We start from the raw sequence: 57671 nt of genomic DNA on the forward strand, positions 1-57671 counted from the left end.
ACGATTCCGGAAGGTTTCGAGGTAAATAAGGCTGAAGTAGAAAAAAAAGGGCTTGTGTATTCTTCTGCTACACGTTCGTTGACAGGGACGGTTGAGATTATGTGTGGTAAGAAGAACTTGGGACTAGAATCTTGTAATGAATACAAAAATGAGGCGTTTTACGATTCGTTGACACTTGAGTTGACGGCTACGAAGCCAGGAACGTTTCAATTTACGAACGGTCGATTCTCTTATTCGTTAGAGGCAGATCACGCTGGGAACGGTAATGGTTCAGTAAAACATGATCGTTCAATTTCAGATCCGGGTAGCAAATTGCCTAGCTCAACTGTTACCGTTGAAGCATTGAATATCAAACTTCCATCAGAGTTGAATTTATATTTGAATGAAACTGGAAACGTGAATGCTGAGATATCGACAGTAAAAGCGAAAATGCCTTCCACTGTAACGCTTAAATGGAGCATTGTGAATCCTGAAGTCGTGAAACAGACAAATGCCGCTAAGCAAAGTTTATCAGTTGAGGCGTTAAAAGTCGGAACGACGACGATTCAAGCTGTTTATGTTCATAGCAACGGATATGAATCGAAATCCCAACCGGTGACGGTAAAAGTCAGATTACCTGATCTCGCAATTGACTCTACGGACAAAGTGTTATGGGTCTATCAAAATAAGAGTGGGAGCTTAGTGAAACAACAAGCAGTCTTGAACCTCACTCAATTAATTGGTGATAACCAAGTCGTCAACAATCCGTTCGATGCCACGTGGGCCGTGAACTCTACTGCACTCAGCATCGTATCGAGTCAAAGTTCGACGGCGACGGTCCAAGCCGAACACGGAAGTACCGGGAACGTATCGGTAATCGCGGCTTTGACGAAGTACCCAGGTCAAACAGAAACGTCTTTGATTGAAGTGAAAGAATACCCACAACGTGTCGCGACACCTAACGTTGTGTTATATATGTCGGACAGTCCTTACGAGTACCCTGTTAAGTTCTGGCCGGAGACGGCGAACGTGACGGGTTACGGACTCACAGTGTTAGAAGGTAAGGACGTGCTCAAAGCTGAAAATGGCGTATTGACACTCGTGAAGCCAGGAATCGCTAAGGTGGGGCTTGTAACGCAGGATGTGAGCGCCTCCTTTGAGGCGGGAGAAGGTCCTGAAGTCATCAGCCAGACGTTCTACGTTCAGGTCAAAGAAGGTGCCGATCCGAATCCAGGTACTGCTGAGCCATCAACTGATTTCTATTAATGACGCCACAGAAAAGAAGCTACTCACGCGAGTAGCTTCTTTATTATTGCTTCAGTTGTTGGCCGACAAACAGTTGCAACTGGTTCGTGACCGGTAGTGTAGTGATTTGTCGGAATACGCCTTCGTTGTATTCCATGACGAGACGAGATTTATCGACTTCAGCATAAGCGTCAACATTTCCCGGGGCGAAAGATGCTTGTTTATTTGCCTGTTCCGGCAACGATTTGAACGTGCCGCGGAACGTGTTCACTTCGAGTGGGCCTTTACTATATAGACCGCCTTTCATGTTGATGATTGAGCCGACCGCATAGAGACGAGTCGGTTCAGTCGAGGCGCTGTACATGAACGCTTGTAGCGTAGAAGACGTGTTCTGGAACTCATTGATTCGGTTTAACAAAATTTTCCCTTTGGAGAGGAGTACGAGTGAACTGTCATTGCCCCCCGCGGTCGCCGGCAACAAGTCAGCCCCATCGATATACGTATCACCGAGCGCATATACCGTTGTATTAAAAGCGACCTTTCCACGAATCGTTAAATCGCCGTTAATGATTAGGGGGCGACTGATTGTGATCTCATTCAATGAATCGATGGTTACGTCGCCATCTAATAGAAGCGGGGTTGTCTTGCTAGCGATTGATTTTGAAATGACAATCGAGATACCGTCCTTGCCCGTATAGTTAGCGATTGCCTCCGGGTGTAGCCTCACGATTTGCATGCCAGTGATGGCATCTAATTTACCTTGATCAATCAAATTAGTTTTCAGCAATTCTGGTTTGTTCGAGTTAACGGGGCGATAGATTTGTTCGATGAACGGCTCATTCGTTCGAGTGATATTCGATTTAGCAAAGATTTCATCGGCCGGATTGGAATTATACGGGATGTCCGCCAAAGAACCCATGAACCGATTCACGTATTGAACGACCGAGTAATCGTAATTGAAATTGGAGAAGCTGCTTTCGACTGGACCAATCTCAGGTTCATGGTTGACACCTGGCGTAGTCGAGTTCGTGAAATAGTTCGGCGTTTCACAGCCGTCGCACGTCGCCCCGTTTCCGAGGTCAATGCGGCCATCGAGATAAAACCGACTCGAGGCGCTATTGTTCAGCGTGTTGATTTGGTCTTTCAGTTGGTACTTCGCGTCGCGTTCGAGTGAGAGCCTTGTCCCCGCAAACAAGTTCCCTTCAATCTTCGGTGGACCGTTGACCGTCAACGTGTCGTCCGACCCGAGCACGTAATAGAGGAATGACGGCAGCGCCGTCACATACACTTCTTGGCTATACGAGCTTGTCTGCATCGGCTGTTCCGGTTTCGCTTTCGTCGTCCCGGTCGCCGTCAACGTGAGCACCGTCGTGAACGGGGCGTTCGCCTGGTCCGCTGTCGAGCGGGTAATTGAGTAGCGAATATCGTTATCGCCGGATTGGCGCGTCCCTGCATACAACGTATCTTGTTTGAGTACAGTCTCGACTTTTGACTGGAACAATTGCTCGTTCTCCATATATGGTTGGACGACATTCGCATCGTGGAGCGGGAACGTCGCTCGGAGATCGGCGACGAGCACATCGAGCACGCCTTTGACGTCGGTATCGAGCTGCGTCTCGTCGACACGGAGATTCGTCTGCTTGTTCGTGGCCAAGTTGACTTGAATCGCTGCGAGCGAGAGGACGGCGAGTGCCGCCATCGTCACGAGGACGAGGATGAGGACGTAGCCTCGTTCATCTTGTTTCATTTGACTCCCTCTTTTCATAACGGGATGGTGCTCGTGAACGTTTTGACGAGCGTCGTATCTTCACGAGAGGCGAGTGTCACTTGAATTTCAATCAATCCAGAAGTGATATATGCCTCACGTCCGCGCCTTGGATCGGTCACTTCGTCGCGGAGGTCGATGTCGACGGACTGAACGATGACGTCAGGATTGTTCGTCACAAAGCTCGACGGGGCGAGCTCGAGCACGGCGTCCTCCATATAATCGCCTTGACGATACAGGATCCCTTCCGTCGAGATGCGTGGGGTATGGAGACGGTGAAACGAATATGTATCCCCGTTGACGGTCAAGGCGTCGAACTCGGTCCGGTTGATGTCTTGGAGGACACTCGTGATCAAATAGTCGGCCTCGCTTCGAAGCGAGCTCGTATCGTTCGTCAGACGGAAACCGAGCGAGCCGGACAAGAAGACGGTGATCACGATGCCGGCGAAGATGGCAGAGATGACGAGTGCGAGCAACAACTCGACGAGCGTGACGCCGTCCTCACGGTCACGGAAGCTCTGGAACGTCCGTCTCAGGGAATTTATCTTGAAGCGTCGCATTCGTCACCACTCCTTTCAACGTGATGGGTTTGAGCAATGTCTCCGAGGCGACGGTAATCTCGACGTTGACGAGGTCAGCGGGCGGTTCGTTGCCGGGAGAGAGGATGGTCACATCGAAGGCGCGCCCGTTGATCGTGACGTCACATAAATCACAGACATTGGCCGGTGTTTGTTGGAGCGTCGCGATATCGATCGGGTCCCGGGTTTCGGCTGCGCGGCGCTTCAACGTGTTGAGCGTATTTTGGGCGACTTGGTTCGCTACGGTCCGGTCAAGATCCGAGGAGGTGATTCGCAAGCTTTGGGAGAAGATATTCATGAGCGATAATGCCAGGATCGAGACGACGACGATCGAGACGAGAACTTCGACGAGCGTGAAACCTTGTTCGGAACGGTCCAACGCATTGACCTCCTTTTCAATATTCATTTAAAGACAGGAAAAAAGAGACTTTTCACCTGAAATAATTGTTATTTTCTGTACAATGCATATTATACTAAAGTTACAGTGGGAACGGATAGTAATTCAAAAGTCTCATTTGACTTGAAATAGAGGGGGAAATGGAATGAAGCGATATGGGATGCATCTGTTCATCCTGGCGGGACTTGTCCTGCTCGTGTCATTGCCGACGATCGGGCTCGTGAACTATCTCGACGCCTCGGCGAAGACAAGTGCTACATATAAAGAGACGACCGTGGCCGGCATCGATGTATCGGGGATGACGAAGGAAGAGGCGGTCGTCCGGCTCGATAACGCCATCAAAGACTTCAATAACACACCGTTCACGGTGACACTCGTCGACGGGACGGCCCTCGAGGTCGGCAAAGACGTCGTCTCATTCAACGTCGATGCGACGCTGAAGACGGCTTCTGAACCGGGTACATATCCGCTCGTCACGACGGTCGACGAAGAGCGGTTGACGCCTTACTTAGAGAATCAACCGGTGACGCTCTCGATGGTGACACCACCGCTCGTCGAAGCGGCATCGAACTTGAACTCGGACGTCGTCCTCGAGATGACGGCGACGGAGAGCGAAGTCGTCGCCTCAATCACCGTCAGTCCGACACCAGCGATGCGCTCGGCACTCGAACGGATGAACGGCTTCGAGATGGAAGCCGGGGACATCTTCAGCTTGAAAGCGTTCGGGGAAGATTTTGACGCGCTCAGCACGCTCGGGTCATCGATGTATCAGTTGTTTGCGGCGACACCGTTCCAAATCCTTGAACGGGTGCAGCATGAGACGCTCCCGTCCGGCATCGAGCTTGGCTACGACGTCAAAGTCGATGAACGCTCGAACTTCGCCGTCCAGAATACGGAACAGACGCCTTACGCGCTCATCGTGTTAGAAGAAGGGAACGCGATGACAGTCCAATTGCTCGGCAAGGCGTTCGTCGGTGCTTACGAATCGCGCGTCGAAGACGTGACGAGCGTCCCGTACCAAAACATCGTCCGCTTCTCGCCATCGCTTACAGCTGGTAGTTCGTCTGTGACCCAGTCCGGACAGACCGGTGAGTCAGGCAAGCTATACCGTGTCCGCATCACGGATACGGGCGAGTCGCTTGAACTGCTCGGATTCGATTTTTACGAGCCGATTCCGGAGATTGTGACGAAAAGTTCCGTCCCGCTCCCACCTCCAGAGCCTGTCGAACCGGTCATCCCAACTTTCCCAGATGAAACACTGGAAGATGACCCGTTCGATGACGATGTAGAAGATGACGGATTGAATCAGTTTGAAGAACAGCCACCGGTTCATGACACAGATCCGGTACCAAGTGAGGGGGCAGTCGGATGATCGGATATTTAATTTTGATCGCCTTTTGGGTACTCGCCACATTGACCGTGTTCGCCTTGTCGATTCCGTACATTCGGAAACGCGAGACGAAAGGGGTCATCGTATTGCTCGTCGCCGTGCTATCGCTCGGCGTCTATAGCCTGTACGTCGAAGGGCTCGAGCGGACGTGGTGGGCGTGGGTCCTCCTCGCCCTCGGTTTGGCCGGCGGTGCGGCACTCAGTGCGTTCATCGAACAGCGAGACGTCGCACAGGAGGTACCACAGAGGATGGTGAAGTAAGTTGAGAAGAATGAAAAAACGGCTCGGCGAGATGCTCGTCGAGGCGGGAATCATCACGCAAGGCCAGCTCGACGAAGCGCTCGCACAAAAGCGGACCGGGGAAAAGCTCGGGGACGCGCTCATGCGATTGAATTATTTGACCGAGACACAACTGATTCAAGTGCTTCACGAACAGTTGAACGTGCCGGTCATTTCATTATATTCAGAAGACATCAACGTGACCGTGACGAAACTCGTCCCGAAAGTCATCGCCCAAAAACATGACATCATGCCGATTTCGTTACAAGGGAACACCCTGTTCATCGCGACGGCGGACCCGCTTGACTTGATTGCCATCGATGACGTCCGGCTTCAGACCGGGATGAACATCGAGGTCGGGATCGCCACACGCGAACAGATTCGCAAAACGATTGGCCGCTATTACGAGATGGACGCGTCACTCATCGAGATTTTAAAAGAAGAAGCGCCGGAACTCGAACGCGAGGAGACGGCGTCACGAGATGACGCACCAGTCATCCGTCTCGTCAATCAGCTCTTCTTGAGCGCCATCGACCAACGAGCCTCAGATATCCACTTCGACCCGCACGAGAAGCAGTTGCACGTGCGCCTTCGGGTCGACGGTGATTTACGAACCGAAGCGACTTATCCGAAGAAGATTCAAAGTGTCATGCTGACACGGCTCAAGGTCATGAGTAACCTAGACATCACCGAGAGCCGCTTGCCACAGGATGGGCGCATTAAATATACGCTTCGGGGCCGCCCGTACGACTTCCGCGTCTCGACGCTCCCGACGATGTATGGCGAGAAAATCGTCATCCGGGTGCTCGATTCCTCGGAAGGGTTGACCGATTTGACGAAACTCGACTTCGGCGACGAGAACGAGGCGGTGTACCGCGACATGTTGAAACGGCCGAACGGGATTATCCTCATCACCGGGCCGACCGGATCAGGGAAATCGTCGACGCTCTATGCGTCGCTGCGCGAACTGAACGATGAATCGAAGAACATCATCACGGTCGAGGACCCGGTCGAGTATCAGCTCGACGGCATCAACCAAGTCCAAGTCAACGCCAAGGTCGGCTTGACGTTCGCGTCGGGTCTGCGCTCGATTTTGCGACAAGATCCGAACATCGTCATGGTCGGGGAAATCCGGGACACCGAGACGGCCGAGATTGCCATCCGGGCATCATTGACCGGTCACTTGGTGTTATCGACACTACATACGAACTCGGCCATCAGCTCGATCACTCGCTTGATTGACATGGGGGTCGAACCGTTCCTTGTCGCCGCCTCGACATCAGGACTGGTCGCCCAGCGGCTCGTCCGTCGCGTCTGTCGGGACTGCGGGCACGAACAGCCGGTGTCGAAACGGGAACAGGAACTGTTTGCCGCTGAAGGTGTCCCGGTCGACCGAATCATGCGCGGCAACGGCTGTGCCTCGTGTAATTTCACGGGATACCGTGGACGGCTCGCCATCCATGAGGTTGTGCCGATTGATGAGGGATTGCGCCGGTTGATTATGAACCAAGCGACGGAGGCCGAGATGGTCGCCTATGCGAAAGCACAAGGCGTCCGCTTCCTCCTCGCCGATGGACTTGAGAAAGTCGCACTCGGACTGACGAACACCGAAGAGATATTGAGAACAGTGATAACGGAGTGAGCCTATGATCCATCAGTCGATTGAAGTGATTTTAACGAAAGCGGTCGAACAACGCGCCTCGGACATCCATTTGACCGCCGGCTCGCCGCCGATCATCCGGGTCGACGGCAGCCTCATCACGATGGGTGACGAGAAAGTGTTGCCGCTCCATATCGAGAGCTATTTGAAAGAGATTATGACCGAAGAGATGCGGGGCCGTCTCGAGATGCAGCGCGACCTCGACTTCTCGTTCGGGGTTCCGCGCGTATCGCGGTTCCGCGTCAACGCCTATTATCAACGGGGCACGGTCGCCATCGCGTTCCGGTCCATTTCCGGGGAAATCCCGACGATGAACGAGCTCGATTTGCCGCAAGTGTTAAAACGGTTGATTGAGAAACCATACGGGCTCATCCTTGTCACGGGTCCGACCGGGTCAGGGAAGTCGACGACACTCGCCGCGATGATTCATGAGATTAACCGCACGCAGCGCAAGCGCATCATCACGCTCGAAGATCCGATTGAGTATTTGCACTCGCACGACCAGAGCATCGTCGACCAGCGTGAGATTGGCTCCGACGTCATGAAGTTCGTCGACGGTCTCCGGGCCGCGCTCCGTCAAGACCCGGACGTCATCTTGCTCGGTGAGATGCGTGACCTCGAAACGATATCGACGGCGATGACGGCTGCCGAGACGGGGCACCTCGTCATGGCGACGCTCCACACGTCGAGCGCGATGTCGACTGTCAGCCGTGTCATCGACGCGTTCCCGGCCGAGCAACAGGACCAGATTCGGACCCAGCTCGCCAACGTCCTGCTCGGTGTCGTCAGTCAGCGCTTGTTCCCGCGCGTCGACGTGCCGAAAGGTCGTGTCGCCGCGATGGAGATTATGATTGGCAATCCGGCCGTCGCCAACTTGATTCGGAACGAGAAGGAGTTCCAACTCCCGACCGTCATCCAGACGAACCGGCAGAACGGGATGCAGACGATGGACATGGCGATCGAACAGCTCGTCCGTCAAGGCGTCATCAACCCGAACGCCGTACCAAATGAAGAGAGGTGACTGAATGGCCATCTTCCAATACGAAGGTAAACTGCTGAACGGGAAGCGTAAGAAAGGGCGGGTCACCGCCGTCTCGCTCCGGGAGGCGAAAGAAAAGCTGCGCCAAGAATCGATTCTCGTCACCGAGCTCGCTGAACTCGAGTCGACCGGACTGAATAAAGAAGTGAACTTGCTCCCCGAGCGAGTCAAGATTGAACATTTGATTATGTACGTGCGCCAGTTCGCGACGCTCATCCGGGCCGGCGTGCCAATTGTTCGGGCGACGTCCATCTTGCGCGTCCAGACCGAGTCGAAAGTGTTGAAGAAGACGCTCAGCCAAGTCGAGGACGATTTGCGCGAAGGGATCGCTTTCTCGGAGGCGATCAAGAAGCATCCGCGCGTGTTCTCGAACTTCTTCAGCTCGATGGCACTTGCGGGTGAGGCGAGCGGGAACTTGGAGGAGGCGCTCGACCAAATCGGGCTCCAGCTCCAAAAACAATATGACGTCAAACGGAAAGTCATCTCAGCGTTGACGTATCCGCTTGTCGTCTCAATTGTCGCCATCGGCGTTGTCGCCTTCCTCATGGTGAACGTCGTCCCGACGTTCGCGAGCATCTTCGGACAGCTCGGTGGGGAACTGCCGCTCATCACGCGTATCGTCGTCGCCGTATCCGATTTCGTCGCCTCCTATTGGTGGCTCATCTTCGGTGGTGCCCTCATCGCCTTGCTTATCTTCACTTGGATGTTGAAGCGTGATAAGGAGCGATACGTCATTGATGGACTGCTGTTGAAGATGCCGATTTTTGGGCCTATCGTCCTAAAGTCTCAAATCGCGTTACTGACGAGAAGTTTGGCCGTCTTGCTTCAAGCGGCGGTCCCGATTTTATCGGCGATTGAGATCACCGAGAAGATCGTCTCGAACCGTGTCATCCGTAAAGGTCTTGCTCAAGCACGCAAGATGATGGCACAAGGAATTCCACTCCATGAACCGCTCGAACGGAACGATAGCTTTCCACCGCTCATGACGCAAATGATTGCGGTCGGCGAGGAGAGCGGGGATTTGGACTCGATGTTGAACGAGGTCGCGGAGTTTTATGAGACCGAGGTCGAGACGACGACAGACCGCCTGAAATCAATCATCGAGCCGCTGTTGATCGTCGTCTTGGCGAGCATCGTCGGGGTCATCGTTATCGCGATTGTCGTCCCGATGTTCCAAATTTATGGCGATATCCAAAATCAGTAGAAACTTTTTATTTATTTGCAGATTTGTATCTTTTCAATCCTATTTTTTGAATGTATAGTAAAATTGTTCTACTTATTATTAGGTCAAAGGTAATGCATGCAGCACACAACACAGCAAAACACACAAAAGGGGAGAATGAATCATGTTAGAGAAAATGAAAATGATTTGGCAAGATGCCAAACAATTGAAAGATGAGCGCGGACTCACACTCGTCGAGTTGCTCGTCGTCGTCGTTATCTTGGGGATTATCGCAGCAATCGCCGTTGTCGCAATCGGTGGAATTATCGAGAACTCGAAGAAGGATGCGATGGTTGCCGATGCGAAGCAGATGGTGAGTGCGGCGAAACTATATACTGCGTCAAATCCGGTTTCTGCTGAAACTACTATGAAATTTGCAGGCAGTACAGGAACGGTTGATGGTACTCAATATGTTGACAATTTAAAAGATCCATTTACTGATAACTCTACTTATACAACTGCTTATGTAACAATTAAACCAGCAACAAGTGGTAAATATACTTATGCTGTAAATGTTGTAGGAAGTAAATTTACTTTAGCAGCAGATAATGAGTCAGCAGTTAAGAAAGCAACTCTTTCTACTACACAAAGCGCAGGTACGGGCACTGGTACTGGCGGAAATTAATTTATTCTTCCGGCTGGCGCTGGGCACTCGCTCAGCCTAGCCGGTTTTCTTTTTTTGGCATATACTTACAAGTAAGGAAGTGACCTTGATTGGTTGAACTTATTGGACTCATTTATAGCCTCGTCCTCGGGGCCGTCATCACGTCATTCACGAACGTCGTCGGGCTCCGCGTGCCACGCAAACAGTCCATCGTCACACCGCGCTCGCACTGTCCGTCATGTGGACACGTCTTATCCGCTTGGGAACTGATTCCGGTCTTCGGTTACGTGTTCCTGCGCGGGAAATGCCGCGGCTGTGGCGGGCGGATCGCGCCGACGTACCCGCTGTTTGAACTGCTCGGAGCGGTCGGTTACGCCTATAGCTTCTGGCTGTATGGCTTTAGCCTCACGACGCTTCTCGCCTTCGTCTTCTTATCGACGCTCCTCGCCTTGGCGATGTCGGATTTGTCGACGATGCTCGTCCCGAACGTGATTCTCATGTTCACGGCACCGATCCTCATGTTGCTCGCCTATAGCGCGGGTGTGGTCTGGTGGAGCCCGATTGCCGGGGCTGCACTCGGTTTCGCTGTCCTCGCCACCGTTTTTTTCGTCTCCAAGGGGGGACTTGGGGCCGGCGATGTCAAACTATTTACAGTAATCGGGCTCGTCCTCGGGCCGCGCGACGTCCTCGTCGCACTCTTTTTATCGAGCTTGATTGGCGCGATCGTCGGATTGACGCTCATCGGCTTGAAACGGATGAATCGCAAACAGCCGATTCCGTTCGTGCCGTCGATCGCACTCGGCACGATGCTGACGTTTTGGTTCAGCGAACGCTTCTTTGATTGGTATTTTGATTTGATGTAGGGGGAAACCAGCATGAGCCGGTCTATAGAGAAAGGAACGGTCGCGTATTTCTCGTTCGATGCGCTCAGCATCCACGGGGCCGTGATTAAACAAGGCGTGTTCAAGCGTAGCGCCTCCGTCCAATTGGCGAAAGGCGCCTACGTGGGGGGACGGATTGAAGACGAGAACGCATTCGGTCTCGCCTTCGATGAACTGTGCCGTAAACTGAAAGTACGAAAAGGGATGGTCTGTGCCGTCGATATGGCCGAGACCGAAGTGTTGTCCCGTAAAGTCGAGATTCCATCGACGATTCCGAAAGATGAGATTCGCGGCTATCTGTTCATGGAGATCGGCAGCTCGATCATCTTGCCGTTCGACGACGTCGCCTTCGACTACGAGGTGCTCGGCGAGACGGACACGAAGACCGAGGTCATGCTCCACGCCGTCTCGGTCGATTTGACGAAAGCCATCCGCGCTTACATGAAAAAACGAGGATTCCAATTGAAGAAAATCGTTCCACGCCCGGTCGCGATTGCGAACGGCGTGAGCCGACTCGAGACACTCGACCCGCTCAAATCGACGCTCCTCTGGCACGTGACACCGTTCGCGCACCAGTTGCTCGTTCTCGAGGAAGGGCAAGTCCGGTTCATCCGGGCCATCGAGACCGACCTCCCGTACCGCGCCGAGACGACGGATGGAATCATCACGTATACATATAGCGGCTCGAAGGAGACGCTTGCGACGCAGACGGACGAGTGGTTGAACGAACTCGCACGCTTCCTCGACTTCTATCGCTACTCGCTCCGGACGGACGGACGTCCGATTGACGAGTTGCTCGTCTCGGGGACGGTTCCGAACCTCGACGACCTCGTCCGGACGATTGAAAGCGAGGCGATGGTGCCGGTCAAACGCATCGACGACCCGCTCCCGCTCTCTCACGCGACACCGTTGTCGCACCAGATGTTGCCGCTCCTCGGAATGGCGACGCTCGACAAAGAGCACGACGCCAACTTCATCAACTCGACCGATGTGACACTCCGGTGGCCGATTATCGCGAGCCTGCTCGCGCTGTTGATTGGCGGCGGGGCGACCGGTTACTTGTTCTATGAAGTGAACGAATTGAAGCAGAACGAGGCTCAGATCGAAGAACAGTTGCAGCTCGTTCGCATCTATCAGACCGAGCAAGTGAACTCGAAGGGGCAGCAAGTCCTATCGCTCGACCAGACGGTGACGGCGCTCACGGCCGAAGAGAAGTTGGCCGTGCCAGCACTACGGGCCTTGACGGAACAACTGCCACCGACGGGCTACGTGTTGACGTATAACTACGCCGACGGTTCGCTGATGAGCGTGCGCACCCAGTTCGAGACGCTCGCCGATTTGAATGTGTTCCAACGCTCGCTCTTGAACGACGTACGGTTTGAGAACGTCAAACTGCTCGGCGTGACGACCGAGACGAAAGCGGAGACGGAACAGGAAGAGACGGATACCGAAACGGATTCGACGCTGTCGCCGAGTGTGCTCGATTCGACAGACGAACCGCTCCCACGGTACATCGGCGAGTTCACCTTCACGTTCATCGATGCCGAACCGGAGACGCCGGAAGGGGAGAGCCCAGATGGTGAGACACCGGACGGCGAGACGGAAGAGACGACCGATGAGGAGGTGGTGAGCGAATGAAACGCTCGACGATTTATTTGATTTTCACAATCTGTTTGTTCGCGGCCATCGCCGTACCTTCTTATTTCGGTTACCAGTATTTCATCCACCAAGGCAACGTCAAGTCGCTCGAACGGGAACTGTCGCTCGAACAGACGAAGCTCGAACTGTTGCGCCAAGAAGGCGAAGTCGTCGACGTCGCCGATTCGCAGCGCCTGCAGACGCGTGTCCCGACCGAAGCAGCCCTCGACACGGTCGTCGAGACGCTGTCCCAGGCGAGCCAACTGTCTGACGTTCGCGTGACGAGCATCGCTTTCGCCGACGGCATCATCGCTGAATCGGAAGTACCAGAAGACATCGACGAGCCAGAACCGAACGATGTGAGTGCGACGGCTGAACCGGTCGAACCGGTTGAAATCACGCCGGTCAACGCCTCATCGGTCCGCTCGACGGTGTCGCTCCAAGCGGACACGTACGAGTCGCTCGTCCTGTTCCTTGAGTCGGTCGAGTCGATGAACCGGATTCACATCTTGCGCACGGTCCAATTTACTGGACCTACGGAGACGGGACCGAACACGACCGAGACGGTTGAGCCGCTCGACTTCACGGTCGAACTCGACGCGTTCTATCGCCCGGACCTCGATCAACTCGTCGAAGACCGCTACGTACCGGCTCAGACGTTCACACCGAAAGACATCCCGGTGTACGACTATACGACACCGTGACCTCACGTCCCTTCGAAAAGAAGGGGCGTTTTTTTGAGGCGTCTTGGATTGTAAACGCCTGCCCGTTTGCCTACAATCGACAGTGAAGTGTGATACGGAAAAGAAGCCCGTTACGCACATATGGAAGGAGTCGTTACAATGAAACCAACACAGAAACGTGTCATCCTCGCCTCGATGTCGCCACGGCGGACCGAGCTGTTGAGCCAGGCCGGGATCAGTCATGAGGTTATCCCATCTAACGTCATCGAAGGAACGAACGGACGGGAACATCCGGAAGAGTACGTCGGACGCCTCGCCCGCGAGAAAGCGATGGACGTCGCCCGCGACAACCGCGACGCCATCGTCATCGGCTCGGATACGGTCGTCGTCTTAGACGGGACGATTTTAGAGAAGCCGAAAGACCGTGACGACGCGCGGGACATGCTGCAACGGCTTTCGGGAGCGACGCATGAAGTGCTCACCGGCGTCAGCATCATCGGCCCCGAGCGACAGGACTTGTTCGTCACGACGACGCACGTCACGTTCATCGACATCCCGGACGCGTGGCTCGACGGCTACCTCGATTCAACGGAGCCTTATGACAAGGCCGGTGCCTATGGGATTCAAGGGTCGGGCGGTCTGTTCGTCGAACGGCTCGAAGGAGACTTTTATAACGTCGTCGGTCTACCAATCCGTCCACTCGTCGAGACGCTCGAACGACACGGGGTATCGCCGCGCTTTCTGTGAATGAAGCGAAAGTTGGTGAAGGAATGACCATGGTGCTCGACCGAAGTGTTGAATCCGCGATCGCCCGGCTGCTCCAAATCGGGGGCAGGGGTGGCGACCCGCACGAGACGGCCCGACGGCTGTCCGACGTATATCCGACGCTCCGGGCGCTGTCGCAGGCGTCTGTGAGCGACCTCTGTCAAATCGAGGGCATGACGAAGAAGAAAGCCGAGCAGTTGCTCGCGGCGTTTGCAATCGGTCTCCGTTACGTCGAGGAACCGAAAATGGAGACGCCGACGATTCGTTCGCCGCAGGACGCCTATGAACTGCTTCGTGATGAACTCCGACTGTTGAATCAGGAACATTTCATTTGCCTGTATTTGAACACGAAGAACCAGCTCATCGCCCGGAAGACGCTGTTCGTCGGTGGGCTCAATTCATCGATCGTCCATCCGCGCGACGTGTTCCGGGAGGCGCTCAAACTGTCGGCGGCGTGCTTCATCGCCGTGCACAATCATCCGAGCGGGGACGCGACACCGAGCCGGGAAGACATCGAGGTGTCGGAACGGCTCGTCGAGGCGGGCCATATCGTCGGCATCGCTTGTCTCGACCACGTCATCATCGGGGAGGACCATTACGTCAGCATGAAGCAACGGGGATATATGAATGGATGAAGAATGGAGAGCAGGCATAGACATGTCTGCTTTTTGTTTTTCTAAAGCTGACGCGACTGTATGATGTTCTGAAGTTACATTAGGTCTTCATTCTTTAAATCCCTTAATAGAATTTTATAGTGTAGTTAAGTAGTAATAAGTTTTATACAATAAATAGAGATATAGTTATTGGAACAACGTAATTGAAAGGAGCTAAAGATGGAAACAAAACGTATTTCATTACTCAAAGAAAAAAATGAGTTTCCCATTATATTTATTGGGGCAGGAATGTCTAAAAGATTTCTAAAAGGCTATCCTTCATGGGAAGAATTATTAGAAAGACTCTGGAAAGAGGCATTAGAAGATAATTTTTATGGGAAGCTAAATCTTATAAGGGATGAAATATTAGGGGAAAAGCATGATATTGAAAGCCGAGAATTAAATCATCTTATCAATATAAAAATGGGCACGATTATAGAATCGAAGTTTAATAGTCTCTTTTATAACGAAAAAATTTTGATTGATGGATTTACTACCAGAGAGGCTTACCATCAGAAAATTTCTCCACTGAAAGTAAGAATCTCTCAGTTATTCGCTACAGGTGAATTGATTACAGGAAAAGAAAACGAATATGAGATGTTTAAAAAAATGTTAGCAAAATCTCAGATAATATTAACGACGAATTATGATGACTTTATTGAGAAGTCTTATAATGAATCTAGCCCTGTTCCAATCACCAAATTTATAGGTCAAAAAGGTTTTTTCAGTGAGAACTTTGGTTACTCTGAACTTTTCAAATTACATGGTTGTATCGAAGTGCCAGCGGATATAATTTTGTCTGAAAAGGACTATGAGAAATTTGACAAGAATTCCAATCTAATTAGCGCAAAAGTTATTTCGCTAATGTTGAAATCACCTATTATATTTTTAGGATATTCACTAACGGATTTAAATGTCAGAAAGATAATCAAAGATTTAACATCATCTTTAAATGAAGCCGAACTAGAAATATTAGAAAAAAGAATGATTTTGATTGAAAGAAAAGAAGGAGAACAATCATTTGAAGAAATAACTATAAACGATTCAGATTTAGGTTGTAAATTATCAGTAATAAGAACGGATAATTACGCTAAAATATTTGAGGAGATTTCAAAGATAAATCAGGGTCTAGCTCCTTCAGAGGTGAGAAGATATTATCATGTTATGAGAGAGTTAGTAGTTGATCGTGGTAAGAAAGGGGCTTTAAAATCATTACTGATTGCACCAGAGGGTCTTGAATCGATTTCAAAAAATATTGAGAATAGTAATGTCGTAATTGGATTTGGAGATGATAAGTATATCTTCCAAATTCCTGATTTGATTACTTACTGCTATGATTACATTTCTGAAAGTTTTGAAATAAACACTGACATTTCTCTGAGGTTCATTCTTTTGCAAAATGGCAATGCGAGGATACCTGCTTCGTATTATTTAAAAGATGAATTAATAGACAGTAGTACATTACATCCAACTGAAAAACAGAAATTGTTACAAAGAAAAGAACGACTGATTGACTTTAAGAAGCATTATGACGCTGTTATTACTTCTCAGGTAATCCTTCATGATGCGAGAAACTTAAATCAAATCATTTCGTTAGCTAAATCCAAATTGGTAAATCAAGACAAGGTGTACGAAACAATCTCATCAAATATCAATCGATTAAACATGAACGAGGTAAAGGATTATATTCTAAATATTCTGGATGAGAAAAGAGTAAGCGGAGATATTCACTTGAGTACCCCACTAAGAAGACTTATATTACTTTATGATTTGAAAAAAAACTATTAAAAAACAGAAAGGGGAAAGACGCCTAACCGCATAAGCGATTGCCATCTTTCCCAACGTTTCTAAATAAAATATACAATAAAATAACGTTACAAACAATAAAAAAGTTGCATTTTTGCAAGGAACTTAAAAAGGTAGATACTAAATAGGGTTGTTAGATTCTCGAAGATATTTCTTGAAGCGGCGATGATTGTAGTACTCGATTTAGCGCTCGAATTCCTCTACCTCAGAAAATTCGAGGGGATGGGCAACGTCTAACAAAAATTGAGCACTCATCTATTACTACAACTATCGATGTATCAAAAAACATCTAAAAATCTGAGTTCGGTGTAATAATAAATTCAGATCCTTGAGGTTGCCGGACAAATCAATCAATGTCTAACTTATTTGTAGCATTTCATACTTCTTAGGTTTTCATTTTTGAAAAAAGTCTATCTTGCAACCTGAAACACCACATTATATAAAGTTAAAGTAATTTTTTATAATAAGCTTTTAGACATTGGATTTTATATTATAAATAATAAGGAATGTTAAAAGAATATATGAGGCCATTGTTAGGTATTTAGGTACCTTAAAAAGGAACTCGCTACGACATGAAGTAATTAAAGTTAACCTAAATTTCATGTCCAATTATTTGGTGATGATGATTACATGGGGGTAATGTGGTTGGCAGTAATCTATTTTATGTTTTTTATAGTCACATTAGTGGCTGCTCTAATTTTGGTTACTTTAATTTTAACAATAAAATCAAAACCGAAAAGTGCGAGAATAATAGAAATAGTTGGTTATGTACTTTTAATCGTCTCAATCATATGGACAATTATTGTAAATCTAACTACTGAAATGTCGGCTGACAGTGATCTATTACGTTTAGATGAAAAATTAAATGTTATATGGTCGTTTGAAGGTGACAAAAAAGATTATATTTACAATAATAACTCTGACGATTTATCACAAGATTATAAACTACTTCATGAACATTGGACCGGTCCAGTGTTTGATGATACGTTAGTAAAGATGCAGTATAAAATTGTTAAATATATCAGTTATGGACTATTTGCACTTTCCACCTTATTTATTTCAGCGGGTAGACTAAGCGAATTGTTAATGGTTCATCCAGATAAGTCTAGTACTAGAAAGTATCCTAAGTACAAAAGGAATAAACGCAGCAAAAGAATTAGAAAATTTAAGTTGTAGTAATTTAGCCTGTTGACTAACCAAATCACATGTTTGATTTGGTTAGTTTTTTTGTATGTTCAATGAAATCCAGGTTCTCTGCTCAATAAAAATAGAAAATCTAAACAAATGGTATTTTCGACAAGTGTTCCTTTTCTCTCCTATTTGTTACAAGGGGATGCTGTAATATAGTTTTCGACACGAACATATATCGAACTTAATGTAAATTAGGCGTAAATGCCTTTGCTTTTCTTGTGTCTGAAGGAGTCACTCATCGTGTTGTCGAACACCGAGAGTATACGTTTACATACGACCTACGAAGAGGGAATGTGATCAGACATGAATGAAGAGACTATTTATAGCGAGCTTGATTTGAAAGTGATTTTGACAGATATCAAAAACCGAGCGACGAATCTGGAAGAGTTAGACGAAACTAGGCTTATCCAATCCATGCTCCATCACATTGGCTCGACGGATCCTGAACTTCGAGATCAGTTGATTTACACGTTATTCTATCGATTCATCATCGAAGACGATCACCTGACGAACGAACAATTGACGGATATGCTCCACACGACGCTCAAATACCACTTGTTCCACGGTATCGGTGAGACGGCATCGGACACCGTCTTCACGCGGGCGTTCTCGACGCTGTTGATCGCCTTGATCGTGTATCAAGACCGCCAGCAAAGATTTTTATCGGAGACGGACATCGACATGCTGATGGCGAAGCTGTTGGCCTATCTCGATTGTGAAATCGACACGAGAGGATACGTGCCCGAAAAAGGGTGGGCCCATTCCATCGCCCATGTGGCCGATGCGCTCGACGAGCTCGCGTTGCATCCATACCTCGACGAGACGGAGTTCGGCGAGATGCTCGAGGCGTTATGGAGCAAAGTGCTGATTCCAAACATCTATATACATGACGAGGATGAGCGGTTGCTGAATCCCATCTTCGCCTTGCTCGGGCGCGGGATGGACGAACTCGAGCTCATCGTTCTGTTAGAAGACTTGCCTGCCCGATTGAGCGCACAAAAACAGCAACTCGAGCCCGAACAGTATTGGCACGTCGTCCATAACGTGAAAACATTTTTGAAAAGCTTTTTTGTCAAACTGCATGAAACAGACCGACCGATGCTTCAAACGGCAGTGCTGCTCACCTTGAAAAATATGTGACGATTGCGAGAGAGAATCCAAGCAGGCGCTTTCACGCGCTTGCTTTTTGATTTGCCTTTTTGTCGAAAAGAAGGCACACTAATATACGGTGAGACAGGACTGAGATGAACGTTATTGTAAATAACCTGTAATCGAATGAACGTTTTCAAACATGATTTTTCCGTTATAATAAAAAATAGTGTAACCAAGAGAGGAGCAGCACGTATGTTTCGTAGTTTTAACCGAGAAATCGGAATCGACCTTGGAACGGCAAATACGCTCGTTTATGTAAAAGGTCAAGGCATCGTTGTTCGTGAACCGTCCGTAGTGGCGTTCCGTACAGATACAGGTAGAATTGAGGCCGTGGGTAACCAGGCCAAGGATATGATTGGACGTACGCCGGGTAACGTCACGGCACGCCGTCCGATGAAAGATGGGGTAATCGCCGACTTCGAAACGACAGCGACGATGATCAAATACTTCATGGAGCAAGCGCAGAAATCGAAGAGCGGTTTATTCTCATCGAAAACGAACGTCATGATCTGTGTGCCAAGCGGCATCACGTCAGTCGAAAAACGTGCCGTGGAAGACGCAGCCAAGCAAGCGGGCGCGCGTGAAGCGTACACAATTGAAGAACCGTTCGCGGCAGCAATCGGTGCCGGTCTCCCAGTTTGGGAACCGACAGGCTCGATGGTCGTGGATATCGGTGGCGGTACGACCGAAGTCGCAGTGATTTCACTCGGCGGCATCGTGACGAGCCAATCGATTCGTGTCGGCGGTGACGAAATGGATGACGCCATTATTCGTTACATCAAAAACAAATACAACCTCATGATCGGGGAGCGGACGTCAGAGACGCTCAAGATGGAAGTCGGTTCGGCTCGCATCGACGCTTCGAACGAAAATGAGAAAATGGAAATCCGTGGTCGCGATCTCGTGACAGGTCTTCCAAAACAAATCGAAGTCTCGGCTGCTGAAGTGTGTGAAGCACTCTCGGATACGGTCGAAGCGATTCTCGCAGGCGTGAAACAAACGCTCGAGCAGACGCCACCGGAACTTGCGGCTGACGTCATGGACCGCGGCATCGTCCTCACAGGCGGTGGAGCACTCCTTAAAAACTTGGATGACGTGATCTCAGATGAGACACACATCCCGACACTCGTCGCGGATGAGCCGCTCGATTGCGTCGCCATCGGGACAGGAAAATCTCTTGAAATGATGGACGTCCTCCGTTCAAAATCAGGCATCTCGTCGCGTCGATGAGTGGTGACACACGATGAGCCGGTTCGTACGGAATAAAAAGCTCATCATCACGCTGATCGGTATCATCTTATTCGTAGTGATTTTAGGGGTTTCGATTCGAGGACGGTCGGAATCCGCTTGGTACCAAGACGTCACGCGTGATGTGGTCGGAACGTTCCAACGGGTGTTCACGGTACCGATCGGCTGGATGGACAGTACCGTGTCCTCGATTTCGAACGTACGCGATATTTATGAAGAGAACCGTCAATTGAAACAACATTTGACGAAATACGCGGAAGTGTCGGTCGAAGCCGATGACCTGCGCCGCGAGAACGAAGAATTGCGGCAAATGGTCGAGGCGGCCGATACGTCGCTCCGTGACTTCGATTTGATTCCCGCCGAAGTGATCGGGCGCACGCCGAACGACTGGCAGCGCTACGTGACGATCAACGTCGGGGAAGAGCGCGGTGTCGAGAAAGGCATGGCCGTCACGGCCGCCGGCGGCATGGTCGGTCGCGTCATTCAAACGAGCGCCTACACGTCGCAAGTGCAACTCCTCTCGGACAACAACCGGACGAACAATGTCTCGGCCGTCGTCAAGGACGAGGACGGCAAAGCGACGTACGGGACGATTGACGGCTTCGACAGCGAGACGAACGAGCTCTTCTTCACGAAGGTCTCGAACAGCGTCAAGTTGAAAGAAGGCGAAATCGTGTCGACGTCAGGTCTCGGTGGCCGTTATCCGGCCGGTCTTGTCATCGGAACGGTCGAGTCGATCGAGACGGATGAATATGGCGTATCTCAAGTCGCCCGCATCAAACCAGAAGCGGACTTCAATGAGTTCTCGCAAATGTTCGTCATCAATCGAACGCTCGACGAACCGTTCTTGACGGGTCCCGAGGAAGGAGGAGCAGCGGGTGAGTAACATGAAAGTGTTCATCGCCCTGTTCCTCCTCTTTCTTATTGAAGGGACATGGGCCGCCATCTTCTCATGGCACTATGTGACGCCATTCTTGTATTTGACATTGATCGGCTTGATGTACGTCGGTTTGTATGGTCGCTTCGAGGCGGCGTTCGGATTCGGACTCGTCTTTGGACTGTTGTATGACATCGTCTATACCGACTTGCTCGGAATTTACTTATTTACTTTTTCACTCATTCCTCTCTTAGTCAGCTTCGTGTTAAAATATATAGGTGAGAACTTCTTCTCGGTCGTCATCACGTTCACGTTCATGATTCTCGTTTTTTCCTTCGGGATCTTTAGCGTCATGACGGCGGTCGGTGGGACGACCATGACCATTCAAACACTATTAGTTGAACAGATTCCAGGGACGCTCGTCGCCAACGCTGTCGCCATCGCATTGTTATACGTGCCGATGACCCGATACGTGGCGCCGCGACCTGTAGCGAAAAGAGGGTAGCCATGATGGAGCGTAAACGACATATTACGATAAAAGGACATCGCAACGGTATTGCAATCCACTTCAATCCACGGAGTGGCATCGATGAGGTGCTCGGAGAGCTTGAGGCCACGTTACAAGAAATGGAGCCGCCCTCTGGGAAGATTGCACTCAAATTGCACGCGGGTACTCGTTATTTAGACGAGGAGCTGTCACGTCAAATTCGTGAAGTCGTCGCTCGTCATGGCGTTTTTTATATCGAGGAGCTATCGAGCGAGGTCATGTTGACCGAAGAAGCGAAAGCGACCTACGGCAAAAAGACGTTCCACTACCATAGCGGGACGATTAGAAGCGGACAAGTGCTCGATTTCGATGGCTCGGTGCTCATTATCGGAGACATCAACCCCGGGTCCGAGGTTCGGGCGACGGGAAGTATCTATTGTTTAGGGACGATACGAGGAAATGTGCGTGCCGGTGTCGAAGGATGGGAGGAAGCGGTCATCACCGCCAGTCTGCTCCATCCGAAGTTTTTAGCGATCGGTGAACACGTGCTCGCGTCGGACGACGGCGAAGAGCTTCCGGAGATCGAGATGGGATGCGCATATCAGACGAATCAGGGTATTGAAATGACGCGTCTCCGTCAAGTCATGACTGGGCTGAAAGACGCATATGCAATGGAATTACAGAGAGGGTGAGTTTGATGGAGCAAGTAGTAGAGCCTGTACATACAGCGAAAGAAGTGAAGAAAGGTCGGTCCATCGTCGTGACGTCTGGGAAAGGTGGCGTCGGGAAGACGACCACGACCGCGAACCTCGGGACCGGCCTCGCATTGTCTGGTCACTCGGTCTGTCTCGTCGATACGGATATCGGTCTTCGTAACCTCGACATCATCTTAGGACTCGACAACCGCAGCATCTATAACCTCGTCGACGTCATCAACGGCCAATGCAAATTGCATCAGGCGCTCGTCCGTGACAAGCGGTTCGAAGAGATGTATCTCTTGCCTGCGGCCCAGTCGAAAGACAAGACATCGGTCCAACCGGAGCAAGTGAAAGAAATCATCGACCAGTTGAAGACGGAATATGATTTCGTCTTGATCGATTGCCCGGCCGGCATCGAGCAAGGCTTCATGAACGCCATCGCCGGCGCCGATGAGGCCGTCGTCGTGACGACGCCTGAGAAGGCGGCCGTTCAGGACGCGGACCGCATCATCGGGATGCTCGAGCAAGCGGAACATGTCGCTGCGCCGAAATTGATCGTCAACCGCGTCAAGAACCACCTCGTCGAATCAGGCGATATGCTCGACATCGATGACATTATGCGCATCTTGTCGATTGACCTGCTTGGCGTCGTCGTTGACGATGAAGAAGTCATCGCCGCCGCGAACCGCGGGGTACCGGTCACGATGAACCCGGATAACAATGCCGGACAAGCGTACCGCAACATCACGCGCCGGATTCTTGGGGAGTCGGTGCCGCTCATGTCGATTCAGACCGAACAAAAACCGGTCGGCTTCTGGACACGACTCATGATGAAATTTGGAATGAAAAAAGCCTAAGGCAACGAAAGTTGCCTTTTTGTGTCGAAAGGAGAGACGCATATGCGATTGATCTATGAACGGACCCCGTCCATCGAACGGGCCATGCTCGTCGACGGGGAGCGTCTGCTCGAAGTCGAGGAACGCTTCATCGACCAACTATCGATCGGGACGATTCTCGAGGCCGCGATCGAACGGATTCATCCTTCGCTCGGCGCCGCGTTTTTGACGACTGGCGAGACGACGCTCTTCTTGCCGATTGCCGAGACGCTGAAAGCGCTCGAGGCGTATCCGGACGTGCCAGCCATCGGTCAGGCGGCCGTCGTCGGTGAGAAGCGGCTCGTCCAAGTGACGAAAGAAGGCATCAACGGCAAACATCATAAAGTGACGGAGAACATCCGCTTCGGCGGACGGTATATCGTTTACTTCCCTTATGGTCGGCGCCAGTTGTATAGTCGTAAGCTCGATTTCGTCACCCAGGACCGGTTATCGAAAGTGTTCGACCTCGAAGAGGCAGAAGGGGTGTTGTTCCGGACCGAGTCGGGGCAGGCAAGCCCTAAAGACCTTCAAGAGGAGCTCGACTTGCTCCGGACGCGTGCCACGGACGTCATCACGGCACGCGGGGGACAGGATGAGCTGTTGTGCGAACAGTTCGTGCGACGCCATGCGGTCGAATCGGTCATGTTGAATGACAAGGAAGCGCAGGACCGGTTGACGCGGCTCGAGGTCAACGTCGAGCGCCATATCGGCAAAGGCCGGATGAAAGAAGCGGTCCGGCTCGACGGGGCAATCGAGAAGCTCGGCCAGCGTGTCGTCTGGCTCGAAGGCGGTTCGTACGTCTTGATTGAACAGGTCGAGACGATGACCGTCATCGATGTCAACAGCGGCAAGAACGTCGCCGTCAAAGACAAGGGGCGCGCCGCCGACACGATTAACGAGGCCGCGCTCTACGCCGTCATGGAACAGCTCCGGTTACGCAATATCGGCGGTATGGTCATCATCGACTTCCTGAGGGGGTCAAAGGATGGACAGGCCCGGCTCTTGAAGAAGATGAAAGAGCTCGGTGCCCGCGATCCGCGCCGTGTGGAAGTGTATGGCTTCACGCGCATGGGCTTGTTCGAGCTGTCGCGAGAACGGACCGGACGTTCGATGCAAGACCGGATGACCTATAACGGTAACCCGTCGAAGCTTGCCGTCTTCTCGCAGCTGGAGCGAGCGCTGATGGAGCTCGCGCCTCAAGCCGAGGGGTTCGTCGTGACACTCCCGAGCAAGTGGCATGACGCGTCATGGGACGGTTTTGACTGCACGGTCTTGCTCGTCGACGGAGAACCGGATGTGGCGTTCTACGGGACGCTCGAGGAATGTCAGAATTTCGTATCTCGTCATTGACAACGATTGAACGAGAGTGGTATTATCTATAACGTTAGTTCGTTTGGAAGCACCCAAATGGCTACAACCGCACAGAACGGGTTGAAATGGTTTCGCCCTGCCCTGGATGGCGAGTCTGAGTTTAATAAGGAGGTGCACGTATATGTACGCAATCATCAAAACTGGTGGTAAGCAAATCAAAGTTGAAGCAGGTCAAGAGATCTACATCGAAAAACTCGATGCTGATGTCGAGGGTACTGTAGAATTCGGTGAAGTTCTTTTCGTTGGTGGTGACGATGTTAAAGTCGGAGCTCCACTCGTAGAGGGCGCTAAAGTCGTAGCAACTGTCGTTAAACACGGTCGCGCGAAGAAGATCACTGTCTTCAAAATGAAAGCTAAGAAAAACTACCGTCGTAAGCAAGGTCACCGTCAGCCTTACACGAAAGTTCGCATCGAGAAAATCGAAGCGTAAGCTATGATTCGAGTAATGGTCAGACGAGACGAGACGAAGTCGATTCGTTCCGTTGAAGTGACAGGTCACGCCAACTTTGCTGAACCCGGTTCTGATTTGGTCTGTGCCGGCGTTTCTGCCATCATCTTTGGGGCATACAACGCTGTTGAGGTACTTGCCGGTCAATCGCTTCTTGTAGAAATGGCAGACAAAACAGAGGGTGGCTACTTTTATGTCGAGACATATCCTGACGTATCACCGGAGGACATGACTCGCACCCAACTGTTATTAGAAGGGATGCTCGTGCAACTAGACACGATCGCCCATAGTTACGGTGATTATATCCAAATTGAACAATAGGAGGTGGACCTCATGTTACAATTGAACCTTCAGTTCTTCGCATCGAAAAAGGGAGTAGGATCGACTAAAAACGGTCGTGACTCGATTTCGAAACGCCTCGGCGCTAAACGCGCTGACGGACAGACTGTTTCAGCTGGATCGATTCTCTACCGTCAACGCGGTACGAAAATTCACCCAGGTGAAAACGTCGGCCGTGGTGGCGACGACACATTGTTTGCAAAAGTTGACGGCGTAGTACGCTTCGAGCGTCTTGGTCGCGACAAGAAACAAGTGAGCGTTTACCCAGTTGCGTAAGTAGAACCACGCAGAAGACTCTAGCCACTTATTTGGTTAGAGTCTTTTTTACTAGTTTTACTAGGAGAGGATTTCATGAACTCACAAGCAGCACTGAAACTATTATCGACCGTCCGTCACGAATGGATGAATCGGCTTCAGATGATCTCCTTGTACGCGGCGCTCGAGCCTGAAAAACTTGAGGAGCTGTACGAGCGATATCGTCAGCACGCCGACGAGGAGAGTGCGCTCATTCGCTTGGACATGCCGACGACGAGTCTCGTCCTCATGCAAGCGAACTGGGAAGGGCGGTTGACCTATAAGGTATCGGCCGACCGCGTGTCGCTAGACGACGCGCGCGTGGCGGACAAGCTTGTCCGTCTTCTGTCAGGAACGGATGGACCGATTCATGTGACGTTCACGGACGGACTGATGGTCCGCGTCTTCGGTCACGTACCGGACGACGTGTTCACGTCAGATGAAGTGTACGAGCAAACAGTAGAATGTTCTACGTTCGTTATAAAGGAGGGGAATTAAATGTTTGTCGATCAGGTTAATATTTTTGTAAAAGCTGGAGACGGCGGTAAAGGGATGGTTGCATTCCGCCGCGAGAAGTATGTTCCAGACGGTGGACCAGCAGGAGGAGACGGAGGTCACGGTGGTGACGTCGTCTTTGAAGTAGAAGAGGGATTACGTACACTCGTTGATTTCCGATTCTCGAAAAAGTTCATCGCCCATGACGGTGAAAAAGGGATGTCGAAAGGCATGCACGGACGAAAAGCGAAGCCGCTCGTCGTCAAAGTCCCACCAGGTACGATCGTGTTCGATGCACAAACAGATACGGTCATCGCCGACCTTACCGAGCACGGCCAACGGGCCACGATCGCCAAAGGTGGACGTGGGGGCCGCGGGAACTGTCGTTTTGCGACGCCATCTAACCCGGCACCTGAGATTGCCGAGAACGGGGAGCCAGGTCAAGAGCGTGAATTGCGTCTTGAGTTGAAATTGCTCGCTGACGTCGGTCTTGTCGGATTCCCGTCAGTCGGGAAATCGACGCTCTTGTCAGTCGTCTCGTCGGCACGCCCGAAAATCGGCGCGTACCACTTCACGACGATCACACCGAACCTCGGTGTCGTCAAAACGGCAGACGACCGTGACTTCGTCATGGCCGACCTTCCTGGACTCATCGAAGGGGCGAGCCAAGGCGTCGGCCTCGGTCACCAATTCTTGCGTCACATCGAGCGGACGAAAGTCATCGTCCACATGATCGATATGAGCGGCATGGAAGGGCGCGACCCGTTCGAAGACTACACGACGATCAACCGCGAGCTCGAGTCGTACAACTTACGTCTCCTCGAGCGTCCGCAAATCGTTGTCGCCAACAAGATGGACATGCCGGATGCGCCGGAATTACTTGAAGAGTTCCAAAAGAAAATTGGAGACGACGTCAAAGTCTTCCCGATTTCGGCACTCGCCAAAGAAGGACTTCGCAACCTGCTCATCGAAGTAGCTAATCTTGTAGACTCGACACCTGAGTTCCCACTCGAAGAGCTCGAAGAGAAGACGGCCACACCACGTGTCGTTTATCGTTACGAGAAGGAAGAGAAGGGGTATCAGATTCATATTGATGAATACGAACGCTTCGTGATCACGGGGCCTCGTATCGAGAAGCTCTTCAAGATGACGAACTTCGATCACGACGAATCAATCAAACGCTTTGCGCGTCAAATGCGTCAAATGGGCGTCGATGACGACCTTCGCAAGTTAGGTGCCGAAGACGGCAGCGTCGTCGCCATCTTGGACTTTGAATTCGAATTCGTCGAATAATCTTTTTAATTAGGAAATGGAGTGTGAAGTAAACGTGGACCCTGTGCCCTCGTCTAGTTTAATTCTTTATGTAGTTTTAGTTATGTTGTCAGCCTTTTTCTCTTCTGCCGAGACCGCGCTCTCGAGTGTGAACCGTGTCCGGATGATTCGTATGTCGGAAGATGGGGACAAGGGCGCCAAGCGCGTCCTTCACCTCGTCGACCGCTTCGACGATACGCTCTCGACGATTCTCGTCGGGAACAACATCGTCAACATCGGGGCGGCGACCGTATCGACGGCCATCGCCACGAGTATTTACTCGGGCGGGACCGGCCTCGTCATCTCGACGTTCGCGACGACCGTCATCATCTTGATCTTCGGTGAGATTTTACCGAAGTCGCTCGCGAAAGAGTTCGCCGAGAAGTATTCGCTTCTCATCAGCGGTATCTTGCTGTTCCTCGTCAAAATCTTGAAACCGGTGACGATGATTTTCACTGGCTTGAAGAAGTTGGTACTCCGGATGATCGGGATGAACGAAAAAGAACCGTCGGTGACGGAAGAAGAGTTGAAAGTGCTCGTTGATATGGGAGAAGAAGAAGGGGTGCTCGGCGAGACCGAAGCGGAACTCGTGCATAGCGCCTTCGCCTTCAACGACATCACTGTCGACGATGTGTTGACGCCGCGGATTGATATCCTCGCCGTCGACATCGACGATACGCTCGAAGAAATCAAAGACACGATCTTTAGCGGTGGGCATTCTCGTCTACCGGTATATAAAGACTCGATTGACAACGTCATCGGGGTGTTGTCAGAACGTGATTTCCTTCGTTCGATGATGCGGGATGAAGTGACGGACGTTCGTTCGCTCATTCGTCCGCTCACATACGTATCACCGCAGACAAAATTAATTGAACTGCTCCCAGTCCTTCAGCAAAAACAATCGCACATGGCGATCGTCCTCGACGAGTTCGGTGGGACGGCCGGCCTCATCACACTCGAAGACATGCTCGAGGAGCTCGTCGGAGACATTTGGGATGAGCACGATGAGTCGATCGTCTATCTCAAACGACTCCGTGACGGCGTCTACGAGTGTATGGCCGACATGGATGTCGATGAGTTTGCGGACGAGATGGGAATTAAAGAACCTGAAGTAGATGCCAACACGATGGGTGGTTGGATCGTCGAACTGTTAGGAGACATTCCAGAGAAAGGTGCGCGTGTCACGTATGAAGACATGACGTTCACCGTTCTCCACGTCGAAAAGCGTCGGATTCGCAAATTGCTCGTCGAAACGGGTCAATCCGAAGCGGCGGAACAAGCGTAAACGAACAAAGGAGGGATCGCCAACCGGCGGTCCCTCCTTTTGTTTATACAGTATGATGGCGCTCGACGCGTTCGAGCAACTCGTAAGGGCGTACTTTATAGATGGCGTGCGGCATATACGTCGGGTCGATCGCATCAAGCAGGCGCATCTGGAAATGATCGCGCTTGATATAGTCGCCGACGTTCGAGGCGTCGACCTTGAAGAAGCCGACTTTTTGCGTCTCGCCTTCTTGCGGTTGCAGGTCGCCCGAGACATAGCGGGCGCGGAACGTGACACAGAGTACGCGCGAGGACACGTTTTGATAGATGCCGGTGATCCCATCGACCTCGATCTCAATCCCGGTCTCTTCTTTTACTTCGCGATGCACGGCGTCGACAATCGACTCATGTTCCTCGACTTGTCCTCCCGGCATCTCATACGTATCGTTCCGATGCGTGTTCTGAACGAGGAGCACCTCGCCGTCGGCGTTCGTGACATAAGCTGTCACGGAGACGATGGTGCGCGGCGGTGTGTAGTGACCGGTCGGCATCATGAACTCCTCGCTCGACTTGATATATAAATCTTTGCCGAGACGGGCCCGCTTCTTCATCGCCTCGCGGCGCAGGCTGCTTGAGCGGTAATCGCGTTCGACTTGTTCGTAATGCTCACGGTCGCGATATTCCCAGAGGGCCATGACCTCGCTCTTGTCTTCGGTCACCCAACGACCGACGAGACGGGCGCCGTGCGATACCTGAATCGGATACAGGTATGTATGGAAAAACTCGGTGAATTCATCTAAGCGTTCAGGACGGATGGTATACGTTTTTCGACGATGGAACATGGTAATTCCTCCTTTGAAGGTGGCTGTCTCTATTCCGAGAAAAAAACGCTTTCCTCACTATTCTTAATTCGGTACTCTATTCGTTTTTCCCTCTATTCAAAAAAAGTCAGCTCGAGCGAATCTGCTCAGGCTGACTTTTTAAATAGACGCGGATTCGCGCGGATATAGCGGATGAGGACATATAGTCCGATGGCGGTGCCGACGTACGGCAAGAACCCGTGCGAGACTTCACCAATATGACGCCAATTGCTACCAAGCATCATCCCGAGTTTGACGAACACGAACGACCAGACGGCGAAGACGACGACGGTCACCGTCAAAAATTTCCGGAACGACAAGCGCATGACGCCGGCGCTAACGGCGAACAGCTGGCGCCAAATGACGCTCAGACAGACGATCCAGGCGCCATACGTCTCGAACCATGTCTCGGCGCGCTGCTGCTTCGCTTCACTGATGCGAAATGACTTGTAGAGCCGAAGTGCGACAGGACGACCGCCGTAGCGGCCAATCCAATAGAGAACGATTTGACTGAGGACGAACGCCGACCACGCGAGGAGGAAGACGAGCAGGAACGAGACGTCGAGAGACCCGATCAAGTGGCCCCCATAGGCGAGCACGAGCTCGTTCGGGATGAATTGGATGAAGATGCCGAGCGGGACGCTGAAGACGCCGCAGCCGAGCAAAAGTTGTTCAAAGAAATGCCACATGACCGTTCCCTCCTTTCCAAATTTTGTACGGTCTTTGTTCCATCCATCAGTATAACGGACATGGACCGAAAGCAAAAGAAAAGATGTCACGTATTTGTGACATCTTAGTCGAGCTCGGAGACAAGGACGCCGAGCCGCTCGAGTTCCGAGACGGCGGCATCGATGGCGTCTTCGCTATCGGCCTCGAGCGTGTGGATATGCAAGCCACCCGTCAAATGCGAAAGTGGGGCGGCCTGGTTCGCCTCGACCCGTTCGAGGAAAGCACGGACGTCGCGACGGCTCTTCACCATCAACTGGCCCGTCAACGAACCGTAGACCGGATGATCGATGATGACGTCCCGAATCGTGACGCCTTCGTCGACGATGGCGTTCATTTCGGCCTCCATGGCCTCGGCCTCGTGACGACAGACGATTTTACGGGTGTAGGCGGACGGTGACGACTCGCCCGGTAGATAGACGTATCCACGGGCGGTCGCGACGATTTGATGGCCCTTCGCCTTCAAGAGCGACAAGTCTTGGACGACGACTTGTCGGCTGACGGCGACACGGCGGGCGAGCTCGGAGCCGGTGATCGGCTCGGAACTCTGTTCAATCATTTCCAATAATGTGCGCCGGCGTTCTTCACCGGCTAAGCGTTTGTTCATAAGATCCAACTCTCCTTGCTAAAGTGACGATGGCTTCGGCGAGTGCCGTCGTGGCTTCGACGGTCGTGTCTTCACCGAAGGAAATGCGGACGAGGCCGTGGCAGGCGCTCGTCTCATAGCCGAGTGACTCGAGCATCCGGTTCGGTCCGTTCTGGCCGGCCCGACAGGCCGAGCCTGCCGAGACTTGGAAGCCGAGCCCGTCGAGTTCGGTCATCCACCATTGTCCGTCCCGCTGATTCGAGACGAACGAGAAGATGGCGGGACTCTGCTGGTCGAACTCGAGCCAGTCCACGTAAGACGATGTCTTCTCTTTCAAGATAGCACGAAACGCCAAGAAATTTCTTTCATGACGTGTCCGTGCCTCGTGCCGGTCGGTGAACGCTTTAACGAACGCACAGATGCCGGGGACGTCAATCGTGCCGGGACGAATGCCGTACTGATGGTGTCCCGGATAATAGGGCGGTGGCAACAGCCGTTCCATATAGAGGCCGCCGACGCCTTTTGGACCGCCGACCTTATGGGCGCTGAACGAATAGGCGTCAATCCCGTCGACCGAGACAGGAATCTTGCCGAGCGCCTGGACGCCGTCGATGTGGAGCAACACTTTCTTATATTTCAATTGGCAGAGGATGTTGTGGAGCGGCAGCGTCCAACCCGTATCGGAGTTGACGTGCTGGAACGTCACGAGCCCGATATCACGGTCGAGCAGACGCGTGAACGTCTCTTGGTCGAAGCGACCGTCTTTCAGTTTCAGGCGATGGACGGTCACGCCTTCCGCTTCCCATTCGTCGAGAAGGAGGGCGACCGAGTCGTGCTCTTGCCACGACGTGATGACTTCACTGCCTTTCATGCGCTTACGGAGACTCGTTAGCGCGATATAGTTGCTCTCCGAGCCGCTGCCGGTGAAGAGCAACTTCCCGCGGAGCATGTCGAGCCCGAGAGCCTGCTTCACCAAACGCCTTGCCTCGGTCAAGTAATCTTCGGCCATATATCCGTGCGTGTGGAGGGAAGACGGATTACCGTATACGCTCCGCGCCATGGCGACGTAATGGTCGAGGGCGGATTTTGTCATCGGGTGCGTCGCCGCATAATCAAAGTAACGGTTCATCGTAAAGCTCCCCTTTTCTTATGTTGTCTTCTTCACAAAATTATGCGAAACTAGTTTACAAGTCAACATTACATATGAAAAACAGGTGATATACAGATGTCTTTACAGTTTGAACGGGTCGATGTGTTGATTATCGGGGCCGGTTTGGCCGCTGTGACGGTCGCCCTCCATCTGCCCCGGACGTTGAACGTCCTGCTCGTCGCCAAGCATGAAGTGACGAGTGCGAACTCGGACTTGGCTCAAGGCGGAATCGCGAGCTCGTACTTGGAACCGTCGAGCGTCGACCATGAGCGGGATACGCTCGTCGCCTCGAAACTTGCGGCCGTGCCCGACCGTGTTTATACACTCGTCGAGGAAGGGCGGACGGCGATTCAAGAGCTGGAGCGGTTCGGCGTCGTCTTCGATCGCGACGCGACTGGCTACGCGGTCGGTCGGGAAGGTGCCCATGGCATGAATCGAATCTTTCACGCCGGTGGCGATGAGACGGGACGGCACGTGATGGCGACGCTGCGGCGTCAACTGCCTGACAATGTGACCGTCATGGAGCATGTCCTGATCGATACGTTGACGAAAAGCGATGGCCGTGTGAGCGGGGCGACCGGTTTCAACGGTGAGACACGCCTCCACGTTCAGGCCGGGGCCGTCGTCCTCGCGACCGGTGGCATCGGCGGACTGATTGACTGGACGTCGAACTGTCGCTCGGTCACAGGAGACGGGCTCGTCTTGGCAGAATCGGTCGGGGCTCGGCTCACGAACTTGTCTCGGATTCAGTTTCATCCGACGCTACTCGCAGTCGATTCACCCCATCTCGTGACCGAAGCGCTACGCGGGGCGGGAGCCACGCTCGTCGATACGTCCGGGAACCATGTGATGGGACAACACCCGCTCGGTAGCCTCGCCCCGAGGGATGAGGTCGCACGAACGCTCACGAACCATGTCGGACCGGTGTACTTGGATACGAGTCGTGTCGAACGGCTCGATGAGCGGTTCCCGAAACTGGTGGCGACATGTGACGCGCACGGCATCGACATCCGGCGCATCCCGGTCCGGCCGGGACTACATTTCCACATGGGCGGTGTCGACGTCGACGCCTATGGACGAACCAAGGTAGCGGGACTATATGCGGTCGGGGAGGTCGCCGATACGGGCGTCCATGGGAAGAATCGACTCGCGTCAAACTCGTTACTTGAATGCTGGGTGTTCGGGAAGCGGGTGGCGGCGACGATGACTTTGGAGGAGAAGCCGTTCACGGTGAACGAGACGACCGTATTTGAGGTTTCAGATGATCTGTTCGGCCGCTATCGGCAACAGATTGGGGAATGGCTGACAATCTCGCCGCAACTCGGCAAAATCGTAAGTTTCTTAGAAAATACCCAACAACTGCCACGAACGAAACACGTGACAAGACAATTAAGTGAACAGACATTGAGTATAGAAGCGGCACGGCTTTTGGCTCGTGCCATGATGAGGACGGAGGATGGTTATGAACAAGATCGCTTTGCGCGAACAGCTGACGGCATTTCTACATGAGGACATCGGCTTTGGCGATATCTCGAGCGGACTGATTGATCAGCGCGAGACGTCATTCGCCACGGTCACCGCCAAAATGGATGGGGTGTTCTGTGGCATGGATGTCGTCCTGGAGCTGGCCCAGATGCAACGGCTCGTCGTCGAGTCATGCCAACCGGACGGCACGGTTGTCTCAACTGGAGATGAACTGTTCACGTTGCGGGGCAAGACACGGACGCTCCTCGAGACGGAACGGGTGTTATTGAACCTTATCCAACATTTGAGCGGGATCGCCACGATGACGCGGCGCTGCGTCGAACAGCTCAATGACCCGACGATTGCCGTCACGGACACGCGGAAGACGACACCTGGACTCCGCATGCTCGAGAAGCATGCCGTCCGTTCGGGTGGTGGGAAGAACCACCGGCTCCGGCTCGACGATGCCGTCATGATTAAAGACAACCACATCACGGCACTCGGTGGGATCACGAACGCGGTCGCCCGGGCCCGGATGCTTGCCGGCCACACGACGCCGATTGAAGTCGAGGTCGAGACGCTCGAACAGTTGCATGAGGCGATTGCGGCGGACGCCGACATCATCATGTTCGACAACCGGACGCCAGAAGAACTGAAGGCGTGGCGTGCGCTCGTCCCAAGTCATATCAAGACGGAAGCGTCAGGCGGCATCACGGTCGAGACGATCGCCTCGTATCGCGGTACGGGCGTCGACGTCATCTCAATCGGGCAGTTGACCCATTCGGTGACGGCGCTCGATTGTAGTTTAAATCTCGTAGGAGGAATCAAACATGCAGTTACTCGGAACGATGCCAGCGCTATACGCTGACTTGACGGTTGAACAGATGGAACAACGGATTGAAGCCATTAAAGCACGGCTCGGCAGCCGCCTGTTTTTACCGGCCCACCATTATCAAAAGGACGAGGTCGTCCAGTTCGCGGACGCGACCGGAGATTCGCTCCAGCTCGCACGGCTCGCCGAACAGATGAACGAGGCCGAATTCATCGTCTTTTGCGGCGTCCACTTCATGGCCGAGACGGCTGACATGTTGACGCGTGACGACCAGCTCGTCATCTTGCCGGATATGCGGGCCGGGTGTTCGATGGCCGACATGGCTGATATCGATCAAACAGAAATCGCATGGGAAGAATTGACGGACACGTTCGGCGACAGTATCGTCCCGATCACATACGTCAACTCGACAGCGGCCATCAAGGCATTCGTCGGCAAGCATGGCGGGGCGACGGTCACGTCGTCGAACGCCCATGACATCGTGCGCTGGGCACTCGAAGCGGGCGAACGGATCTTGTTCTTGCCGGACCAGCATCTCGGACGCAACACAGCATATGACTTGGGCGTGCCGCTCGAGGCGATGGCCGTCTGGGACCCGCTCCGGGAACGACTCGTCTATGAAGGCGATATTGAGGACGTCCGCGTCATTCTATGGAAAGGGCATTGCTCGGTCCATGAGAAGTTCAATGTCGCCCAAATCGAGGCGTTACGGAAGAACGACCCGGAGCGACGCATCATCGTCCATCCCGAGTGCACGTTCGATGTCGTGCAGGCAGCGGACGAGGCCGGGTCGACGTCATATATCATCGACCAGATCGAGGCGAGCGCGCCGGGGACGAAGTGGGCCGTCGGCACCGAGATGAACTTGGTCAATCGACTTGCGGCGACGCACCCTGAGCTCGACATCAATTCGCTCAACCCGTACATGTGCCCGTGCTTGACGATGAACCGAATCGATTTGCCTCATTTGCTCTGGGCGCTCGAGTCACTCGAGACCGATCCCGTCAATATTATTCGCGTCGATCAAGAGACGACAAAGTGGGCGACACTCGCCCTCGAGCGGATGCTCGCACGCTAAGGACAGGCAATCGCCTGTCCTTTTTTCGTGGCGACGGTTATGGTACAATGAATGCAGTTTTCCTATGAAGAGGAGATATGACCGTGATTGAATTCGTAAAAGGCTCCGTCGCCTATGTGTGCGCGGAATATATAACGTTGGATGTTTCGGGCGTCGGCTACAAAGTACATGTGCCTAACCCGTTTTTTTATCGTGAACAAGACGAACATGTAATCGTATTTACGCACCATTACGTGCGCGAAGATCAACAGACGCTGTACGGTTTCCGTTCACGTCGCGAACGCGAACTGTTCAATAAATTGCTCGGCGTCAACGGGATCGGACCGAAAGGCGCACTCGCGATCGTCGCCTCGGGCGATATGGATGCGCTCATCGACGCAATCGAGACTGAGAACGAGAAGTATTTGATGAAGTTCCCAGGTGTCGGCAAGAAGACGGCGAAACAGATGGCGCTCGACTTGAAAGGCAAGCTGTCCGAGCTCGCCCCGGATTATGTACCGAACACCGGACTGTTCGCCCAAGGCGCGTCCGAACTAGACGAGGCGTGCGAAGCGCTCGTTGCGCTCGGTTACTCAGAGCGTGAGATCACTCGTGTCCGCAAGGAACTGAATTCAGAAATATTGACGACAGACGCTTACATAAAGCGCGCCCTGCAATTGCTATTGAAATAAGGAGGAGACCATGGACGAACGATTGTTGTCACAATCCCATCAACAATATGAAGACTCTGAAGAGTGGAGCTTGCGTCCGCAAAAGTTCGAGCAATATATCGGACAGGAGAAGGCGAAAGGAAACTTGTCGATCTTCATCCAAGCCGCGAAGCTCCGCAGCGAAACACTCGACCACGTCCTCCTATACGGTCCCCCGGGACTCGGAAAGACGACACTCGCCCAAATTATCGCCAACGAGATGGGTGTCGGCATCAAGACGACGGCCGGCCCGGCCATCGAACGTCCGGGTGACCTCGCCGCAATCCTCTCGACCCTCGAACCGGGCGATGTTCTGTTCATCGATGAGATTCATCGCTTGAGCCGCACGATTGAAGAGATCCTCTATCCGGCGATGGAGGACTACTGTCTCGACATCGTTTACGGACAAGGCGAGATGGCGCGAAGCGTCCGCATCGACTTGCCACCGTTCACGCTCGTCGGCGCGACGACGCGGGCCGGCATGTTGTCGGCCCCGCTCCGTGACCGCTTTGGTGTCACGTTAAAGCTCGAATACTACGAGACGCATGAGCTCGCCGCCATCGTCAGTCGGACGGCCCAACTGTTCCGCCTGTCGATTTCACCAGAGGCGAGCGGTGCCATCGCGAAACGTGCACGCGGCACGCCGCGGATTGCCAACCGGCTGTTACGCCGGGTTCGTGATTTCGCCCAAGTAGCAGGAACGAAAGAAATCGATCCGGTGCTTGCCTCAGACGCACTCGACCGGTTACACGTCGACGCCCTCGGGCTCGACGAAGTCGACCACCGGCTCTTACGGGCGATGGTTGAACGGTTCGGCGGTGGACCGGTCGGACTCGAGACGCTTGCCGCGACGATCGGGGAAGATGCCCAGACGATTGAGGACGTGTATGAGCCGTATTTGTTGCAGCAAGGTTTCCTGCAACGGACGCCGCGCGGCCGCATGATCACCCAGTACGCAAAGACGCATTTTGGCTATGAAGAGGAGTAAACGATATGCAAGACATTCAATTGAACGTAAACGATTATGATTTTGACTTACCGGAAGAACTGATCGCCCAAGTACCGCTCCTCGATCGGACGAGCTCACGACTGCTCGTCCTCGACCGCGACACGGGCGACATCGAGCATCGCCACTTCCGCGACGTGCTCGACTATTTACAGGCAGGCGATGCCCTCGTCGTCAACGACTCGCGCGTGCTCCCGGCTCGACTGTTCGGGGCGAAGCAAGAGACGGGCGGGAAAGTCGAGCTTCTTCTTTTGAAGCAGACGGAAGATGATGTCTGGGAAGCGCTCGTCAAACCGGCGAAAAAAGTCCGCGTCGGCGCCATCGTCGAGTTCGGCAACGGATTGCTCCGGGCCGAATGTGTCGAAGAGCTGCCGGAAGGGGGACGCCGCTTCAAGTTCGATTACGACGGTATCTTCTATGAGATTTTAGATGAGCTCGGCACGATGCCGCTCCCGCCCTACATCCGTGAACAGCTCGACGACCAAGACCGTTATCAGACGGTGTACGCCCGTGAACGCGGGAGTGCGGCCGCACCGACGGCAGGTCTTCACTTCACGGAAGAACTGCTCGCAGCGGCAGAGGCGAAAGGCGTCAAGTTGATTCCGCTCACGCTCCACGTCGGGCTCGGTACGTTCCGTCCCGTCACGGCGGATACGATTGAAGAACACACGATGCACAGTGAGTATTTCGAGCTGTCGGCCGCTTCGGCCGAGGCACTCCGTGACATCCGTGCAAATAACGGACGCGTCTTCGCAGTTGGGACGACATCGACCCGGACGCTCGAGACAATCGTGCGCGACCATGGGGATTTCGTCGAGTCATCGGGCTGGACGGACATCTTTATCTACCCAGGCGTCGAGTTGAAGGCGATTGATGGACTGATCACGAACTTCCATCTGCCGAAGTCGACACTCGTCATGCTCGTCTCGGCGTTCGCGTCGCGCGACATCATCTTGAACGCGTACCGCACGGCGGTACAAGAACGTTACCGCTTCTTCAGCTTTGGAGACGCGATGCTCATCACGAGGAAGGAAGAGAACAAATGACCAAACACGCAGTCACATACGAACATATCCACACATGTAAACAGACGGGAGCGCGGCACGGAATCGTCCATACGCCGCACGGCTCGTTCGAGACACCTGTCTTCATGCCGGTCGGCACGCAGGCGACCGTCAAGACGATGGCCCCGGAACAAGTCAAGGCGATGGGAGCGAACATCATCCTCTCGAACACGTATCACCTTTGGATTCGCCCAGGACACGAAGTCGTCAAACAAGCTGGTGGCCTTCATAAGTTCATGAACTGGGACGGCGCGATTTTGACGGACTCGGGCGGCTTCCAGGTCTTCTCGCTCGCCGATCTGCGCAACATCCAAGAAGAAGGCGTCCATTTCCGCAACCACTTGAACGGCGACAAGTTGTTCTTGTCACCGGAGAAAGCGATGGAGATTCAAAACGCGCTCGGTTCGGATATCATGATGGCGTTCGACGAGTGCCCGCCGTTCCCGGCGACACATGAGTACATGAAGAAATCGGTCGAGCGGACGAGCCGTTGGGCTGAGCGTTGCCTCGCGGCACACGAACGTCCGGAAGACCAGGCATTGTTCGGTATCATCCAAGGCGGCGAGTACGAAGATCTCCGTCGTCAAAGTGCGGCCGACCTCGTCTCGCTTGATTTCCCAGGTTATGCCGTCGGTGGATTATCGGTCGGCGAACCGAAAGATGTCATGTACCGCGCGCTCGAGTTCACGACACCGTTCATGCCGGAGAACAAGCCGCGCTACTTGATGGGCGTCGGTTCACCGGATGCGTTGATTGAAGGCTCGATTCGCGGCATCGACATGTTCGACTGCGTCTTGCCGACCCGAATCGCCCGCAACGGGACGCTCATGACATCGAAAGGCCGTGTCACGATCAAACATGCGAAACATAAGACGGACTTCGGCCCAATCGACGAGAAGTGCGACTGCTACACGTGTAAGAACTATTCACGTGCGTACGTCCACCACTTGATTCGTGCCGACGAGATGTTCGGGCTTCACCTCTGCTCGACACACAACCTTCACTTCCTCGTGAACTTGATGAGTCAAGTACGTCAAGCCATCCGCGAAGACCGTCTCTTGGACTTCAAGGAAGAGTTTTTCGAAGAATATGGGTATAACAAACCAAACGCCAAGAATTTCTAATTGTTCTGACAGCGATTATGTGACAACGTTTCAGTTTCACGGTATAATGAACCTGATATTGAAGGAAAGGGTGAATTTTACGCATGGAAACTCTCGTAGCACTATTACCGATGATCCTTATTTTCGTCGTGTTCTACTTCTTGTTGATCCGTCCGCAGACGAAACGTCAGAAGGAAGTACAATCGATGCAAAACGCGCTTGAGCGTGGGGATCACGTCGTAACAATCGGCGGCCTTCACGGCGTCGTCCACCAAATCGAAGACACACAAGTCACATTGAAATGTGACCAGTCACTCCTCAAGTTCAATCGCAGTGCGATTGCTGAAGTGACGAAAAAAGGCAACTCATCATTCGCTGAGTAACCAAACCACGCCTGACCATCCCTGGTCAGGCGTCTTTTTTTTGTCATACTTTGAAAAATGATTTATTTTTGACAAACTTCGTCAATCCGACGAATCATCCACCTTATTTCCAAAAATCAAATTGAATCGTGAAAACGTTTGCATTATCGTCAAGTTGAGAAGAATTGGAAAGAAGGAGAAGAAGACATGGATGTGAAACGATTGCTACGCCCACTCAAAAATTGGAAGGTACGACGTCGCCCTGACCGCGTGAAAGGACGCTCGTCGATGCGCCGTAAGATGGCGATGGCGCTCGTGCCGACACTGATCGCCTTATTGATCGTCGGTGCGCTCGGCTCGTATCAATTACAGAATGCGACGTCAGAGTATGACCGCGTCTTGAACGAGCGGCTCCAAGATATGCTCGTCGCCGAAGATTTGGCGTTGACCGTGACCGATGCCGAGCGTTATTTGAACTACTATCTGCTCGTCTCGAACCCGAAGACACTGATTAGTCTCGAAGCGGCGCAGACAAAACGTGACGAACTGATGGATACGCTCAAGCAGTCGTCGTCAGATTCGAAAGTCATCGCCTGGATCGGTGATCTTGAGAAGTTCAATCAACATCTCGACACGGAGATGGCGCGCGTCATCGACCTCCGTCAACAACAAGACGAGATCGGATACAAGACGGTGCTCAATACGAGCGTGACACCGACGACGGATCGCGTCCGGATGACGGTGACCGACCTCGTCACGTATCAAGGCGAAGCGCTCGCAGCTGAGTCGGAAGCGGTCCAGGCGAGTGCCGGGCAGTCGATCATCTGGATGGTTGTCATCAGCATCATCGGCGTCGCTGTCGGTCTACTTTCATTAGTAGCACTCCAAAAGTTGTTCTTGAAGCCGATCAATCGACTCGTGAACGAAGCGCGCGTCGTCGCCGAAGGTGATTTGACCGGGGGTGATATCGAGGTCGGTTCGAACGATGAGCTCGGTGACCTCGTCACGGCGTTCAACGATATGAAACGCAACCTTGTCGGCTTGATTCGTCAAGTCGGGGCGGCCTCAGACAAAGTGACGGCCTACTCGGAAGAACTGTATGCCAGCACGGACCACGTCGCCACGACGACGCAAGGTGTAGCCGGTCTATTTGAACAGATGAACCTTGCCGCCCAAGTGTCGGCGAAACGGGCCGAAGAAGGGACGTCCGGCGTCAATCAAGCCGTCGTCGGCTTGAACCAAATCGCCGCTGCCTCGCAAGGCGTGAACGAGCAGACGATTCATACACTCGAAGCGGCGAGTGGGGGACTGGAGACAATTCAGTTGGCCGAGCAGCAGATGCGGGAGATTCAACAAGCGAACGACTTGACGCAACAGATGGTCGAGCGCTTATCGAATCAATCGCTCGAGATTGAGAAAATCACTCGTTCCATCACGGCCATCACGGAACAGACGAACCTGCTCGCCTTGAACGCGGCGATTGAAGCGGCTCGGGCCGGGGAACACGGCAAAGGGTTTGCCGTCGTCGCGGCCGAGGTCAGAAAACTGGCCGAAGAATCGAAACAGTCGGCAAAACAGATTCAAGCGGTCGTCGTCGATATTCAGCGCGACACGTCGGAAGTCGAGGCGGCGTTCGATGTCACGAGCCAGCATGTGACAAGCGGTGTGATCCAAATGGGCGAAGTCGCCGGTGCGTTCCGTGAAATCGTCACCGTCATTCAAGAGACGTCCCGTCAAATGAGTGAGATTGCGGCAGCGACAGAAGAAGTAAGTGCGAACACGACCGAGGTCGCCGTCTCGGTCGAAGATATGTCAACGAACGCCGTCTCAACGCAACGAAGCGTCGAAGAGGCGGGCGCGAACGTCGAAGAGCAACTCGCCGCGATTCAAGAAATCAACGGCATCGCCGAGACGATGAGTCATATGTCGGTCGAGTTGAAAGACCTCGTCCACTTATTCAAGGCATAAAAACAGCGTCTCCTCGACAATCGAGGGGACGCTGTTTCGGTTACATTAACAAAATCAGGCTGGCTGCCATGACCATCATACCGGCGACCATGCCGTACACCGCATGGTGGGCCCGTCCGTATTCACGGGCGGCTGGGAGCAATTCATCAAGCGAGATGAACACCATGATGCCGCCGACAGCCGCGAAGATGATTCCGAACACCGTGTCGCTCAAGAACGGCATCAACAACAGGAAGCCGACGGCCGCGCCGAGAGGTTCGGCGAGTCCGGATAAGAAGGACAGTTTCAGCGCCTTCTTCCGAGAGCCGGTCGCGTAGTAAATCGGGACCGAGACGGCGATCCCTTCCGGAATGTTGTGCAGTGCGATAGCGATGGCGATCGCTAAACCGACGGCCGGGTCATCGAGAGCCGAGATGAACGTGGCCAAACCTTCCGGGAAGTTATGGATGGTGATGGCGAGTGCCATGAAGATTCCCATCTTATGAAGCCGCTGTTTCGTCTCGTGATTCAATGGGACGCGTTCGGTCGCCGTCGTCGCGAGTTCTTGGGACGACGGGTCGTTTTGCATCGTCTCGACGAATTTGACTTCATGCGGGTTCTCGGGAGACGGGATGAACTTGTCGATCAAGGCGATCAACAGCATACCGCCGAAGAACGCGAGGACCGTATAAAGTGTCCCGGTCTGCTCGCCATGGGCGCCGACGAGTTCATCGAGCGCTTTTGGGAAAATCTCGATAAAGGATACGTAAATCATGACCCCGCCTGAGAAGCCAAGGGACACCGACAAGAAGGCTGTGTTGGTCCGTTTGGCGAAGAAGGCGATCATACTTCCGATCCCCGTCGCGAGTCCAGCGAACAACGTCAGTAAAAAGGCATAGATAATCGTGCTATCCATTGAAAAGGACTCCTTTACGTGTAGTGTAAGTTGATAATCACATCATATCTCAAGTTTTGCCCTAATGCAACTTTTAGTCGCATACGCAAAAAAGCGTGGGAAATCAACGCTCCCGTGTTACAATTTTAGGAAAACGATTGATAAATGTTTAGAATATTTGTAATGTTAACGAGAGAAGTTTTTTTACGAGAACATGTGTTTAGAAAGGAATTTGTCGTATGTACAAAAAAGGGAATATCGCGATCTTTGCGGTCATCATGATTGCAACGATCCTACTCGCCGTCTTGACGACACCATGGGTCGTGAAGAACACGAACCTTGGCCTTGACCTCAAAGGCGGATTTGAAGTGCTGTACGAAGTCCAGCCGCTTGAAGACGGCGATGTCATCGATCAATCTGCGATGAATGCAACCGTTCGCGCTATCAACAACCGGGTCAACGTGCTCGGTGTGTCTGAACCGGACATTCGGATTGAGGATGATAACCGGATCCGTGTCCAACTCGCGGGTGTATCGAACCAAAACGATGCCCGAGAAGTGCTCTCGTCGACGGCGCAGCTTACGTTCCGCGACATCGATGACAACGTCCTGCTCGACGGAAAAGATCTCGCGCCGCGCGGTGCCTCAATCAGCTACGATCAGCAAGGCAACCCGGTCGTTGAATTGACGCTCCAATCGGCAGAACAGTTCGGTGAAGTGACGTCTGAGATCGCTCAGCGCCCGGCACCGGAAAACCGCCTTGTCATCTGGCTCGATTATGAGGAAGGTGACTCGTACGAAGAAGAGATTCAAAAAGAGAACTCGAAAATCGTCTCGGACGCTTCGGTCAACGGACCGATTCTTTCGGATAAAGCCATCATCTCCGGTGGGGATATCGACGCCGAGAGTGGTCAACGTCTCGCTGACATCTTGAACGCCGGGGCACTCCCGGTCAAACTTGAAGAGATTTACTCGACGTCGGTCTCGGCCCAATTCGGTCAAGATGCACTTGAGAAGACCGTGTTCGCTTCGGTCATCGGTGTCGTCGCTATCTTCTTGTTCATGTTGTTCTTCTATCGTTTACCCGGTCTCGTCTCGATCATCACACTCATTTTGTATATCAATTTGATTATGTTGTTCTTTAACGGGATTAACGCCGTCTTGACGTTGCCTGGTATCGCCGGTCTCGTTCTCGGTGTCGGTATGGCGGTCGATGCGAACATTATCACAGCTGAGCGGATTAAAGACGAGCTTCGTTCCGGGAAGTCGGTCCTATCGGCGTTCCGTGCCGGTAACCGTCGCTCGCTCAGTACGATCATCGATGCCAACTTGACGACGCTCATTTCGGCAGCGGTCCTGTTCTACTTCGGAACGAGTTCCGTCAAAGGGTTCGCGCTCATGCTCATGATCTCGATCGCGATGACGTTCATCTCGAACGTTTTCATCTCGCGTTATTTGATGCACCTCCTCGTCGCGAGTCGTTTCTTTGACAAGCGTAAAGGCTGGTTTGGTGTGAAGGAGAGTGAAATCCGTGAACTTTAAGCTCACTGAATTAAACTATATTAAACCGATGCGCACGATGTTCCTCATCTCGTATGCCGTCTTCTGCTTGAAAAAAAAAATTTTGTTCTTCCGCGGTTTGAACCTCGGGATCGACTTTGCGTCAGGTACACGAGTCGAAGTCCAGACCGAGTCACAAGTGTCGCAAGACGAGTTAGCAGCCGCCTTCAACGAGGCAGGCGTGGACGAAGATATTTCTTCTGTCCAATATGCACAAGGCGGGACACTCGCGAACGTGACGTTCGTCGGGCAACTTACCCAAGATGAAGTCGCGTCGGTGAAGACCGTATTCACGGAGACGTTTGGGAACGATCCGAACATCAGCACCGTCTCAGCCGAAGTCGGCCGAGATATCGCCCGTAACGCGATTTACGCCGTGGCACTCGCATCGCTCGGGATTATCTTGTATATCACGTTCCGCTTCCAATTCTCTTACGGTGTTGCCACCGTCGTCGCCATGCTCCACGATGCGTTCTTCATGCTCGTGGCGTTCTCAATCTTTGGCATCGAGGTCAACTTGTACTTCGTCGCCGCCATCTTGACGATTATCGGATATTCGGTTAACGATACGATTGTTACGTTCGACCGGGTGCGTGAGAACATACAGGCATACGAGAAAGAACGGAAAATCAAGACGATGGATGAGTACCGCTCGCTTGTGAACAAAGCGATTCAAGAGACGATTGTCCGGTCCATTAACACTGTGATCACCGTTATTTTTACGGTCGTGGCGCTCTATATCTTTGGAGCCGAATCGATTCAAAGCTTTGCGCTCGCGCTCTTAATCGGTCTCGTCATGGGGATGTACTCGTCAATCTTCATCGCCTCATACCTTTGGTTGCTCATCAAAGGCATGTCGCTCAACAAAAAGAAATCAGCTGCCCCAGAGGCGTAACCACTGGTCTCCCGAATTAATCGGGGGACCTTTTTGAATGTCAAGACGGCACTTCACTCGCTCGTTCTGATATAATCTACAATTGATTGGAGTGAGGCATTATGTATCATGCGAAGAAACGTTGGGTGTATCCGGAGACGGATACAACGGCTGTTGAACTGTTACAGACAGAATTGAATATATCGGAGCAACTCGCGACGCTCCTCACACAACGGGGGCACCGCGACGTCGAGGCGGCCAAGGCGTTTTTATACGTCGAGGATGAATTGACGTTCCACGACCCGTTTTTATTTGAACAGATGCCAAAAGTCGTCGAACGCTTGAAACGGGCGGCTGACGAAGGCGAGATGGTGCTCATCTATGGCGACTATGACGTCGATGGCGTCAGCGCATCGGCCGTCATGTGGCACGCCTTGACCGAGATTGGCGTCATGGCGGAATGCTATATCCCGAACCGGTTCACCGAAGGCTACGGACCGAACAAAGAGGCGTTCAGCTGGGCCGCCGGTGAAGGGTTCACCCTCATCATCACGGTCGACTGCGGCATCTCGGGGATTGAAGAAGCGGCGCTCTTGAAAGAGCTCGGTGTCGATTTGATCATCACCGATCACCACGAACCGAAAGAGACGTTACCGGATGCATTCGCTATCATCCATCCTCATATCGACCCGTCGTATCCGTATGACAAACTCGCCGGTGCAGGCGTCGCCCTCAAAGTGGCGCACGCCGTGCTCGACCGGATGCCGGACGAGCTTCTCGACTTGGCCGTCCTCGGCACGATCGCCGATCTCGTCCCGCTCGATGGGGAGAACCGTCTGCTCGCCAAGCTGGGACTCAAGGCGCTCGATGATTCGAAACGCCCGGGTATTTTGGCGCTCCGTGAAGTGTGTGCGTTGACGGACGGGACATTGAACGAGGAATCGGTCGGGTTCGCGTTCGGTCCGCGCATCAACGCCGCTGGTCGTCTCGACTCGGCGATGCCGGCGCTCCAGATGTTGCTCGCCGAGAGCGAGGAAGAAGCGCTCGCACTGGCACAACAGCTCGACAAACAGAATAAAGAACGCCAAGACATCGTCAAGACGATCGCCAAAGAAGCGACGGAACTCGTCGAAGCCTCGATGACGGACGACCGCGTCCTCGTCGTCGCCAGTGAACGCTGGAACCCAGGCGTCGTCGGGATTGTCGCCTCACGTCTCGTCGAGGCTTACTATCGTCCGGTCATCCTCTTGTGCCATGACCCAAAGACAGGGAAGGCGAAAGGGTCCGGCCGGTCGATTGACGGTTTCGACTTGTTCAAAGAACTATCGAAGAACGAAGACATCTTGCCGCACTTCGGTGGCCACCCGGCCGCAGCCGGGATGACGCTGTTATCGGAAAACGTGGCCGAACTGCGCCGTCGTCTGAACGAACAAGCCGAGTCGATTCCGGACGAGACGTTCGTCGCCCGCGTCAACGTCGACTTGAAGCTCGACGTGAACGATGTGTCGCTCGACTTGATTTCAGAGATTGGCAAGCTCGCCCCGTTCGGGATGGGTAATCCGTCACCGCGTGTCGTCGTGGCAGACGCTAGACTTCGCGACATCCGTCAAATCGGGCGCGACAACACCCATTTGAAGGTTCAGCTCGCCGGGGACAAGCGAGAACTTGATGGCATCGGCTTCGGTTTCGGTCACGTCGTCTCTGAAATCTCGAAGATGGCCCACGTCTCGGTCATGGGCAGTTTGCAAGTGAATGAATGGAACGGGATGCGCAAGCCGCAGCTCATGATTCAAGACATCCGTGTCGACGGGTTCCAAGTGTTCGATTATCGGGGCAAGAAAAATTCGCTCGACGAATTGAAACAGCTCCCAGGCGACATGACGTCGTTCATCTCGTTCCAAGGGCGGGACGACTTCCCGCTCCACGACCTCGATACGCCGCTCAAGCCGTTCGTCGTTTTGCTCGATTTGCCGGATGAGGAAGACGTATTGGCAGATTTGTTGACCGAGGACGTCGAGCGCATCTACTGTGCGTTCGGACAAGGCGGCTCGTTCTTCGAGAAGTTGCCGACGCGGGAAGATTTCCGAACATACTACGTCCATATGGCGACGTGCGAACGGAAAAACCTGCGCGAAAACTTGATTCGATTGTCAATCGAGCGAAAATGGTCAAAAAATACGATTCAATTTATGCATCAAGTATTCTCTGAACTCGAATTTCTTGTTACAATGGAAGACGGACTGCCTGGAGTGAATCCAGAAGCGCCGAAACGCGATTTGACCGAAGCGCCGTGTTATAAGCGTCGGGTCGGACGAGTCCAACTCGAGGAGCGTTTCATCTATGCGTCGTTGGCAGAACTGAAAGAGCGGTTACAATCATTGCGATCGAACAAGATGCAGGAGGCTTACACATAAAATGGATTTCAAACAGCATATTAAAGAAGTAGCGGATTACCCGAAAGAAGGAATCAGCTTCAAAGACATCACGTCACTCATGCAAGACGGACCGGCTTACAAAAAAGCGGTCGATGAGCTCATCGCTTACGCTCAGGAGCGCGGTGCTGAACTCATCGCTGGTCCGGAAGCACGCGGATTCGTCGTCGGTTGCCCGGCAGCGTACGCACTTGAACTCGGGTTCGTCCCGGTCCGTAAAGAAGGCAAGTTGCCACGTGAGACAGTTCGCGTCGCATACGGCCTCGAATACGGCACAGACATTTTGACGATGCACAAAGATTCAATCAAACCGGGCCAACAAGTCGTCATCTTGGATGACTTGCTTGCAACAGGCGGCACGATTGAAGCGACCATCAAAATGATTGAACAACTCGGCGGCGTCGTCGCGGGGATTGGATTCTTAATTGAACTTGATGGACTTGGTGGACGTGAGCGTCTCGAAGGATACGACGTGTTCTCACTCATCCGTTACGAAGATTGACCTAGACGGGAAGCGATTAGCTTCCCGTTTTTGAATAGTTTTTGAGGAAAATAACCCACAACCTTTGACAGGTCGTCAGATTTTTTCGATAATAGTAAGTAAAATTACATTACTCATGCACGTTAACTACTACCATGCTGCGACGAGTCCAAGTCGATTGGAGCGGTAAGAAAAAGGGTGTCGAATGTTATGACCAAAAAACAAATCGTAAGTATTGAGGACCTTCTCGACGCGCTCGGGGAGTATATGGGTGAAGACGAGATTGCCGAAGTGAGACGCGCTTACGAATACGCAAAACTGCATCATACCGGTCAGTTCCGACGTTCCGGCGAACCCTACATTCTGCATCCGGTCCAAGTGGCCGGTATTCTCGTTGATATCGGGTTAGACGCGACGACGATTATCGGTGCGCTTCTTCATGATGTCGTTGAAGACACGGACATCACGCTCAAACAACTCGCTGACGAGTTTGGGGTCGAGGTGGCCATGCTCGTCGACGGTGTGACGAAGCTCGGTAAAATCAAATATAAATCGAAAAAAGAAGAGCTCGCCGAGAATCACCGCAAGATGATTATCGCGATGGCTGAAGACGTACGTGTCATCTTGATCAAACTCGCCGACCGTCTGCATAACATGCGGACGCTTCAACATATGCCGAAAGAGAAGCAAGTTCAAAAAGCGGAAGAAACGCTCGAGATTTTCGCGCCGCTCGCCCACCGGATGGGGATCTCGACGATCAAATGGGAGCTCGAGGATATTTCGTTACGTTATATCAATCCGCAGCAATACTATAAAATCGTCTCGATGATGAAACAGAAGCGGACCGAGCGGGAAGCGCTCGTCACTTCGGTCATCACAGAAGTGAACACCGTCCTCGAGGACGTGAGCATCGAGGCCGACGTCAACGGCCGTCCGAAGCACATCTACTCGATTTACAACAAGATGGTGAAGCATAAGAAAGAGTTCAATGAGATTTATGACTTGATGGCCGTCCGCATCATCGTCGATTCGATTCGCGACTGCTACGCCGTCCTCGGCATCATCCACACGCAATACAAGCCGATGCCGGGCCGGTTCAAGGATTATATCGCCATGCCGAAACCGAACATGTATCAGTCGCTCCACACGACGGTGATCGGACCGAAGGGTGAGCCGCTCGAAGTGCAAATCCGTACGAAGGACATGCACTTCATCGCCGAGTTCGGGATTGCCGCGCACTGGGCCTATAAAGAAGGAAAGAGTGTCGCGACGAACGGGTTCGATGAAAAGATCGCCCATCTGCGCGAGATTTTAGAGCTACAAAAAGATACGACCGACGCTGAGGAGTTCATGGAATCGCTCAAAGTCGATTTCTTCAGCGATATGCTCTACGTCTTCACACCGAAAGGGGACGTCTTCGAGTTGCCGAAAGGATCGGTCCCGATCGATTACGCCTATCGCATCCATACCGAGATCGGTCACCGGATGACGGGGGCGAAAGTGAACGGACGGATGGTGCCACTCGACCATAAACTCGAGACAGGTGACATCATCGAGATCATCACGTCGAAACATAGCTATGGGCCGAGCAAGGACTGGCTCAAGCTCGCCGTCTCGAGCCAGGCGAAGAACAAGATTCGCCAATGGTTCAAGCGCCAACAGCGTGAAGAGAACGTCGAGAAAGGCAAAGAGCTCGTCGACGTCGAGATTAAGAAGCTCGGCTTCGAGCCGAAAGAAGTGATCGATGACCAGTCGCTCGCCGTCGTCGTCGAGAAGTTCAACTTCGGGAACGAGGAAGAGATGTACGCCGCGGTCGGCTATCATGGCATCACGGCCGCCCAAGTCGCCCACAAGTTGACGGAGAAGCAGCGCAAAGAGCCAAAACTCGAGCTGTCGGACGCGATCAACGAATTGAAAGTCAGTCAGTCGCCGAAGAAGAAGACGGCCGAGGCCGGCGTCTCGGTGAAAGGGATTGACAACATGCTGATCCGCATGAGCCGCTGCTGTAACCCAGTGCCGGGCGATGAAATCGTCGGGTATATCACACGTGGACGCGGCGTGTCGATTCACCGGAAGGACTGCTTGAACATCATCAATGAGCAGCACCCGGAGCGACTCCTCACGGTCGAGTGGGAAGTCGGTCAGGCGAAGGAGAAGAACTATAACGTCGACATCGAGATCACCGGCTACGACCGTTCCGGTTTGTTGAACGACGTGCTCCAAGCCGTCTCGGCGACGAACACGAACATCGTGGCGGTGAGCGGACGCGGGGACCAGAACAAACAGGCCCGTATCTCGATGACGATCTCGATTCCGAACGTGAACCATTTGCAAAAAGTCGTCGACCGGATTAAGCAAATCTCGGACGTGTACTCGGTCAGCCGAGTCATGATGACGTGACGAAAGGAAGATTTCTGTGCGTGTATTGTTGCAACGAGTAAAAGAAGCATCCGTCACCGTCGATGAGGAGACGATCGGTCAAATCGAGGCCGGTTATTTGCTCCTCGTCGGGGTGACGCACGAGGACACCGAGACGGAAGTAAACTGGCTCGCCGACAAGGTGGCCGGACTCCGTGTCTTCGAGGACGCGGACGAGAAGATGAACTTATCGATTCAAGACGTCGCCGGCAAAGTGTTGTCCGTGTCGCAGTTCACGCTTTACGGGGACACGCTCAAAGGCCGTCGTCCCGCGTTCACGCAAGCAGCAAAGCCGGATATCGCCGAACGCCTTTACGAGAAATTCAACGAGCGTTTGCGGACGCACGGGCTCGTCGTCGAGACCGGGAAGTTCGGGGCGATGATGGATGTCGCGCTCGTCAATGACGGTCCGGTCACGCTCATGCTCGAAAAAAACGCTTGACAGAAGCAGGCGTGATTCGGCATCATGAACCATATAACCTAACACCTACGATAAAGAAAAGTACGGTCACCCCACCAGCAAAGAGAGCGATGCCTAGGCTGAAAGCATCGACTGGATGATGACCCGAACGACACTTTGGAGGTGCTTCCTTGAACTCGAGTAGGGGGAGCCGTTTCATCGGGCGTTAACCGATTTCGAGTGGCAGAGTATCGATTATGGCTCTGCAACGAGGGTGGTACCACGGGAAACTTTAACAGGCTCTCGTCCCTTTGCGGACGAGGGCCTTTTTGTATTCTAAGGAGGGAATTTTAGATGAAAGCACCACGCGGCACACAAGACCTGCTTCCGGGCACGGTCGAGACGTGGCAGTATGTCGAAGAGAAACTACGCGACATCAGCGCCCGTTACAACTATAAAGAGATTCGTACCCCGATTTTTGAAACGACCGACCTGTTCACACGCAGCGTCGGCGAGACGACGGACATCGTCCAAAAAGAGATGTTCACGCTCGTCAAGAAAGGCAAGGACGAGTATACGCTCCGTCCGGAAGGGACGGCCTCGGTCGTCCGCGCATTCGTCACGAACAAGCTGTTCGGTAGCCCTGACCAGCCGACGAAACTATACTACATGGGACCGATGTTCCGCTACGAGCGTCCACAAAAAGGACGCTTCCGCCAACTGCACCAATACGGTGTCGAGGCGATCGGTAGCAGTGACCCGGCCGTCGACGCAGAAGTGATCAGCCTCGCCTACACGATTTACAAATCGTTCGGCCTGAAGCAAATCAAGGTCGTCGTCAACTCGCTCGGTGACGCCGAGAGCCGCAACGCTCACCGCGAAGCGCTCATCCGTCACTTCGAACCGGTCCAGCATGAGCTGTGCCAAGATTGCCAGACGCGATTGCACCAAAACCCGCTTCGCGTCCTTGACTGCAAAGTCGACCGCGACCACCCGTCGATGAAGTCGGCACCTTCGATTCTCGACTTCTTGAACGAAGAGTCGAAGACGTACTTCGAGAAAGTACTCGCGCACTTGGATGCGCTCGGCGTCGCTTACGTCGTCGACCCGACGCTCGTCCGCGGTCTCGACTACTATACGCACACAGCGTTCGAGATCATGTCAGAGGCAGAAGGCTTCGGCGCCATCACGACGCTATGCGGCGGTGGACGCTATAACGGTCTCGTCCAAGACATCGGTGGACCGGACATGCCGGGCATCGGTTTCGGGATCGGGCTCGAGCGTCTCATCCTCGCTCTCGAGAATGAAGGGGTGCTCCCGGCACTCGAGACGGGACTTGATGTCTTCGTCGTCGCCCAAGGCGGATCCGAAGTCGAAGTGACGGCGACACGCCTGTTGCAACTGCTTCGCATCGAAGGCTTCAAGGCGGACCGCGACTATCTCGGCCGCAAGTTCAAAGGACAATTCAAACAAGCTGACCGCTTGAACGCGAAGTTCACCGTCATCCTCGGAGACGATGAAGTCGAACGCGGCTCGGCCTCCCTCAAGGTCATGGCGACCGGGGAACAAGTTGACGTGCCGCTCTCGGCCGTCGCAGATAAAATTCGTGAACTATCGGAAGGAGCAGGACAATGATTGGACGCACACATATGAACGGCCGCGTGACAGAATCACTCATCGGCCAAGACGTACAACTTAAAGGATGGGTACAAAAACGTCGCGACCTCGGAGGCCTCATCTTCATCGACCTTCGTGACCGCACAGGCATCGTCCAAGTCGTCGTTCGCCCGGAAAACGAAGCGGTGCACAAGCTCGCTGAGTCGATCCGCAGCGAATACGTACTTGATATTAAAGGAACTGTCCTCGAACGTGAGAACAAGAATCCGAATATGCCGACCGGGAACATCGAAGTCATCGCCTCTGAAATCAACATCTTGAACGCGGCGAAGATGACGCCGATTCCAATCGGTGACGAGGCCGAGAACGTATCGGAAGACCTCCGTCTCAAATACCGTTATCTCGACCTCCGTCGTCCGGCACTCCAAGAGACGTTCCGTCTCCGCTCGAAGGCGTCGAACACGATCCGTAACTTCTTGACGGAAGAAGAGTTCCTCGAAGTCGAGACGCCGATTTTGACGAAGTCGACACCGGAAGGCGCGCGTGACTATCTCGTCCCGAGCCGTGTTCACGGCGGCGAATTCTACGCACTTCCACAGTCACCACAGTTGTTCAAGCAGCTCCTCATGGTAGCTGGATTCGACCGTTACTTCCAAATCGCACGCTGCTTCCGTGACGAAGACCTTCGGGCCGACCGTCAACCGGAATTCACGCAAGTCGATATCGAGACGAGCTTCATGGACGTCGAAGACTTGATGGCGATGATGGAATCGATGATGGCGCAAGTCATGGAAGCGACGCTCGGTCGCACCGACACGCCGGCCAAGTTCGAGCGGATGACGCACGAAGAGGCGATGCGCCGTTTCGGTTCAGATAAACCGGACACACGTTTCGGTCTTGAACTCATCGACGTCGCGGACGCCGTCACAGGTGCCGGCTTCAAAGTGTTCGACATGGCGCTCGAGTCGAACGGACAAGTCAAAGCGATCAACGTCAAAGGCGAGGCGGACAAGTTCTCGCGTAAAGATATCGACAAGCTTCAAGAGTTCACGGCCGTCTACGGCGCGAAAGGCCTCGCTTGGCTCAAAGTGACGCCAGAAGGCTTGAACGGACCGATCGCCAAGTTCTTCGACGAGACGTACGCTCAGAAGTTGATGGAAGCGACGAACGCGGAAGCGGGCGACTTGCTCCTCTTCGTGGCATCAAAACCGACAGTCGTCGCCGACAGCCTCGGCGCGCTTCGCGTCAAGCTCGGTCATGAGCTCGGGCTCATCGACGAGTCGAAGTTCAACTTCCTTTGGGTGACGGACTTCCCTCTCGTCACGTTCGAAGAAGAAGACGGCCGTTTCTACGCCAACCACCACCCGTTCACGATGCCAAACCGTGAAGACCTCCACTTGCTTGAGACGGATCCAGCGAGCGTACGCGCCCTTGCCTATGACCTCGTCTTGAACGGCTATGAGCTCGGTGGCGGCTCGCAACGGATTTATGAGCGTGACATTCAAGAGCGCATGTTCAAATTGCTCGGCTTCACAGAACAAGAAGCAGTCGACCAGTTCGGCTTCTTGCTCGAAGCGTTCGAATATGGCACACCGCCGCACGCAGGTATCGCGCTCGGTCTCGACCGTCTCGTCATGATTCTCGCGGGTCGTTCGAACCTTCGTGACACGATTGCCTTCCCGAAAACGGCGTCGGCGAGCGACTTGCTCACACAAGCACCAAGCCCGGTCGCGGACGCGCAACTCCAAGAGTTGTCGATTCGTACCGCATTGAAAGAGAAGAAATAAGCCATCAAAAGGAGGTTCGCCGCGGCGAACCTCCTTTTACTTACACGGAAACAGATGTGACCCAGTTTTCTTTGATTTCTTGAACGACACGATCTGGATTTTCCCAATGGAGCATGTGTGAAGCGGATGGGACGGGTTTGACGACGGCACCGGTCAATTCGGCGATTTGATTCGATGCATCGATTTTAAATGGCTCATCTGCTTCTGGAAGCGTCGCCCGCAACAGGATGATCGAGTTCGATTGCACCCGGCTTGAAAAATCGAGCACCTCATCGCGATACATCGATCGAATGATGGCTGCACCAGTTTTTCCGCGAGCGTGCCAATAGTATCGGTTGTCTCTATGTACGGCAAGGTCTTGCGCGGCCAAATCTAGGAGTGGGGAACGTCTCGAGATCCCATCGTAGACCGCCATCGATTCGAATTCGCCCCAAGTCTCACAAAAAACTTCAAAATCTGTTTCGTAATACGCCGCCTCTTTCTCTGAAGAGCGTCCGCGCAGCCGCTTACTTTGATACCCACCATCAATCAAAATTGAACCGTCGACGCGGTCGCCTTGATCGATCAAATAGTAGAGGTGGATGAAAGACCCCCAGGAATGGGAGAGGAAATAAAAACGGTTCACATCAAGCATGTCGAGCACTTGATTCAGCCACTCACAAAAGCGAGGGAAGTCGTATGCATGCTCGTTCTGAAAAGATTGGGACATCCCATGACCTGGTGCATCAATCGCAAGGATGCGGAAGTCGTATTGCAATTTGTCCGCAACTTCGATGAAACTGAGTGCTGTACTGCCTAGGCCGTGCAAACAAAAGATGACTGGCTTGTCGCGTTCGCCCCATTCGGTGACGCGGACATCGATGTCCTGGCAATGAATCATATAGCGTTTCAATTTCAAATTCCTCCAAATCGTATGTATTAAAAAAGAAGGGTCGACCGAATTGTCCGACACCTTCTCTTCATTTCTTTATCTGTTGTTAGTTTTCCTCTTGGTCATTCATCTTTTTCGCCGTTCGCTGAAGCGCGAATCCGAAGGCGAACAGTGAGGCGATCACGGCCGTCATCGTGTAGACCGAGTCCGCGAACGCCAGGTAAATGCCGAACAGGCCGAGCCCGAAGCTGAGGATGAACCAAAGCCAGAGGCTCGGATGGTCGCGTAACGCCTGCTTCATCGGCTCGGGACGTTCAACTGGCAACCGGTCCCATCGGTCACGAGCAAGTTCGAGTTGAACACTTGGCCGTTACTCTTCAAGACGAGCGTCCGTTTATCGTCACGATAGTCGATGATCATGTCCTCGTCCAAAAAGATTTTCGTCCAGTTCTTGATGAGAATCGGGCCGACGTTCGAATCAATCTCGACATCTTCTGGTGTCGTCTCGGTCACGTAGCGAATCTCGAAGATGCCGCTATTGCCACAGCCGCAACCTTCCGTCTCATAAAACAAGTGCATTTGTCCGTCACGGTCGCCTTTTAAGGCATCAATCCGCGCCTGAGCGCGTTCTGTAATTTGTACGTTCATGGGTATCACTCCTTATGTCTATTATACCTCGCTGGAAAAAAGATTGAAAAAGACGTGCTTCCCGTTTTCCACTTCCTGCAAAAAGGCGTAAACTATTTGTTTAGAAGGGGGAAACGACATGATCTCACGTTTTTTTAGTTATTACCGTCCACATAAGAAGTTATTCATCCTCGATTTCTCGTTCGCCATCCTCGTCGGCCTGCTCGAGCTCGGTTTTCCGCTCGCCGTACAATGGTTCATCGACGACCTGTTGCCGGGTGGGGAATGGAATTGGATTATCATCATCAGCATCGGCCTATTGATTCTTTACATACTCGCCATGATGATGCAGTACGTCGTCAACTATTGGGGGCATAAGCTCGGCATCAATATCGAGACCGATATGCGGGAAGAGCTGTTCACCCACATCCATAAACAGTCGTTCCGGTTCTTCGATAATCATAAGACCGGCCATCTGATGAGTCGGGTGACGAACGACTTGTTCGATATCGGCGAAGTGGCGCACCATGGTCCTGAAGATTTCTTCATCGCCATCATGACACTGCTCGGTGCGTTCGGAATCATGTTCTCGATTGACCCGCAACTCGCGCTCGTGACGGTCGTCGCCGTGCCATTCCTTGTCATCATGATCACGTACGCCAACAAAAACATGAACAAGGCGTGGCAAAAGATGTATACGAACATCGGTGAAGTGAACGCCCGTGTCGAGGACAGCGTCTCCGGCGCGCGTGTCGTCCAATCGTTCACGAACGAGACGTTCGAAATCAAGCGGTTCCAGAAAGACAATAACTTCTACCGCGGCTCGAAAATCGAGGCGTATCGAGTCATGAGTAAATCGCTTGCGGGCATTTATATTACGACGCGGCTCATGACGCTGCTCGTACTCGTTTACGGCGCCTATTTGACGTATCAAGGTCAACTGTCTTACGGGCAGCTCGTCGGGTTCATCCTCTATATGAACTTGCTTATCAAGCCAATCGAGAAAATCACAGCCCTCCTCGAGATGTATCCGAAAGGGATGGCCGGCTTCAAACGATTCACGCAATTATTGGACGAGGCCCCAGACATCGAGAACCGTCCGGACGCCGTCGACGTCACGGCACTGAAAGGCGACATCGCCTTCCAAAACGTCTCGTTCGGCTACTCAGACTATCGCCAAGTGTTGACTGACATCGACCTCGACATCAAGTCAGGTACGACGGTCGCCCTCGTCGGGACGAGCGGAGCTGGGAAGACGACGATTTGTTCGCTCATCCCTCGTTTCTATGACGTGACGAGCGGTGCCATCACGATTGACGGTATGGACATCCGCGATATGACGAAAGAGAGTCTGCGACGCCAAATCGGAATCGTGCAACAGGACGTGTTCTTGTTCGCGGGAACACTTCGTGAGAATATCGCTTACGGGAAGCTGGATGCGACCGACGCGGAAATTATGCATGCGGTCGAGAAAGCACATTTGAACTCGCTCGTCGACGAGTTGCAGTACGGCCTCGATACGCAAATCGGGGAGCGGGGCTTGAAGCTGTCGGGCGGACAGAAACAACGGATTGCCATCGCCCGGATGTTCCTCAAAAATCCACCGATTTTGATTTTGGACGAGGCGACGTCCGCGCTCGACACGGAGACGGAAGCGATCATTCAAGACTCGCTCAATGAACTCGCGGCCGACCGGACGACGCTCATCATCGCCCACCGCTTAGCGACGGTGAAAAATGCCGACCGCATCCTCGTCGTCACCGCTGACGGCATCGTCGAGGACGGGACGCACGATGAATTGAGCATGAAAGGCGGCGTGTTCGCCGGATTGCTCAGACGCCAACAACTATAAGGAATGGGCAGCCACCAATAATTTTTGGTGGCTGTCGTGCGTTAGTGGGGTATAGACAGGAATATAGTTGTGATGAGGAGGAAAACAAGTGATGAAAGCAATACAGGTCATCGGTTACGGTGACGTCGATCAATTACAAGTCGTCGATGTCGCGATTCCGAGCCTAAAACAAGGAGAAGTGCTCGTGCGCGTGAAGGCGTGCGGGATTAACAATACCGAGATTTGGATGCGAGAAGGGGCGTATGGGACGGCCAAAGAGTCAGGCTGGCGACCGGAAGGGGTCCAGTTCCCACGGGTCCCGGGTTCAGATATCACCGGGGAAGTCGTGAAGGTCGGCAGCGGGGTCGAGGAGACGATGG

Annotated in this window: 57 protein-coding genes and 2 other annotated features (2 of these 59 cut by a window edge); of the genes, 46 read left to right on the forward strand and 11 right to left on the reverse strand. The window is 52.9% G+C overall.

All coding sequences use genetic code 11. The annotated features are described in order from the left end of the window. Positions 1–1245: the 3' portion of a hypothetical protein gene (locus M467_RS24715; protein WP_021066859.1), read on the forward strand. The gene continues 279 nt to the left of window position 1, outside the view; 1245 of the gene's 1524 nt are visible here — the last part of the coding sequence; its start codon lies off the left edge, out of view; it ends in the stop codon at positions 1243–1245. Positions 1246–1288: 43 nt separating this feature from the next. Here the strand turns inward: M467_RS24715 and M467_RS24720 are convergent, their stop codons facing one another. From M467_RS24720 to M467_RS24730, 3 genes are read right to left on the reverse strand one after another with little or no spacing between them, the layout of a single operon-like run. Next, a complete protein-coding gene (locus M467_RS24720; protein WP_021066860.1) occupies positions 1289–2971 on the reverse strand; it encodes a hypothetical protein in 1683 nt (560 codons plus the stop codon). Between the two features lie 14 nt (positions 2972–2985). Continuing rightward, entirely contained in the window at positions 2986–3549 is a 564-nt protein-coding gene (locus M467_RS24725; protein ID WP_021066861.1) for a PilW family protein, read from the reverse strand. Then, positions 3497–3946 (reverse strand): prepilin-type N-terminal cleavage/methylation domain-containing protein, encoded by a 450-nt coding sequence (locus tag M467_RS24730; RefSeq protein ID WP_021066862.1) that lies wholly within the window; start codon positions 3944–3946, stop codon positions 3497–3499. Before M467_RS24730 ends, M467_RS24725 begins: the two co-directional genes overlap by 53 nt. Before the next feature lie 163 nt (positions 3947–4109). Between M467_RS24730 and M467_RS24735 the strand changes: the two genes are divergently transcribed. From M467_RS24735 to M467_RS24860, 26 genes are all read left to right on the forward strand, one after another. Further along, complete coding sequence (locus tag M467_RS24735) at positions 4110–5336, forward strand: G5 domain-containing protein (RefSeq protein ID WP_021066863.1); 1227 nt, start codon at positions 4110–4112, stop codon at positions 5334–5336. Further along, on the forward strand, positions 5333–5614 hold the full coding sequence (locus M467_RS24740; protein ID WP_021066864.1) for a hypothetical protein: 282 nt from the start codon (positions 5333–5335) through the stop codon (positions 5612–5614). Before M467_RS24735 ends, M467_RS24740 begins: the two co-directional genes overlap by 4 nt. A gap of 10 nt (positions 5615–5624) precedes the next feature. Further along, on the forward strand, positions 5625–7274 hold the full coding sequence (locus M467_RS24745; RefSeq protein ID WP_021066865.1) for a GspE/PulE family protein: 1650 nt from the start codon (positions 5625–5627) through the stop codon (positions 7272–7274). Positions 7275–7278: 4 nt separating this feature from the next. Continuing rightward, complete coding sequence (locus M467_RS24750) at positions 7279–8313, forward strand: type IV pilus twitching motility protein PilT (protein ID WP_021066866.1); 1035 nt, start codon at positions 7279–7281, stop codon at positions 8311–8313. A gap of 4 nt (positions 8314–8317) precedes the next feature. After that, entirely contained in the window at positions 8318–9535 is a 1218-nt protein-coding gene (locus M467_RS24755; protein ID WP_021066867.1) for a type II secretion system F family protein, read from the forward strand. A gap of 142 nt (positions 9536–9677) precedes the next feature. Further along, positions 9678–10178 carry a prepilin-type N-terminal cleavage/methylation domain-containing protein gene (locus tag M467_RS24760; protein ID WP_021066868.1) on the forward strand — a complete coding sequence of 167 codons (501 nt, stop codon included), beginning with the start codon at positions 9678–9680 and terminating at the stop codon, positions 10176–10178. An 89-nt stretch (positions 10179–10267) separates the two neighbouring features. Beyond that, the gene (locus tag M467_RS24765; RefSeq protein WP_021066869.1) at positions 10268–11020 is read left to right on the forward strand and encodes a prepilin peptidase; all 753 of its coding nucleotides are present in this window, start codon (positions 10268–10270) and stop codon (positions 11018–11020) included. A 12-nt stretch (positions 11021–11032) separates the two neighbouring features. Then, positions 11033–12676: a pilus assembly protein PilM gene (pilM, locus tag M467_RS24770; protein WP_021066870.1), complete on the forward strand. Its 1644-nt coding sequence runs from the start codon at positions 11033–11035 to the stop codon at positions 12674–12676. Next, entirely contained in the window at positions 12673–13380 is a 708-nt protein-coding gene (locus M467_RS24775) for a hypothetical protein (RefSeq protein ID WP_021066871.1), read from the forward strand. Before pilM ends, M467_RS24775 begins: the two co-directional genes overlap by 4 nt. Before the next feature lie 138 nt (positions 13381–13518). After that, complete coding sequence (locus M467_RS24780; RefSeq protein ID WP_021066872.1) at positions 13519–14106, forward strand: Maf family protein; 588 nt, start codon at positions 13519–13521, stop codon at positions 14104–14106. Between the two features lie 29 nt (positions 14107–14135). Beyond that, on the forward strand, positions 14136–14759 hold the full coding sequence (gene radC / locus M467_RS24785) for a RadC family protein (protein WP_021066873.1): 624 nt from the start codon (positions 14136–14138) through the stop codon (positions 14757–14759). A gap of 198 nt (positions 14760–14957) precedes the next feature. Beyond that, on the forward strand, positions 14958–16565 hold the full coding sequence (locus M467_RS24790; protein ID WP_021066874.1) for an SIR2 family protein: 1608 nt from the start codon (positions 14958–14960) through the stop codon (positions 16563–16565). 663 nt (positions 16566–17228) lie between these two features. Next, positions 17229–17759 carry a hypothetical protein gene (locus tag M467_RS24795; protein WP_144060664.1) on the forward strand — a complete coding sequence of 177 codons (531 nt, stop codon included), beginning with the start codon at positions 17229–17231 and terminating at the stop codon, positions 17757–17759. 318 nt (positions 17760–18077) lie between these two features. Then, positions 18078–18914 carry a DUF2785 domain-containing protein gene (locus M467_RS24800; protein WP_021066876.1) on the forward strand — a complete coding sequence of 279 codons (837 nt, stop codon included), beginning with the start codon at positions 18078–18080 and terminating at the stop codon, positions 18912–18914. Between the two features lie 204 nt (positions 18915–19118). Further along, positions 19119–20156: a rod shape-determining protein gene (locus M467_RS24805; RefSeq protein ID WP_021066877.1), complete on the forward strand. Its 1038-nt coding sequence runs from the start codon at positions 19119–19121 to the stop codon at positions 20154–20156. A 13-nt stretch (positions 20157–20169) separates the two neighbouring features. Next, the gene (gene mreC / locus M467_RS24810) at positions 20170–21060 is read left to right on the forward strand and encodes a rod shape-determining protein MreC (RefSeq protein WP_021066878.1); all 891 of its coding nucleotides are present in this window, start codon (positions 20170–20172) and stop codon (positions 21058–21060) included. Between the two features lies 1 nt (position 21061). After that, positions 21062–21556, forward strand: a complete 495-nt coding sequence (gene mreD, locus M467_RS24815) for a rod shape-determining protein MreD (protein WP_052013683.1) — start codon at positions 21062–21064, stop codon at positions 21554–21556. 5 nt (positions 21557–21561) lie between these two features. Next, on the forward strand, positions 21562–22230 hold the full coding sequence (locus M467_RS24820; protein WP_021066880.1) for a septum site-determining protein MinC: 669 nt from the start codon (positions 21562–21564) through the stop codon (positions 22228–22230). A gap of 5 nt (positions 22231–22235) precedes the next feature. Next, positions 22236–23093 (forward strand): septum site-determining protein MinD, encoded by an 858-nt coding sequence (gene minD / locus M467_RS24825; protein ID WP_021066881.1) that lies wholly within the window; start codon positions 22236–22238, stop codon positions 23091–23093. Positions 23094–23135: 42 nt separating this feature from the next. After that, entirely contained in the window at positions 23136–24461 is a 1326-nt protein-coding gene (locus M467_RS24830; protein WP_021066882.1) for a ribonuclease E/G, read from the forward strand. A gap of 55 nt (positions 24462–24516) precedes the next feature. Then, positions 24517–24588 (forward strand) — a sequence feature (ribosomal protein L21 leader region). A gap of 15 nt (positions 24589–24603) precedes the next feature. Further along, on the forward strand, positions 24604–24912 hold the full coding sequence (gene rplU / locus M467_RS24835) for a 50S ribosomal protein L21 (protein ID WP_016508528.1): 309 nt from the start codon (positions 24604–24606) through the stop codon (positions 24910–24912). 3 nt (positions 24913–24915) lie between these two features. Next, on the forward strand, positions 24916–25251 hold the full coding sequence (locus M467_RS24840) for a ribosomal-processing cysteine protease Prp (protein WP_031200131.1): 336 nt from the start codon (positions 24916–24918) through the stop codon (positions 25249–25251). 12 nt (positions 25252–25263) lie between these two features. Continuing rightward, on the forward strand, positions 25264–25545 hold the full coding sequence (gene rpmA, locus M467_RS24845) for a 50S ribosomal protein L27 (protein WP_016508537.1): 282 nt from the start codon (positions 25264–25266) through the stop codon (positions 25543–25545). A 75-nt stretch (positions 25546–25620) separates the two neighbouring features. After that, complete coding sequence (locus M467_RS24850) at positions 25621–26061, forward strand: Spo0B domain-containing protein (RefSeq protein WP_021066884.1); 441 nt, start codon at positions 25621–25623, stop codon at positions 26059–26061. Continuing rightward, positions 26062–27351 (forward strand): GTPase ObgE, encoded by a 1290-nt coding sequence (gene obgE / locus M467_RS24855; RefSeq protein WP_021066885.1) that lies wholly within the window; start codon positions 26062–26064, stop codon positions 27349–27351. 16 nt (positions 27352–27367) lie between these two features. Next, positions 27368–28654 (forward strand): hemolysin family protein, encoded by a 1287-nt coding sequence (locus M467_RS24860; protein WP_052013679.1) that lies wholly within the window; start codon positions 27368–27370, stop codon positions 28652–28654. Positions 28655–28697: 43 nt separating this feature from the next. Here M467_RS24860 and M467_RS24865 read toward each other — a convergent pair whose 3' ends face one another. From M467_RS24865 to M467_RS24880, 4 genes are all read right to left on the reverse strand, one after another. Next, a complete protein-coding gene (locus M467_RS24865; RefSeq protein WP_021066887.1) occupies positions 28698–29474 on the reverse strand; it encodes an NUDIX domain-containing protein in 777 nt (258 codons plus the stop codon). Between the two features lie 125 nt (positions 29475–29599). After that, positions 29600–30181, reverse strand: coding sequence for a DedA family protein (locus M467_RS24870; RefSeq protein ID WP_021066888.1), 582 nt, complete (start codon positions 30179–30181; stop codon positions 29600–29602). Positions 30182–30285: 104 nt separating this feature from the next. Then, positions 30286–30825, reverse strand: coding sequence for a transcription repressor NadR (locus M467_RS24875; protein WP_021066889.1), 540 nt, complete (start codon positions 30823–30825; stop codon positions 30286–30288). Then, positions 30803–31933, reverse strand: coding sequence for a cysteine desulfurase family protein (locus tag M467_RS24880; RefSeq protein ID WP_021066890.1), 1131 nt, complete (start codon positions 31931–31933; stop codon positions 30803–30805). Before M467_RS24880 ends, M467_RS24875 begins: the two co-directional genes overlap by 23 nt. A gap of 96 nt (positions 31934–32029) precedes the next feature. On the opposite strand from M467_RS24880, the gene M467_RS24885 reads away from it, so the two are divergent. The 9 genes from M467_RS24885 to M467_RS24925 all read left to right on the forward strand — a co-directional run bounded on the left by M467_RS24885 (position 32030) and on the right by M467_RS24925 (position 41520). Then, positions 32030–33463 (forward strand): L-aspartate oxidase, encoded by a 1434-nt coding sequence (locus M467_RS24885; RefSeq protein WP_021066891.1) that lies wholly within the window; start codon positions 32030–32032, stop codon positions 33461–33463. Continuing rightward, positions 33417–34286: a carboxylating nicotinate-nucleotide diphosphorylase gene (nadC, locus tag M467_RS24890; protein ID WP_021066892.1), complete on the forward strand. Its 870-nt coding sequence runs from the start codon at positions 33417–33419 to the stop codon at positions 34284–34286. The genes M467_RS24885 and nadC overlap by 47 nt, the downstream gene beginning before the upstream one ends. Further along, the gene (nadA, locus tag M467_RS24895) at positions 34249–35328 is read left to right on the forward strand and encodes a quinolinate synthase NadA (RefSeq protein WP_021066893.1); all 1080 of its coding nucleotides are present in this window, start codon (positions 34249–34251) and stop codon (positions 35326–35328) included. Before nadC ends, nadA begins: the two co-directional genes overlap by 38 nt. Before the next feature lie 83 nt (positions 35329–35411). Next, positions 35412–35999: a Holliday junction branch migration protein RuvA gene (ruvA, locus tag M467_RS24900; RefSeq protein ID WP_021066894.1), complete on the forward strand. Its 588-nt coding sequence runs from the start codon at positions 35412–35414 to the stop codon at positions 35997–35999. Between the two features lie 10 nt (positions 36000–36009). Then, positions 36010–37005, forward strand: coding sequence for a Holliday junction branch migration DNA helicase RuvB (gene ruvB / locus M467_RS24905; RefSeq protein WP_021066895.1), 996 nt, complete (start codon positions 36010–36012; stop codon positions 37003–37005). 20 nt (positions 37006–37025) lie between these two features. Beyond that, positions 37026–38069, forward strand: a complete 1044-nt coding sequence (gene queA / locus M467_RS24910) for a tRNA preQ1(34) S-adenosylmethionine ribosyltransferase-isomerase QueA (RefSeq protein WP_087576471.1) — start codon at positions 37026–37028, stop codon at positions 38067–38069. Continuing rightward, positions 38066–39211: a tRNA guanosine(34) transglycosylase Tgt gene (gene tgt / locus M467_RS24915; protein WP_021066897.1), complete on the forward strand. Its 1146-nt coding sequence runs from the start codon at positions 38066–38068 to the stop codon at positions 39209–39211. The genes queA and tgt overlap by 4 nt, the downstream gene beginning before the upstream one ends. Positions 39212–39294: 83 nt before the next feature. Beyond that, positions 39295–39573, forward strand: coding sequence for a preprotein translocase subunit YajC (yajC, locus tag M467_RS24920; protein ID WP_021066898.1), 279 nt, complete (start codon positions 39295–39297; stop codon positions 39571–39573). 186 nt (positions 39574–39759) lie between these two features. After that, positions 39760–41520, forward strand: a complete 1761-nt coding sequence (locus tag M467_RS24925; RefSeq protein ID WP_021066899.1) for a methyl-accepting chemotaxis protein — start codon at positions 39760–39762, stop codon at positions 41518–41520. A 40-nt stretch (positions 41521–41560) separates the two neighbouring features. On the opposite strand, the gene zupT is transcribed toward M467_RS24925, so the two are convergent. Next, positions 41561–42415, reverse strand: coding sequence for a zinc transporter ZupT (gene zupT, locus M467_RS24930; protein ID WP_021066900.1), 855 nt, complete (start codon positions 42413–42415; stop codon positions 41561–41563). Positions 42416–42633: 218 nt separating this feature from the next. Here zupT and secD point away from each other — a divergent pair, with 218 nt between their 5' ends. The 8 genes from secD (at position 42634) to aspS (ending at position 53962) form a co-directional block, all read left to right on the forward strand. After that, on the forward strand, positions 42634–43935 hold the full coding sequence (gene secD, locus M467_RS31670) for a protein translocase subunit SecD (RefSeq protein ID WP_021066901.1): 1302 nt from the start codon (positions 42634–42636) through the stop codon (positions 43933–43935). After that, positions 43925–44848, forward strand: a complete 924-nt coding sequence (gene secF, locus M467_RS31675) for a protein translocase subunit SecF (RefSeq protein ID WP_021066902.1) — start codon at positions 43925–43927, stop codon at positions 44846–44848. Before secD ends, secF begins: the two co-directional genes overlap by 11 nt. Positions 44849–44949: 101 nt before the next feature. Then, positions 44950–47241: a single-stranded-DNA-specific exonuclease RecJ gene (gene recJ / locus M467_RS24940; protein ID WP_021066903.1), complete on the forward strand. Its 2292-nt coding sequence runs from the start codon at positions 44950–44952 to the stop codon at positions 47239–47241. A gap of 1 nt (position 47242) precedes the next feature. Continuing rightward, on the forward strand, positions 47243–47761 hold the full coding sequence (locus M467_RS24945) for an adenine phosphoribosyltransferase (protein WP_021066904.1): 519 nt from the start codon (positions 47243–47245) through the stop codon (positions 47759–47761). Positions 47762–47950: 189 nt separating this feature from the next. After that, complete coding sequence (locus M467_RS24950) at positions 47951–50140, forward strand: RelA/SpoT family protein (RefSeq protein WP_021066905.1); 2190 nt, start codon at positions 47951–47953, stop codon at positions 50138–50140. Positions 50141–50156: 16 nt separating this feature from the next. Next, on the forward strand, positions 50157–50600 hold the full coding sequence (gene dtd, locus M467_RS24955; protein WP_021066906.1) for a D-aminoacyl-tRNA deacylase: 444 nt from the start codon (positions 50157–50159) through the stop codon (positions 50598–50600). A 38-nt stretch (positions 50601–50638) separates the two neighbouring features. Continuing rightward, positions 50639–50872, forward strand: a binding site (T-box leader). A 40-nt stretch (positions 50873–50912) separates the two neighbouring features. After that, positions 50913–52193: a histidine--tRNA ligase gene (hisS, locus tag M467_RS24960; RefSeq protein WP_021066907.1), complete on the forward strand. Its 1281-nt coding sequence runs from the start codon at positions 50913–50915 to the stop codon at positions 52191–52193. Next, on the forward strand, positions 52190–53962 hold the full coding sequence (gene aspS, locus M467_RS24965) for an aspartate--tRNA ligase (protein ID WP_021066908.1): 1773 nt from the start codon (positions 52190–52192) through the stop codon (positions 53960–53962). The genes hisS and aspS overlap by 4 nt, the downstream gene beginning before the upstream one ends. 40 nt (positions 53963–54002) lie before the next feature. On the opposite strand, the gene M467_RS24970 is transcribed toward aspS, so the two are convergent. The 3 genes from M467_RS24970 to M467_RS24980 all read right to left on the reverse strand — a co-directional run bounded on the left by M467_RS24970 (position 54003) and on the right by M467_RS24980 (position 55481). Further along, positions 54003–54854, reverse strand: a complete 852-nt coding sequence (locus M467_RS24970) for an alpha/beta fold hydrolase (RefSeq protein ID WP_021066909.1) — start codon at positions 54852–54854, stop codon at positions 54003–54005. An 85-nt stretch (positions 54855–54939) separates the two neighbouring features. Then, positions 54940–55158, reverse strand: a complete 219-nt coding sequence (locus M467_RS24975) for a hypothetical protein (protein ID WP_125318019.1) — start codon at positions 55156–55158, stop codon at positions 54940–54942. Beyond that, positions 55131–55481 carry an iron-sulfur cluster biosynthesis family protein gene (locus M467_RS24980; protein ID WP_021066911.1) on the reverse strand — a complete coding sequence of 117 codons (351 nt, stop codon included), beginning with the start codon at positions 55479–55481 and terminating at the stop codon, positions 55131–55133. The genes M467_RS24975 and M467_RS24980 overlap by 28 nt, the downstream gene beginning before the upstream one ends. 118 nt (positions 55482–55599) lie before the next feature. Here M467_RS24980 and M467_RS24985 point away from each other — a divergent pair, with 118 nt between their 5' ends. After that, positions 55600–57312: an ABC transporter ATP-binding protein gene (locus tag M467_RS24985; protein WP_021066912.1), complete on the forward strand. Its 1713-nt coding sequence runs from the start codon at positions 55600–55602 to the stop codon at positions 57310–57312. A gap of 91 nt (positions 57313–57403) precedes the next feature. Next, positions 57404–57671, forward strand: the 5' end (the start) of a protein-coding gene (locus tag M467_RS24990) for a zinc-binding dehydrogenase (protein ID WP_021066913.1). 767 nt of this gene lie beyond the right edge of the window; 268 of the gene's 1035 nt are visible here — the first part of the coding sequence; the start codon lies at positions 57404–57406; its stop codon lies beyond the right edge, outside the window.

Source organism: Exiguobacterium chiriqhucha RW-2 (assembly GCF_000416965.1).
Classification (GTDB): domain Bacteria; phylum Bacillota; class Bacilli; order Exiguobacteriales; family Exiguobacteriaceae; genus Exiguobacterium; species Exiguobacterium chiriqhucha.

Excerpts from the sequence above, each read along its gene's own strand:
- M467_RS24720 (WP_021066860.1), bottom strand. The coding sequence starts at position 2,971 with ATGAAACAAGATGAACGAGGCTACGTCCTCATCCTCGTCCTCGTGACG.
- M467_RS24725 (WP_021066861.1), bottom strand. The coding sequence starts at position 3,549 with ATGCGACGCTTCAAGATAAATTCCCTGAGACGGACGTTCCAGAGCTTC.
- M467_RS24735 (WP_021066863.1), top strand. The coding sequence starts at position 4,110 with ATGAAGCGATATGGGATGCATCTGTTCATCCTGGCGGGACTTGTCCTG.
- M467_RS24740 (WP_021066864.1), top strand. The coding sequence starts at position 5,333 with ATGATCGGATATTTAATTTTGATCGCCTTTTGGGTACTCGCCACATTG.
- M467_RS24745 (WP_021066865.1), top strand. The coding sequence starts at position 5,625 with ATGAAAAAACGGCTCGGCGAGATGCTCGTCGAGGCGGGAATCATCACG.
- M467_RS24750 (WP_021066866.1), top strand. The coding sequence starts at position 7,279 with ATGATCCATCAGTCGATTGAAGTGATTTTAACGAAAGCGGTCGAACAA.
- M467_RS24755 (WP_021066867.1), top strand. The coding sequence starts at position 8,318 with ATGGCCATCTTCCAATACGAAGGTAAACTGCTGAACGGGAAGCGTAAG.
- M467_RS24760 (WP_021066868.1), top strand. The coding sequence starts at position 9,678 with ATGTTAGAGAAAATGAAAATGATTTGGCAAGATGCCAAACAATTGAAA.
- pilM (WP_021066870.1), top strand. The coding sequence starts at position 11,033 with ATGAGCCGGTCTATAGAGAAAGGAACGGTCGCGTATTTCTCGTTCGAT.
- M467_RS24775 (WP_021066871.1), top strand. The coding sequence starts at position 12,673 with ATGAAACGCTCGACGATTTATTTGATTTTCACAATCTGTTTGTTCGCG.
- M467_RS24780 (WP_021066872.1), top strand. The coding sequence starts at position 13,519 with ATGAAACCAACACAGAAACGTGTCATCCTCGCCTCGATGTCGCCACGG.
- radC (WP_021066873.1), top strand. The coding sequence starts at position 14,136 with ATGGTGCTCGACCGAAGTGTTGAATCCGCGATCGCCCGGCTGCTCCAA.
- M467_RS24790 (WP_021066874.1), top strand. The coding sequence starts at position 14,958 with ATGGAAACAAAACGTATTTCATTACTCAAAGAAAAAAATGAGTTTCCC.
- M467_RS24800 (WP_021066876.1), top strand. The coding sequence starts at position 18,078 with ATGAATGAAGAGACTATTTATAGCGAGCTTGATTTGAAAGTGATTTTG.
- M467_RS24805 (WP_021066877.1), top strand. The coding sequence starts at position 19,119 with ATGTTTCGTAGTTTTAACCGAGAAATCGGAATCGACCTTGGAACGGCA.
- mreC (WP_021066878.1), top strand. The coding sequence starts at position 20,170 with ATGAGCCGGTTCGTACGGAATAAAAAGCTCATCATCACGCTGATCGGT.
- mreD (WP_052013683.1), top strand. The coding sequence starts at position 21,062 with ATGAAAGTGTTCATCGCCCTGTTCCTCCTCTTTCTTATTGAAGGGACA.
- M467_RS24820 (WP_021066880.1), top strand. The coding sequence starts at position 21,562 with ATGGAGCGTAAACGACATATTACGATAAAAGGACATCGCAACGGTATT.
- minD (WP_021066881.1), top strand. The coding sequence starts at position 22,236 with ATGGAGCAAGTAGTAGAGCCTGTACATACAGCGAAAGAAGTGAAGAAA.
- M467_RS24830 (WP_021066882.1), top strand. The coding sequence starts at position 23,136 with ATGCGATTGATCTATGAACGGACCCCGTCCATCGAACGGGCCATGCTC.
- rplU (WP_016508528.1), top strand. The coding sequence starts at position 24,604 with ATGTACGCAATCATCAAAACTGGTGGTAAGCAAATCAAAGTTGAAGCA.
- M467_RS24840 (WP_031200131.1), top strand. The coding sequence starts at position 24,916 with ATGATTCGAGTAATGGTCAGACGAGACGAGACGAAGTCGATTCGTTCC.
- rpmA (WP_016508537.1), top strand. The coding sequence starts at position 25,264 with ATGTTACAATTGAACCTTCAGTTCTTCGCATCGAAAAAGGGAGTAGGA.
- M467_RS24850 (WP_021066884.1), top strand. The coding sequence starts at position 25,621 with ATGAACTCACAAGCAGCACTGAAACTATTATCGACCGTCCGTCACGAA.
- obgE (WP_021066885.1), top strand. The coding sequence starts at position 26,062 with ATGTTTGTCGATCAGGTTAATATTTTTGTAAAAGCTGGAGACGGCGGT.
- M467_RS24860 (WP_052013679.1), top strand. The coding sequence starts at position 27,368 with ATGGAGTGTGAAGTAAACGTGGACCCTGTGCCCTCGTCTAGTTTAATT.
- M467_RS24865 (WP_021066887.1), bottom strand. The coding sequence starts at position 29,474 with ATGTTCCATCGTCGAAAAACGTATACCATCCGTCCTGAACGCTTAGAT.
- M467_RS24870 (WP_021066888.1), bottom strand. The coding sequence starts at position 30,181 with ATGTGGCATTTCTTTGAACAACTTTTGCTCGGCTGCGGCGTCTTCAGC.
- M467_RS24875 (WP_021066889.1), bottom strand. The coding sequence starts at position 30,825 with ATGAACAAACGCTTAGCCGGTGAAGAACGCCGGCGCACATTATTGGAA.
- M467_RS24880 (WP_021066890.1), bottom strand. The coding sequence starts at position 31,933 with ATGAACCGTTACTTTGATTATGCGGCGACGCACCCGATGACAAAATCC.
- M467_RS24885 (WP_021066891.1), top strand. The coding sequence starts at position 32,030 with ATGTCTTTACAGTTTGAACGGGTCGATGTGTTGATTATCGGGGCCGGT.
- nadC (WP_021066892.1), top strand. The coding sequence starts at position 33,417 with ATGAACAAGATCGCTTTGCGCGAACAGCTGACGGCATTTCTACATGAG.
- nadA (WP_021066893.1), top strand. The coding sequence starts at position 34,249 with ATGCAGTTACTCGGAACGATGCCAGCGCTATACGCTGACTTGACGGTT.
- ruvB (WP_021066895.1), top strand. The coding sequence starts at position 36,010 with ATGGACGAACGATTGTTGTCACAATCCCATCAACAATATGAAGACTCT.
- tgt (WP_021066897.1), top strand. The coding sequence starts at position 38,066 with ATGACCAAACACGCAGTCACATACGAACATATCCACACATGTAAACAG.
- yajC (WP_021066898.1), top strand. The coding sequence starts at position 39,295 with ATGGAAACTCTCGTAGCACTATTACCGATGATCCTTATTTTCGTCGTG.
- M467_RS24925 (WP_021066899.1), top strand. The coding sequence starts at position 39,760 with ATGGATGTGAAACGATTGCTACGCCCACTCAAAAATTGGAAGGTACGA.
- zupT (WP_021066900.1), bottom strand. The coding sequence starts at position 42,415 with ATGGATAGCACGATTATCTATGCCTTTTTACTGACGTTGTTCGCTGGA.
- secD (WP_021066901.1), top strand. The coding sequence starts at position 42,634 with ATGTACAAAAAAGGGAATATCGCGATCTTTGCGGTCATCATGATTGCA.
- recJ (WP_021066903.1), top strand. The coding sequence starts at position 44,950 with ATGTATCATGCGAAGAAACGTTGGGTGTATCCGGAGACGGATACAACG.
- M467_RS24945 (WP_021066904.1), top strand. The coding sequence starts at position 47,243 with ATGGATTTCAAACAGCATATTAAAGAAGTAGCGGATTACCCGAAAGAA.
- M467_RS24950 (WP_021066905.1), top strand. The coding sequence starts at position 47,951 with ATGACCAAAAAACAAATCGTAAGTATTGAGGACCTTCTCGACGCGCTC.
- hisS (WP_021066907.1), top strand. The coding sequence starts at position 50,913 with ATGAAAGCACCACGCGGCACACAAGACCTGCTTCCGGGCACGGTCGAG.
- aspS (WP_021066908.1), top strand. The coding sequence starts at position 52,190 with ATGATTGGACGCACACATATGAACGGCCGCGTGACAGAATCACTCATC.
- M467_RS24980 (WP_021066911.1), bottom strand. The coding sequence starts at position 55,481 with ATGAACGTACAAATTACAGAACGCGCTCAGGCGCGGATTGATGCCTTA.
- M467_RS24985 (WP_021066912.1), top strand. The coding sequence starts at position 55,600 with ATGATCTCACGTTTTTTTAGTTATTACCGTCCACATAAGAAGTTATTC.